Source organism: Kitasatospora sp. NPDC051853, from assembly GCF_044452665.1.
Classification (GTDB): Bacteria; Actinomycetota; Actinomycetes; order Streptomycetales; family Streptomycetaceae; genus Kitasatospora.
On record NZ_JBITBY010000004.1, the window covers coordinates 576,073 to 630,753 of the forward strand.

General features: G+C 73.6%; 57 protein-coding genes and 1 tRNA gene (2 of these 58 cut by a window edge). 36 read left to right on the plus strand and 22 right to left on the minus strand.

The annotated features are described in order from the left end of the window. The 3 genes in view from ACIA8O_RS14910 to ACIA8O_RS14920 are tightly spaced (at most 58 nt apart) and all read left to right on the plus strand, a layout consistent with a single transcriptional unit that may run on beyond the window. Nucleotides 1–535, plus strand: partial view of a hypothetical protein gene (locus ACIA8O_RS14910; RefSeq protein ID WP_396294146.1) — the 3' portion only. It extends 17 nt beyond the left edge of the window; the window shows 535 of its 552 coding nt (coding positions 18–552); its start codon lies beyond the left edge, outside the window; its stop codon occupies nucleotides 533–535. Nucleotides 536–549: 14 nt separating this feature from the next. After that, on the plus strand, nucleotides 550–1,722 hold the full coding sequence (locus tag ACIA8O_RS14915; RefSeq protein WP_396294147.1) for a sensor histidine kinase: 1,173 nt from the start codon (nucleotides 550–552) through the stop codon (nucleotides 1,720–1,722). 58 nt (nucleotides 1,723–1,780) lie between these two features. Next, nucleotides 1,781–1,987, plus strand: a complete 207-nt coding sequence (locus ACIA8O_RS14920; protein ID WP_396294149.1) for a cold-shock protein — start codon at nucleotides 1,781–1,783, stop codon at nucleotides 1,985–1,987. A 21-nt stretch (nucleotides 1,988–2,008) separates the two neighbouring features. Here ACIA8O_RS14920 and ACIA8O_RS14925 read toward each other — a convergent pair. Beyond that, a tRNA-Ser gene (locus tag ACIA8O_RS14925) sits at nucleotides 2,009–2,083 on the minus strand. 37 nt (nucleotides 2,084–2,120) lie between these two features. Then, nucleotides 2,121–3,485, minus strand: a complete 1,365-nt coding sequence (locus ACIA8O_RS14930; protein WP_396294150.1) for a hypothetical protein — start codon at nucleotides 3,483–3,485, stop codon at nucleotides 2,121–2,123. 69 nt (nucleotides 3,486–3,554) lie between these two features. On the opposite strand from ACIA8O_RS14930, the gene ACIA8O_RS14935 reads away from it, so the two are divergent. Next, complete coding sequence (locus ACIA8O_RS14935; protein WP_396294151.1) at nucleotides 3,555–4,274, plus strand: transporter substrate-binding domain-containing protein; 720 nt, start codon at nucleotides 3,555–3,557, stop codon at nucleotides 4,272–4,274. A 22-nt stretch (nucleotides 4,275–4,296) separates the two neighbouring features. Then, nucleotides 4,297–4,923 (plus strand): LysE family translocator, encoded by a 627-nt coding sequence (locus ACIA8O_RS14940; protein ID WP_396294152.1) that lies wholly within the window; start codon nucleotides 4,297–4,299, stop codon nucleotides 4,921–4,923. A 24-nt stretch (nucleotides 4,924–4,947) separates the two neighbouring features. On the opposite strand, the gene ACIA8O_RS14945 is transcribed toward ACIA8O_RS14940, so the two are convergent. After that, on the minus strand, nucleotides 4,948–5,400 hold the full coding sequence (locus tag ACIA8O_RS14945; protein WP_396294153.1) for a hypothetical protein: 453 nt from the start codon (nucleotides 5,398–5,400) through the stop codon (nucleotides 4,948–4,950). Between the two features lie 113 nt (nucleotides 5,401–5,513). On the opposite strand from ACIA8O_RS14945, the gene ACIA8O_RS14950 reads away from it, so the two are divergent. The 3 genes from ACIA8O_RS14950 (at nucleotide 5,514) to ACIA8O_RS14960 (ending at nucleotide 7,993) form a co-directional block, all read left to right on the plus strand. Then, nucleotides 5,514–6,014, plus strand: a complete 501-nt coding sequence (locus ACIA8O_RS14950; protein WP_396294154.1) for a DUF1203 domain-containing protein — start codon at nucleotides 5,514–5,516, stop codon at nucleotides 6,012–6,014. 23 nt (nucleotides 6,015–6,037) lie between these two features. Further along, entirely contained in the window at nucleotides 6,038–7,177 is a 1,140-nt protein-coding gene (locus ACIA8O_RS14955) for a Fic family protein (protein ID WP_396294155.1), read from the plus strand. Between the two features lie 93 nt (nucleotides 7,178–7,270). Continuing rightward, nucleotides 7,271–7,993 (plus strand): PaaX family transcriptional regulator C-terminal domain-containing protein, encoded by a 723-nt coding sequence (locus ACIA8O_RS14960; protein ID WP_396294156.1) that lies wholly within the window; start codon nucleotides 7,271–7,273, stop codon nucleotides 7,991–7,993. 7 nt (nucleotides 7,994–8,000) lie between these two features. On the opposite strand, the gene ACIA8O_RS14965 is transcribed toward ACIA8O_RS14960, so the two are convergent. The 6 genes from ACIA8O_RS14965 to ACIA8O_RS14990 all read right to left on the minus strand — a co-directional run bounded on the left by ACIA8O_RS14965 (nucleotide 8,001) and on the right by ACIA8O_RS14990 (nucleotide 15,147). After that, a complete protein-coding gene (locus ACIA8O_RS14965; protein WP_396294157.1) occupies nucleotides 8,001–8,300 on the minus strand; it encodes a hypothetical protein in 300 nt (99 codons plus the stop codon). 101 nt (nucleotides 8,301–8,401) lie between these two features. Beyond that, a complete protein-coding gene (locus ACIA8O_RS14970; RefSeq protein ID WP_396294158.1) occupies nucleotides 8,402–9,583 on the minus strand; it encodes an XdhC family protein in 1,182 nt (393 codons plus the stop codon). Between the two features lie 97 nt (nucleotides 9,584–9,680). Continuing rightward, on the minus strand, nucleotides 9,681–11,162 hold the full coding sequence (locus ACIA8O_RS14975) for an NCS2 family permease (protein ID WP_396294159.1): 1,482 nt from the start codon (nucleotides 11,160–11,162) through the stop codon (nucleotides 9,681–9,683). Nucleotides 11,163–11,420: 258 nt separating this feature from the next. Beyond that, a complete protein-coding gene (gene pucD, locus ACIA8O_RS14980; protein ID WP_396294160.1) occupies nucleotides 11,421–13,781 on the minus strand; it encodes a xanthine dehydrogenase subunit D in 2,361 nt (786 codons plus the stop codon). Then, complete coding sequence (locus tag ACIA8O_RS14985; RefSeq protein ID WP_396294161.1) at nucleotides 13,778–14,263, minus strand: (2Fe-2S)-binding protein; 486 nt, start codon at nucleotides 14,261–14,263, stop codon at nucleotides 13,778–13,780. Before ACIA8O_RS14985 ends, pucD begins: the two co-directional genes overlap by 4 nt. Beyond that, nucleotides 14,260–15,147 (minus strand): FAD binding domain-containing protein, encoded by an 888-nt coding sequence (locus tag ACIA8O_RS14990; protein ID WP_396294162.1) that lies wholly within the window; start codon nucleotides 15,145–15,147, stop codon nucleotides 14,260–14,262. The genes ACIA8O_RS14985 and ACIA8O_RS14990 overlap by 4 nt, the downstream gene beginning before the upstream one ends. A 356-nt stretch (nucleotides 15,148–15,503) precedes the next feature. Between ACIA8O_RS14990 and ACIA8O_RS14995 the strand changes: the two genes are divergently transcribed. Next, nucleotides 15,504–17,096: a PucR family transcriptional regulator gene (locus ACIA8O_RS14995; RefSeq protein ID WP_396294163.1), complete on the plus strand. Its 1,593-nt coding sequence runs from the start codon at nucleotides 15,504–15,506 to the stop codon at nucleotides 17,094–17,096. A 110-nt stretch (nucleotides 17,097–17,206) separates the two neighbouring features. Here the strand turns inward: ACIA8O_RS14995 and ACIA8O_RS15000 are convergent, their stop codons facing one another. Then, on the minus strand, nucleotides 17,207–18,319 hold the full coding sequence (locus tag ACIA8O_RS15000; RefSeq protein WP_396294164.1) for an alpha/beta hydrolase: 1,113 nt from the start codon (nucleotides 18,317–18,319) through the stop codon (nucleotides 17,207–17,209). A 260-nt stretch (nucleotides 18,320–18,579) separates the two neighbouring features. Between ACIA8O_RS15000 and ACIA8O_RS15005 the strand changes: the two genes are divergently transcribed. The 5 genes from ACIA8O_RS15005 to ACIA8O_RS15025 are packed head-to-tail and all read left to right on the plus strand — an operon-like array spanning nucleotide 18,580 to nucleotide 23,175. Further along, nucleotides 18,580–19,578, plus strand: a complete 999-nt coding sequence (locus tag ACIA8O_RS15005; protein WP_396294165.1) for a substrate-binding domain-containing protein — start codon at nucleotides 18,580–18,582, stop codon at nucleotides 19,576–19,578. Continuing rightward, nucleotides 19,575–20,597 (plus strand): ABC transporter permease, encoded by a 1,023-nt coding sequence (locus ACIA8O_RS15010; RefSeq protein ID WP_396294166.1) that lies wholly within the window; start codon nucleotides 19,575–19,577, stop codon nucleotides 20,595–20,597. Before ACIA8O_RS15005 ends, ACIA8O_RS15010 begins: the two co-directional genes overlap by 4 nt. Next, complete coding sequence (locus tag ACIA8O_RS15015) at nucleotides 20,594–21,388, plus strand: ATP-binding cassette domain-containing protein (protein ID WP_396294167.1); 795 nt, start codon at nucleotides 20,594–20,596, stop codon at nucleotides 21,386–21,388. Before ACIA8O_RS15010 ends, ACIA8O_RS15015 begins: the two co-directional genes overlap by 4 nt. A gap of 8 nt (nucleotides 21,389–21,396) precedes the next feature. Beyond that, the gene (locus ACIA8O_RS15020; RefSeq protein WP_396294168.1) at nucleotides 21,397–22,494 is read left to right on the plus strand and encodes an ROK family glucokinase; all 1,098 of its coding nucleotides are present in this window, start codon (nucleotides 21,397–21,399) and stop codon (nucleotides 22,492–22,494) included. A 57-nt stretch (nucleotides 22,495–22,551) separates the two neighbouring features. Next, nucleotides 22,552–23,175, plus strand: a complete 624-nt coding sequence (locus ACIA8O_RS15025) for a GDSL-type esterase/lipase family protein (protein ID WP_396294169.1) — start codon at nucleotides 22,552–22,554, stop codon at nucleotides 23,173–23,175. Here ACIA8O_RS15025 and ACIA8O_RS15030 read toward each other — a convergent pair. Both ACIA8O_RS15030 and ACIA8O_RS15035 read right to left on the minus strand, forming a co-directional pair. After that, nucleotides 23,154–23,432: a DUF2087 domain-containing protein gene (locus ACIA8O_RS15030; RefSeq protein WP_396294170.1), complete on the minus strand. Its 279-nt coding sequence runs from the start codon at nucleotides 23,430–23,432 to the stop codon at nucleotides 23,154–23,156. The genes ACIA8O_RS15025 and ACIA8O_RS15030 overlap by 22 nt on opposite strands. Before the next feature lie 60 nt (nucleotides 23,433–23,492). Then, nucleotides 23,493–25,076, minus strand: a complete 1,584-nt coding sequence (locus tag ACIA8O_RS15035; protein ID WP_396294171.1) for a helix-turn-helix domain-containing protein — start codon at nucleotides 25,074–25,076, stop codon at nucleotides 23,493–23,495. A gap of 363 nt (nucleotides 25,077–25,439) precedes the next feature. On the opposite strand from ACIA8O_RS15035, the gene ggt reads away from it, so the two are divergent. The 4 genes from ggt (at nucleotide 25,440) to ACIA8O_RS15055 (ending at nucleotide 29,323) form a co-directional block, all read left to right on the plus strand. Then, the gene (gene ggt / locus ACIA8O_RS15040) at nucleotides 25,440–27,224 is read left to right on the plus strand and encodes a gamma-glutamyltransferase (protein ID WP_396294173.1); all 1,785 of its coding nucleotides are present in this window, start codon (nucleotides 25,440–25,442) and stop codon (nucleotides 27,222–27,224) included. Between the two features lie 204 nt (nucleotides 27,225–27,428). Further along, nucleotides 27,429–28,232: an exodeoxyribonuclease III gene (locus ACIA8O_RS15045; protein ID WP_396294175.1), complete on the plus strand. Its 804-nt coding sequence runs from the start codon at nucleotides 27,429–27,431 to the stop codon at nucleotides 28,230–28,232. Between the two features lie 141 nt (nucleotides 28,233–28,373). Continuing rightward, entirely contained in the window at nucleotides 28,374–28,958 is a 585-nt protein-coding gene (locus tag ACIA8O_RS15050) for a hypothetical protein (protein ID WP_396294177.1), read from the plus strand. Nucleotides 28,959–29,047: 89 nt separating this feature from the next. Continuing rightward, on the plus strand, nucleotides 29,048–29,323 hold the full coding sequence (locus ACIA8O_RS15055) for a hypothetical protein (protein WP_396294178.1): 276 nt from the start codon (nucleotides 29,048–29,050) through the stop codon (nucleotides 29,321–29,323). Between the two features lie 46 nt (nucleotides 29,324–29,369). Here the strand turns inward: ACIA8O_RS15055 and ACIA8O_RS15060 are convergent, their stop codons facing one another. After that, nucleotides 29,370–30,065 (minus strand): lysoplasmalogenase, encoded by a 696-nt coding sequence (locus ACIA8O_RS15060; protein WP_396294180.1) that lies wholly within the window; start codon nucleotides 30,063–30,065, stop codon nucleotides 29,370–29,372. After that, the gene (locus ACIA8O_RS15065; RefSeq protein ID WP_396294181.1) at nucleotides 30,062–30,922 is read right to left on the minus strand and encodes a sterol desaturase family protein; all 861 of its coding nucleotides are present in this window, start codon (nucleotides 30,920–30,922) and stop codon (nucleotides 30,062–30,064) included. Before ACIA8O_RS15065 ends, ACIA8O_RS15060 begins: the two co-directional genes overlap by 4 nt. A gap of 118 nt (nucleotides 30,923–31,040) precedes the next feature. On the opposite strand from ACIA8O_RS15065, the gene ACIA8O_RS15070 reads away from it, so the two are divergent. Next, a complete protein-coding gene (locus ACIA8O_RS15070; protein WP_396294182.1) occupies nucleotides 31,041–32,408 on the plus strand; it encodes a DUF2398 family protein in 1,368 nt (455 codons plus the stop codon). Here the strand turns inward: ACIA8O_RS15070 and ACIA8O_RS15075 are convergent. From ACIA8O_RS15075 to ACIA8O_RS15085, 3 genes are all read right to left on the minus strand, one after another. Continuing rightward, entirely contained in the window at nucleotides 32,396–32,920 is a 525-nt protein-coding gene (locus ACIA8O_RS15075) for a hypothetical protein (protein WP_396294183.1), read from the minus strand. The genes ACIA8O_RS15070 and ACIA8O_RS15075 overlap by 13 nt on opposite strands. A gap of 76 nt (nucleotides 32,921–32,996) precedes the next feature. Then, nucleotides 32,997–33,179, minus strand: a complete 183-nt coding sequence (locus ACIA8O_RS15080; protein WP_396294185.1) for a hypothetical protein — start codon at nucleotides 33,177–33,179, stop codon at nucleotides 32,997–32,999. Between the two features lie 146 nt (nucleotides 33,180–33,325). Further along, nucleotides 33,326–34,987: a BCCT family transporter gene (locus ACIA8O_RS15085; protein ID WP_396294186.1), complete on the minus strand. Its 1,662-nt coding sequence runs from the start codon at nucleotides 34,985–34,987 to the stop codon at nucleotides 33,326–33,328. A 185-nt stretch (nucleotides 34,988–35,172) separates the two neighbouring features. Here ACIA8O_RS15085 and ACIA8O_RS15090 point away from each other — a divergent pair, with 185 nt between their 5' ends. Continuing rightward, on the plus strand, nucleotides 35,173–36,450 hold the full coding sequence (locus ACIA8O_RS15090) for a sulfite oxidase (protein WP_396294187.1): 1,278 nt from the start codon (nucleotides 35,173–35,175) through the stop codon (nucleotides 36,448–36,450). Here ACIA8O_RS15090 and ACIA8O_RS15095 read toward each other — a convergent pair. Both ACIA8O_RS15095 and ACIA8O_RS15100 read right to left on the minus strand, forming a co-directional pair. Beyond that, on the minus strand, nucleotides 36,435–37,052 hold the full coding sequence (locus tag ACIA8O_RS15095; protein ID WP_396294188.1) for a TetR/AcrR family transcriptional regulator: 618 nt from the start codon (nucleotides 37,050–37,052) through the stop codon (nucleotides 36,435–36,437). The two genes, ACIA8O_RS15090 and ACIA8O_RS15095, sit on opposite strands and share 16 nt — an antisense overlap. A 93-nt stretch (nucleotides 37,053–37,145) precedes the next feature. After that, the gene (locus ACIA8O_RS15100; protein ID WP_396294190.1) at nucleotides 37,146–38,063 is read right to left on the minus strand and encodes an acyl-CoA thioesterase; all 918 of its coding nucleotides are present in this window, start codon (nucleotides 38,061–38,063) and stop codon (nucleotides 37,146–37,148) included. A 69-nt stretch (nucleotides 38,064–38,132) separates the two neighbouring features. On the opposite strand from ACIA8O_RS15100, the gene ACIA8O_RS15105 reads away from it, so the two are divergent. The 3 genes from ACIA8O_RS15105 to ACIA8O_RS15115 all read left to right on the plus strand — a co-directional run bounded on the left by ACIA8O_RS15105 (nucleotide 38,133) and on the right by ACIA8O_RS15115 (nucleotide 40,087). Next, entirely contained in the window at nucleotides 38,133–38,654 is a 522-nt protein-coding gene (locus ACIA8O_RS15105) for a TetR/AcrR family transcriptional regulator (protein ID WP_396294192.1), read from the plus strand. A 13-nt stretch (nucleotides 38,655–38,667) separates the two neighbouring features. Next, nucleotides 38,668–39,024 (plus strand): hypothetical protein, encoded by a 357-nt coding sequence (locus tag ACIA8O_RS15110; protein ID WP_396294193.1) that lies wholly within the window; start codon nucleotides 38,668–38,670, stop codon nucleotides 39,022–39,024. A 127-nt stretch (nucleotides 39,025–39,151) separates the two neighbouring features. Next, nucleotides 39,152–40,087 carry a DUF389 domain-containing protein gene (locus ACIA8O_RS15115; protein ID WP_396294194.1) on the plus strand — a complete coding sequence of 312 codons (936 nt, stop codon included), beginning with the start codon at nucleotides 39,152–39,154 and terminating at the stop codon, nucleotides 40,085–40,087. Nucleotides 40,088–40,142: 55 nt separating this feature from the next. On the opposite strand, the gene ACIA8O_RS15120 is transcribed toward ACIA8O_RS15115, so the two are convergent. The 3 genes from ACIA8O_RS15120 to ACIA8O_RS15130 form a co-directional block, all read right to left on the minus strand. Next, complete coding sequence (locus ACIA8O_RS15120; protein ID WP_396294264.1) at nucleotides 40,143–41,318, minus strand: MBL fold metallo-hydrolase; 1,176 nt, start codon at nucleotides 41,316–41,318, stop codon at nucleotides 40,143–40,145. A 200-nt stretch (nucleotides 41,319–41,518) separates the two neighbouring features. Then, entirely contained in the window at nucleotides 41,519–41,974 is a 456-nt protein-coding gene (locus ACIA8O_RS15125; protein ID WP_396294196.1) for a MaoC family dehydratase, read from the minus strand. A 233-nt stretch (nucleotides 41,975–42,207) separates the two neighbouring features. Then, a complete protein-coding gene (locus ACIA8O_RS15130; protein WP_396294198.1) occupies nucleotides 42,208–42,648 on the minus strand; it encodes a pyridoxamine 5'-phosphate oxidase family protein in 441 nt (146 codons plus the stop codon). A gap of 147 nt (nucleotides 42,649–42,795) precedes the next feature. On the opposite strand from ACIA8O_RS15130, the gene ACIA8O_RS15135 reads away from it, so the two are divergent. From ACIA8O_RS15135 to ACIA8O_RS15195, 13 genes are all read left to right on the plus strand, one after another. Next, complete coding sequence (locus tag ACIA8O_RS15135) at nucleotides 42,796–43,638, plus strand: hypothetical protein (RefSeq protein ID WP_396294200.1); 843 nt, start codon at nucleotides 42,796–42,798, stop codon at nucleotides 43,636–43,638. A 349-nt stretch (nucleotides 43,639–43,987) separates the two neighbouring features. Then, nucleotides 43,988–44,386 (plus strand): hypothetical protein, encoded by a 399-nt coding sequence (locus ACIA8O_RS15140; RefSeq protein ID WP_396294202.1) that lies wholly within the window; start codon nucleotides 43,988–43,990, stop codon nucleotides 44,384–44,386. Nucleotides 44,387–44,415: 29 nt separating this feature from the next. Continuing rightward, a complete protein-coding gene (locus tag ACIA8O_RS15145; RefSeq protein ID WP_396294204.1) occupies nucleotides 44,416–45,330 on the plus strand; it encodes a hypothetical protein in 915 nt (304 codons plus the stop codon). A 71-nt stretch (nucleotides 45,331–45,401) separates the two neighbouring features. Continuing rightward, nucleotides 45,402–46,142 carry an SAF domain-containing protein gene (locus tag ACIA8O_RS15150; RefSeq protein WP_396294206.1) on the plus strand — a complete coding sequence of 247 codons (741 nt, stop codon included), beginning with the start codon at nucleotides 45,402–45,404 and terminating at the stop codon, nucleotides 46,140–46,142. A 43-nt stretch (nucleotides 46,143–46,185) separates the two neighbouring features. Continuing rightward, nucleotides 46,186–47,391, plus strand: coding sequence for a hypothetical protein (locus ACIA8O_RS15155; protein ID WP_396294207.1), 1,206 nt, complete (start codon nucleotides 46,186–46,188; stop codon nucleotides 47,389–47,391). Beyond that, nucleotides 47,381–48,949, plus strand: a complete 1,569-nt coding sequence (locus ACIA8O_RS15160; protein WP_396294208.1) for a CpaF family protein — start codon at nucleotides 47,381–47,383, stop codon at nucleotides 48,947–48,949. Before ACIA8O_RS15155 ends, ACIA8O_RS15160 begins: the two co-directional genes overlap by 11 nt. Continuing rightward, nucleotides 48,949–49,923 (plus strand): type II secretion system F family protein, encoded by a 975-nt coding sequence (locus tag ACIA8O_RS15165; protein ID WP_396294209.1) that lies wholly within the window; start codon nucleotides 48,949–48,951, stop codon nucleotides 49,921–49,923. The genes ACIA8O_RS15160 and ACIA8O_RS15165 overlap by 1 nt, the downstream gene beginning before the upstream one ends. Next, the gene (locus ACIA8O_RS15170) at nucleotides 49,920–50,801 is read left to right on the plus strand and encodes a type II secretion system F family protein (protein ID WP_396294210.1); all 882 of its coding nucleotides are present in this window, start codon (nucleotides 49,920–49,922) and stop codon (nucleotides 50,799–50,801) included. The genes ACIA8O_RS15165 and ACIA8O_RS15170 overlap by 4 nt, the downstream gene beginning before the upstream one ends. Nucleotides 50,802–50,873: 72 nt before the next feature. After that, entirely contained in the window at nucleotides 50,874–51,083 is a 210-nt protein-coding gene (locus ACIA8O_RS15175; protein WP_396294211.1) for a hypothetical protein, read from the plus strand. A gap of 53 nt (nucleotides 51,084–51,136) precedes the next feature. Next, the gene (locus tag ACIA8O_RS15180; protein WP_396294212.1) at nucleotides 51,137–51,502 is read left to right on the plus strand and encodes a TadE family protein; all 366 of its coding nucleotides are present in this window, start codon (nucleotides 51,137–51,139) and stop codon (nucleotides 51,500–51,502) included. After that, nucleotides 51,499–51,978, plus strand: a complete 480-nt coding sequence (locus ACIA8O_RS15185) for a TadE/TadG family type IV pilus assembly protein (RefSeq protein ID WP_396294213.1) — start codon at nucleotides 51,499–51,501, stop codon at nucleotides 51,976–51,978. The genes ACIA8O_RS15180 and ACIA8O_RS15185 overlap by 4 nt, the downstream gene beginning before the upstream one ends. Before the next feature lie 13 nt (nucleotides 51,979–51,991). Further along, nucleotides 51,992–52,438 (plus strand): hypothetical protein, encoded by a 447-nt coding sequence (locus ACIA8O_RS15190; protein WP_396294214.1) that lies wholly within the window; start codon nucleotides 51,992–51,994, stop codon nucleotides 52,436–52,438. Nucleotides 52,439–52,535: 97 nt separating this feature from the next. Then, on the plus strand, nucleotides 52,536–54,681 hold the 5' portion of the coding sequence (locus ACIA8O_RS15195; RefSeq protein ID WP_396294215.1) for a LysM peptidoglycan-binding domain-containing protein. It continues 1,946 nt past the right edge of the window; the window shows 2,146 of its 4,092 coding nt (coding positions 1–2,146); it begins with the start codon at nucleotides 52,536–52,538; its stop codon lies off the right edge, out of view.

Below are 54,681 nucleotides of genomic sequence, written 5' to 3' on the forward strand. Positions count from 1 at the left end.
CCCGCTGCCCGCACTCCGGGTCACCGTGCACGCCGCCGCCCCCGAGGAGCGCTCCGGCGAACTGCTCGGCTACGGACTGCTCGCCGCACCCCGCACGGTGCTGGTGCCCAGCCCGCCCCCGGAGCTGGCCGACCCCTGGCAGCGGCTGTTCGTCCGGATCGCCGAGGTGCCGGACGGCGGCGCCGCCCCCGAGGGCGAGACCCCGCCCGAGGCGATCCGGGCCGGCGGGATCTTCCTCACCGCCTACCGGGGGCCGGACTTCGAGGCCTCGGCCGCCGTGCTCACCCTGCTCAGCCCCTCCCGCTACCGCAACGCCGTCGCCGTGCACACCCGCGACCAGCTCGGCGAGGCCCTGCAGCGCCACTACGGCGACCTCTGGGAGACCTTCGCCGAGCTCGGCTACCCGGTGGCCCGCCCCGAGGTGGACCGGGAGCCCGGCGACTGGTGGCACGGCAACGGCGGCGACCAGCTCTCCGCCTTCCTCAACCCGATCTGCTGCGTCAGCTACTGCCGTCCGTGCGCGGCCGTGCACTGAGCGGGACCGCCACCGTGTCCGGCACCGCCTCCCCGTCCTGGCTGCGCTCGCCCTGGATCCAGGACCTCGCCCTGGCCTGCGTCGCCACCCTGGCCGACGTGCTGTTCTGGGGCGGCCTGCTCTCCCCGCTGGCCACCGGCGGGGACCGGCTGCTGGTGCTGCTGCTCGCCGTGCCGGAGTTCGGCGCCCTGCTGCTGCGCCAGCGGCACCCGGTGCCGGCCTTCCTGGTGCTCTGGGCGCTGGCCACCGGCACGGCCGCCCTGACGCTCCACCAGGAGACCTTCTACTTCACGCCCTACCTGGGCTTCCTGATCGCCCTCTTCACGGTGGCCGAGCGCCGGCGCCTGACCGTCGCGGCCGGGGCCCTGCTGCTCAGCCTGGCCCCGATGGCGCTCAAGGTCCGCTACGTGCTCACCGACCAGTCCGCCCCCGGCTTCGAGCTGGCCGTACTGGTCTCCACCCTGGTCTTCTACCTCTGGCTCACCAGCGCCGCCTGGGCCGTCGCCCGCTGGACCGGGGCCAACCGGGCCGCCGCCGAGCGCGACCGCGAGCAGCTGGAGCAGGCCCGGCGGGCCGTGGTCCAGGAGCGCACCATGATCGCCCGGGAACTGCACGACGTGGTGGCCAACGCGGTGGCGGTCATGGTGATGCGCGCCGAAGCCGGGCGGGCCACCTCCGACGGGCCCTCCGCCGAGGCCTTCGGACACATCGAGGACGTGGGCCGCTCGGCGGTCGCCGAGCTGCGCCGGATGCTCCGGCTGCTGCGCTCCACCGGCCTGGTCGGCGAGGAGAGCCTCGACCGGCACGGCCTGGCCGACCTGGACCGGCTGCTCGCCGAGGCCCGCCGCACCGGCCTGGAGGTCGAGCTGCGCACCGACGGCACCCCGGTGCCGCTCGCGGAGAGTGTCGACATGACGGTTTATCGCCTGGTGCAGGAGGCCGTCACCAACATCGCCAAGCACGCCGGCCCCGGCACCCGCGCCACCGTCCGCCTCCGCTGGACCGACGCCCTCCGCGTCGAGGTCACCGACGACGGAGCCGGCCGCACCCCCGCCGCCCGCCACGCCCTCTCCACCGGCCACGGCCTGCTCGGCCTCGCCGAACGCATCGCCGTCTTCGGCGGCGAACTCACCGCCGCCCCGTACCACTCCGGCTTCCGCATCACCGCCACCCTCCCACTGGGCTGACCAGCGCGTGCGCGCCGATACTGGGGAGAGCCACACCCCCTCACTCCTGGAGGACACGATGGCCACCGGAAGCGTCAAGAGCTACAACATGCACCACGGCTACGGCTTCATCACCCCCGACGACGGCAGCCCCGAGCTCACCGTCTACCACGACTCGATCCTGGCCCCCGAGCCGCACGAACTGACGGCCGGTCAGCACGTCGAGTACGACGCCACCATCCAGGAGTTCCGCCCGGTCGCCGAGCGCGTCCGCATCACCGACTGAGGCCGTTGAGGGCGGGTCTCGGGCACCGGGGCAGGATTCGAACCTACGTCCACCCGGAAGTCGAGCCAGGCGCTCCACCGCAGAGCTTCCCGGTGCCCGAGGCCCCGATCCTGGCCGTCCGGCCGCGCGGGGGTCAACCGATTTCCGCCCCCGCGGGCCGGAGTGGCCGACCGGAGAACACCCCGGCCGACCGGAGCAGCCCCGCCAGCAGCGGATCGGCCACCGTGACGCCGTGCACCAGCTCCGGCGTGGCCCGGAACGGCGCCGCCTGCGACACGCGCCGTGCCCTGGTCCAGCCGCTGAACGAGGGCTCCACCCCGTGCCGGCGGCAGACCTGCTCCACCAGCCACTGCGGGCAGTCCGCCTCGCCGCGCAGCACCAGCCAGGGCAGCGGGAGCTCGGCCCAGATGTCGGTGTCCGGATGCAGGCCGCGGCCGGACCGCCGGTGCCAGTAGGCGACGTCCGCGGCCACCAGCATCATCACCTTCCCCGGGCAGACCCTGGCCAGTACCTCCTGCGCGCCCATCCCCTCCAGCAGCGCGAACCAGCCGTTCCGGGCGGTCCGCCAGGCGCGGGCCGCCTGGTTCCAGCCCGTCGAGTCGTCACCGCGGCGCACGATCATCGTCTCGCGGTCCACGTCCAGCCGTTCCCAGAGCGACTCCAGCTGCTCCGCGACCTCCAGCAGGATGCCGTACCAGTGGCCGAGCAGCTGCCCCTTCTGGTGGTCGGTGAGCCGTTCGAGGACCGGGAGCACCGGGTGGACGTGAGCGACGGCGAACCACTGCGCGCTCGCCGGATCCAGCCGGTGGAACAGTGCGGAGGCCACCTCGTCGTAGGCCAACTGCTGGCCGGAGATGGTGAATTCACTGCGCAGGTTGGCCCGTGCCGTCAGGTAGGCGATGAAGGCCGCAGTGTCCGGATCGGCCGCGAACAGCTCGTACGGGAGCCGGGAGGCCAGGCCGTTCTTGCCGATCAGGGTGATCTCCCGCTTGCGGATCTCGGTGACCAGCCGGATCAGCTTGGTCTCCAGCCGGGCGAGCAGCCGGAAGCGCTTGTTGTACTGCCGCTTGGACAGCTCCCCGATCCCTTCCCCGGCCCGCCCTGCCCGGTCCAGCCGGTCCTCCTGGAAGTCGCCGTACCCGAACTCCTTCCGGATCTCCGCCCCGGCCCGGCGGATCTCCGCCTCGACCGCCGACGGATCGTCGCCGGCCTCGGCAGGCAGTGCTTCCACCGAGGCGAACAGCTTCGCTGCAGTGGCGAGTTGACGTTGCAGGCCGACCGGGCGGGCGAAGTCCTGGAGCATCGAGGTGTAGCCGTGCCAGAGGTTCTTCAAGGAGTTCTCGGCGGCCTTGGCGAGGGCGGTCGCGGTCCGCTCGTCCACGGCGCCGGGAGTCAAGTCGAGGAGCTCCCGGATCAGTTCGGCCACGTCCTCCGGCCGTCTGCGCCGACCGAGGGAGGTGTGCAGTTCACGCAGAATCTGTTCGGTGCGGGCGGACATGCGCGTCAGGGTGGCATCGCGCGGTCCGGCCACGCCAACGGTTTTCCGGGCCGCCGTAGACTCCCGGGCATGACCGACCTCGCCGCCGTCGCCGCCGACCTCGCGCCCACCGGGGTGCTCCGCGCCTCCGTCAACCTGGGCAACCCCGTGCTCGCGCACGGCACCCCCGAGGAGCCCGGCGGGGTCACGGTGGAGATCGCCCGGGAGGTCGGGGCCCGGCTCGGGCTGCCGGTCGAGCTGCTCTGCTTCGACGCGGCCCGTAAGTCGTACCGGGCGATGGCGGACGGGCGGGCCGACCTCTGCTTCCTGGCCGTCGAGCCGGAGCGGGAGGCGGAGGTCGCCTTCACCGCGCCGTACGTGATCATCGAGGGCGTGTACGCGGTGCCGGCCGGCTCGGCGATCCGGGAGGTCGGCGAGGTCGACCGGGAGGGCGTGCGGATCGGGGTGAAGGAGGGGTCCGCGTACGACCTGCACCTCTCCAGGACGCTCCGTCGGGCCGAGGTGGTGCGCGGCGCCGAGGGCACGGAGGTCTTCGAGGCCCAGGGCCTGGAGGTGGCGGCCGGCATCCGGCAGCCCCTGACCGGGTACGTGGCCGCGCACCCCGGGCTGCGCCTGCTGGACGGCCGCTTCATGGAGATCCGGCAGGCGGTCGGGACGACGAAGGGCCGTGCGGCCGGGACCGTCCGCTTCCTCAGCGAGCTGGTCGAGGAGCTGAAGGCGAGCGGCTTCGTCGCGGCCGCGCTGCGCGACTCCGGACAGTCGGACGGGCTGGTTGCCCCTCCGCGCTGACCTCCCCCTAGGCTGACCGGGCATGGAGATACCCACGGCACTCTGGTCCTTCGCCCTCGTCGTCGGCCTGCTGACCCTCACCCCCGGCCTCGACAGCGCCCTCATCCTCCGCACCGCCGCCCTCGGCCAACGCGCCCGCGCCTGGGGCGTGGTGACCGGCATCCAGACCGGCACGATGATCTGGGGCACCCTCAGCTCACTGGGCATCAGCGCCCTGCTCACCGCCTCCCAGCTCGCCTACGAGGCGCTGCGCTGGGCGGGCGTGGCGTACCTGCTCTGGATGGGCGTCCAGATGCTCCGCAGCGCGGGCGGCCCGGACACCCTCCAGGAGGACGGGGACCTCGGGACGGGCGGCTTCCTGGCCGGCTGGCGGCGCGGCACGCTGACCAACCTGCTCAACCCCAAGGTCGGCGTCTTCTACGTGGCCGTGCTGCCGCAGTTCATCCCGGCCGGGGTGCCGCACCTGCCGATGGGCGTGGCGCTCACCTCGATCCACGTCGTGGAGGGCCTGCTCTGGTCCGGCGTGCTGATCGCCTTCGCCCGGGCCCTGCGCACCTGGCTGCGCAGCCCGTCCGCCCGGCGGCTGCTGGACCGCGTCACCGGCACCGTGATCCTCGCCTTCGGCGCCCGGCTGGCGGTCACCGACTGACGGGCGGTCAGCGCCCGCGGCCGCTCACCGTCGGACCGCCTGGACCGGCAGCTCCGGGTAGGGCCGGAGGTCGTCGCGGTACTGGACGTGCTTCTCCGTGAACCGCCAGGACCGGCTGTGGGCGCTCAGGGTCCAGCCCTCGGGCGCGCTCAGGGCGGCGGTGGCCCAGGCCCCGAGCTGCGGGATCGCGTGGTGGATCAGGACCACCCGCAGGCCGTTCTCGTGGGACACGGCGGTCGTGGTCGGGGCGATGCGGAACCGCAGCCCGTTCCACGAGGCGGGGTCGGTGCCGGTGCCGTAGTTGGAGGGGCGCGGCGGGAGCCACTCGGCGTGCAGCAGGGTGCCGTCCCGCCACGGGCGGTCGTCGAACGACAGGTCGAGGTCGGCCTCCGGGCCGATGCCCAGGGCGATCCGGACGTCCCTCGGCCGGAGCGGCCAGGTCAGGTGGCGGGGCAGGCGGTGGTTGCGGGCTGACACGGGCCGAGGATGGCACGGCCGTCGGCGGGGGCACACGTCGTTTTCGCGGGGGCTGGAACGCGAGGTCGCTTATCCGCCGGTCCCCGGGCCGTCGTCCGGCCAGGCTGGTCGACATGACGACCCTTCAGAGCACCGCCCTCGAGACCGACGCCATCGACCCCGCCACCTGCGAACGCCTCCGCCTGAGCGACGACGCGGGCCGCCCGCCGGTCCTCTCCACCGACGAGACCGGCGGCGCCCCGCTCCGCTGCTGCCTCACCAAGGCCCGCCCCGGCGACCGGATCGCCCTGGTCTCCTACTGCCCGCTCGCCCCCTGGGCCACCGCCACCGGCACCGACCCCGGCCCCTACGACGAGCGCGGCCCCGTCTTCATCCACGCCACCCCCTGCGCCGGCCCCGCCGAGGGCTGGCCCGCCACCATGCACACCGGCCCCCGCGTCCTGCGCGCCTACTCCCACCACGGCACCATCCTCGGCGGCCGCCTGGTCCCCGACCCGGCCGCCCTCGAATCCACCGCCGCCGAACTCCTCACCGACCCCGAGGTGGCCGTCCTCCACGTCCGCGCCGTCGAGTTCGGCTGCTACATGCACGCGGTCCGGCGGGAAGGTGAATGATAGGAAGTGGGTATCATTTATGCATGCTCTATCAGACCCCCAAGCTCGATGCGGCCGACCGCGAGGTGCTCGCCCAGATCGATGTGAAGCGCGAGCAGTTGCGTCACGCCGTCCAGCAGGCTCCGACGAAGTGGACCCAGGAGCTGCGGAAGGCTCTGACCGCGAGTGCCATTGCAGCGTCGAACACGATCGAGGGTTTCAGCGTCGCCGAGCAGGACGTCGCGGACCTGATCGACGGGGAGAAGGAAGTCGACGCCAGTGACGAGGACAAGGCGGAGACGCTGGCCTACCGCCAGGCCATGACGTACCTCCAGTCCCTCCACGACGCACCCGACTTCCGCTACAGCAAGGAACTGCTCAATGCCCTGCACTGGATGCTGCAAGGGCACCACCATCCGTTGAAACTGGCCGGGCAGTGGCGGCGGGGGGCGGTGAGGATCACGGCTCCTGGTGACCCGCTCGCCACCGACTACGAGGGTCCTGACCATGACCTCGTCGCCGGGCTGATGGGGGAGCTGGTCGACTGGCTCAACGGTGGAGACCTGGAGGAGCACGTCCTCATCCGTGCGGCGATGGCCCATCTGAACCTGGTCAAGATCCATCCCTGGACCGACGGGAACGGGCGCCTCTCCCGCTCCCTGCAGACCTTGGTCATCGCGCGGGGCGGTGTTCTGGCACCTGAGTTCTCGTCCATCGAGGAGTGGCTCGGCCAGCCCGGCAACACCTGGGAGTACTACAAGGTCCTGCGCGCCGTCGGCGGGCCGGTGTGGTCGCCGGAGCGCGACACCCGGCCGTGGATCAAGTTCAACCTGCTCGCCTACCACCAGCAGGCCCAGCGGGTTCAGCACCGTGTCGACAGGTCGAACCGCAGTTGGATCGCCCTGGAGGAGGAGGTCGGGCCGCTCGGGGTGAGCGAGCGTCAGGTGACGGCCCTGCACGAGGTGGCGATGGCGGGCCGCGTACGGCGCGCCCGGTACGAGCGTGCCGAGGCCATCACCACCCAACAGGCCACGCGTGACTTGCAGTTCCTCACCAGGACCGGCCTCCTGGAGGCGGTCGGGCAGACCAAGGCCCGCCATTACGTCGCCGGTCCGCGATTCCCCGAGCGGGTGATGGGCATTGCCCGCCAGTCCTATCGGCCCGTCGATCCGTACGAGGTGTAGGTGGACGCTCAGATGGGTCGAGGCGGGGAGCAGCTCTCCGGTTCGCGGGCGGGGCGGAGGTGCCGCTCAGCCGACGGGTAGCTGCTCCAGGTAGTGCTGCTGGTCGGCGAGGAACCCCGGGGCGAAGAGCCGGCGGGGTGCCAGGACGGCGGTGAGGCACAGGCGGGTGGGGGAGGTCTCGATGGCGTCGGCGGCGAGCTCACTCCGGACGCGGGGTACGTCCGGTACGCCTACCGGCAGGACCGCGGCTGCGCGCCGTGGGACGGCCACTGGCACCTGATCGCCTTCGCCGTACCGGAGTCGCGGCGCGCGGCCCGCGACCAACTCCGCGAGCTGCTCCGCCATTTGGGGGCCGCCCCGGTGCAGAGCGGCCTCTACGCGACCCCGAACCGGATCACCGGCACCGTGCTCGCCGAGGCGGGCCGGCTCGGGCTGGGCGAGGAGCTCTCCACCTTCACCAGCACCGACCTGCGCCTCGGCGCCGCCACCGACCCGGTCGAACTGGCCGCCCGGCTATGGCCGTTGCCGGAGATCGCCGCGCGGTACGGGCAACTGGCCGATCTGGCAGGCGAGTTCCTCGGGACGAACGCGCAGGGGGAGGCCGAGCGGCTGACCCGGGCGGTCCGGCTGGCCGCCGCGTTCACCCTGGCGATGGAGCCCGACCCGCTGCTGCCGCCGGAGCTGCTCCCGCGGCCCTGGCCGGGCGCGGAGGCCCGGCGGCTCGCGGCGGAGTGCCGGCGCGCCCTGGAGGGGGACGCGGCGGACGGGGACGAGCTGCGTCTGTTCGCGCGCTACCGGGGTGTGGAGGAGGGCTGAGGGGTCGTCAGCCGCTGTCGGAGATCCGGCCGAGGCCGGTGGCGAGGTCCTCGGCGTTCATGCAGGGCGTGACGGTGACCTCGGCCTGGAGCTCCCAGAACGGCTCGATGAACGGGACCAGCGAGGCCTCGTCGGGGAGGTCGACGAAGAGGTAGGCGCAGCGGTGGCCGCCGGTCGGACAGAAGTACGCCGCTTCGGGCTTGAGGTGGCTCATGATGCCCTGGAGCGTCTTGGTCAGGGTGCCGTCGGCGATCCGCTGGTTGATGGCCTCGTTGTCGACGTACTCGACCTTGATGAGTGTGCGCATGGTCCCGGTGCCTTCCCTGTGGAGCGAGCCCCTACTCCAGGCTCGCGCCGACCGCCACCGGGCGCACCCGGACGGGTGGACACGGACGGGTGGACCCGGGGTCAGGCCGCGCTGGCGGGGGCTTCCGGGGCGGGGGCCGGACGGGCGGCCAGGTCGCGGTGGATCGGGCCGTCCCCGGCGGAGAGCGGCAGGCAGGAGCCGCCCCGCCGGTGCGCGACGATCTCGGCGGCGACCGAGACGGCCGTCTCCTCGGGGGTGCGGGCACCCAGGTCCAGGCCGATGGGGGAGCGCAGCCGACCGATCTCGGCGTCGGTCAGGCCGACCTCGCGCAGCCGGGCGTCGCGGTCCCGGTGGGTCTTGCGCGAGCCCATCGCGCCGACGTAGCCGACCGGCAGGCGCAGCGCGCGCTCCAGCAGCGGGATGTCGAACTTGGCGTCGTGGGTGAGCACGCAGAGCACGGTGCGGCCGTCGATCGCGGAGAGCTGGGAGTCCAGGTAGCGGTGCGGCCAGTCGACCACCACCTCGTCGGCCTCCGGGAAGCGGCGCTTCGTCGCGAAGACCGGGCGGGCGTCGCAGACGGTGACCCGGTAGCCGAGGAACTTGCCGATCCGCACCACCGCGGCCGCGAAGTCGATCGCGCCGAAGACCAGCATCCGGGGCGCGGGCACGTACGCCTCGACGAAGAAGGTGACGGTGCCCTGCTCCTCGTCGTCGCAGGGGCGGCCGTCCAGACCGAGCGTCAACTGCCCGGTGCGGCCCGCCTCCAGCATCGCCCGCGCCTCGGCGACCACGGCGCGCTCCAGGGCGCCGGTGGTGGAGGGGGCGGGGGAGAGCGAGCCGTGGTGGGTGTCGGCGGTGACGGCGACGGTGGCGCCGACCAGGCCGGCCGGGCCGGCGATCGCGCGGGCCAGGGCCACCGGGGTGCCGGAGGCGATGTAGGTGATGCCGGCGTCCAGCGCCGGGTCGGCGCCCGGGACCACCGGCTGGACGAAGACGTCCAGGATGCCGCCGCAGGTCAGCCCGACGGCGAAGGCGTCCTCGTCGCTGAAGCCGAAGCGCTCCAGCACCGGGGTGCCGGAGGCGACGGCCTCCTGGCAGAGCTCGTACACCGCGCCCTCGACGCAGCCGCCGGAGACCGAGCCGATCGCCTCGCCGGCCGCGTCCACCGCGAGGGCCGCGCCCGGGTCGCGCGGGGCGGAGCCGGAGACGCCGACCACGGTGGCCACGGCGAAGGAGCGCCCGGAGGAGTGCCAGGCCAGCAGCTGCTCGGCGATGTCCTGCATGTTCGGAGGCTCCTTACGAGGTACGAGGGTCGAGGAGGAGGGGGAACGGACCAGCCGCTGTGCGAGAGGGCAGGCCCCCCGCACAGCGGCTCCGGTACTAGTGAACTCCCAGCCACGCCTTGATCGGCGTCAGGGCGAAGTACACCAGGAAGACGGCGGTCAGGATCCACATCAGCGGACCGGGCTCGCGCCACTTGCCCCGGCCGGCCTTGATCACGCAGTAGGTGATCACACCGGCCGCGACGCCCGCGGTGATGCTGTAGGTGAAGGGCATCAGCACGCAGGTGAGGAAGGCCGGGATGGCCACCTCGCGGTCGGACCAGTCGATGTGCCGGGCCTGACTCATCATCATGGAGCCGATGACCACCAGGGCGGCCGAGGCGACCTGCACCGGGACCATGCCCGCGATCGGGGTGAAGAACAGCATCAGGGTGAAGACGCCGCCGGTGACCACGGAGGCCAGGCCGGTCCGGGCGCCCTCGCCGACGCCGGTGGCGGACTCGACGAAGACCGTCTGGCCGGAGGCACCGGCCACGCCGCCGATCGCACCGCCGGCGCCGTCCACGAAGAGGGCCTTGGACAGGCCCGGCATCCGGCCCTGCTTGTCGGCCAGTCCGGCCTCGGTGCCGACGCCGATGATGGTGGCCATCGCGTCGAAGAAGCCGGCCAGCACCAGGGTGAAGACCGCGACGGAGGCGGAGATGGCGCCCATGCCCTGGCTGCCGAAGGCACCGAACAGGTCGACGTGGCCGAACAGGCCGAAGTCGGGGGCGTCCACCGGGCTGCCGGGCCACTTGGGCACCTGCAGGCCCCAGACCTTGTCGTCCAGACCGGCGGCCGCGTTCACCACGAACGCGATCACGGTGCCGACCGCGAGGCCGATCAGGATCGCGCCGCGGGTGTTGCGGACCAGCAGGACGAAGATGGTGAGCAGGGTGATCGCGAAGATCAGCACCGGCCAGCCGGCCAGCTCGCCGGTGGGGCCGAGCGAGAGCAGCGGGCCCTTGCCCTGGAAGACGAAGCCGGCCTTGTTGAGGCCGATCAGGGCGATGAAGAGGCCGATGCCGATGGTGATCGCGTGCTTGATCGGCAGGGGGATGCCGTTCATGATCTTCTCGCGCAGGCCGGAGACGACCAGCAGCACGATCGCGATGCCGTAGATGACGCAGAGGCCCATGGCCTGTTCCCACGTGGTGTGGGGGACCACGATCGCCGATATCGCGCCGGAGACCGAGAGGCCGGCGGCAGCGGCCAGCGGGACGTTGCCGACCACGCCGAGCAGGATCGTGGTCACGGCCGCGGCGAGCGCGGTGGCCGTGGTGAGCTGCGCGTGGTCCAGGTGGACCCCGTTCTTGTCGGCGCCGCCGAGCAGGATCGGGTTGAGCAGCAGGATGTAGGCCATCGCCATGAAGGTGGTGAGGCCACCGCGGAGCTCGTTGCCGAAGGTGGAGCCGCGCGCGGATATCTTGAAGTACGAGTCCAGCGCGTTCTTCGGCGGCTTTGCCTCGGACGGCGTGAGGGAGTCGTCCGGAGCGGGTCTGTCGTCAGTGGTGCCGGGCTCCGTGGAGATCCGGGTCATGTCCACTCCCAAGGTTCATAGGGGGTTGGGGTGGGCGAGCCGACCTGATTGCCGGTTGGAGGGGGCACAGGGGGACGTATCGACTCACGAGGTGCACTCAAGCGGTGCGGGTGGGGCGCACGGCTGCCGGCCCCGGCGTGGGAGGGGCAGCGTGGGTGGTGCTTGACGGTGCGTCATGTTCTGTTGCTGGCCTTGCTGGGTGGTGCGCCCCGGGGCGGCGGGAAGACGTTGTGGGCCGCCCCGGGGAGGATCAGGTGGTCAGAGCGTGCCCGTCAGGTGCTCCGGCCGGACCGGGATGCGGTTGAGGGCGATGCCCGTGGCGGCCCGGATCGCGGCGACGATCGACGGCGTGGCGGAGACGGTGGGGGCCTCGCCGACGCCGCGCAGCCCGTACGGGGCGTTCGGGTCCGGGAGTTCGAGCACGTCCACCGGGATCGGCGGGGTGTCCAGGATGGTGGGGATCAGGTAGTCGGTGAAGGAGGCGTTGCGCACCTTCCCGTCCTTGACGATGATCTCCTCCATCACGGCCAGGCCGAGGGCCTGGGTGCAGCCGCCCTGGATCTGGCCGACCACGGAGAGCGGGTTGAGCGCCTTGCCGACGTCCTGGGCGGCGGTCAGCTCGACGACCTTCACCAGGCCGAGCTCCACGTCCACGTCGACCACCGCGCGGTTGGCGCAGAAGGTGTACTGGACGTGGCCGAAGCCCTGCCCGGTCTCCTTGTCGAAGGGGACGGTCGGGCGGTGGTGGTGCTCGCGGGTCAGGTCGATCGCCTCGTCGCCGAGCAGGTCGACCATCGGGACCAGGGCGCCGGCCGAGGCGGAGACCACCTTGCCGCCGACCAGGTCGATGTCGTTCTGCTGCCAGCCGTAGCGCTGGCGGCCCTTGGCGATCAGCGCCTGCTTGACCGCCTCGGCGGCCAGCTTCACCGCACCGCCGGTCATGTAGGTCTGCCGCGACGCGGAGGTCGAACCGGCCGACCCCACCTCGGTGTTGGCCGGGTGGATGGTGACCTGCTCGACGCCCAGCTCGGTGCGGGCGATCTGGGCGTGCACGGTGACGCCGCCCTGGCCGACCTCGGCCATCGCGGTGTGCACCATGGCGACCGGCTCGCCGCCGATGACCTCCAGGCGGACCCGGGCGGTGGAGTAGTCGTCGAAGCCCTCGGAGAAGCCGACGTTCTTGATGCCGACCGAGTAGCCGACGCCGCGCACGATGCCCTCGCCGTGCGAGGTGTTGGACAGCGCGCCGGGCACCGAGCGGATGTCCAGGTGCTCGAAGTCCATCGGCGGGGGCAGCGGCATGTCCTTGACCCGCTGGAGCAGCTCGGCCACCGGGGCGGGCGAGTCGATCTGCTGGCCGGTGGGCATGAACGAGCCCTCGGACATCGCGTTCAGCTGCCGCAGCTCGACCGGGTCCATGCCCAGCTCGGCGGCGAGCTTGTCCATCTGCGACTCGTAGCCGAAGGCCGCCTGCACCGCGCCGAAGCCGCGCATGGCGCCGCAGGACGGGTTGTTGGAGTAGAGCGCGATGGCGTGCATCCGCACGTTCGGGATCTCGTACGGGCCGTGGCCCAGCGAGGCCGCGTTGCCGACGACCGCGGGAGAGGCGGAGGCGTACGCGCCGCCGTCCAGCACGATCCGGCAGTCCGCGTAGACCAGCTTGCCGTCGCGGGTGGCGCCGTGCTCGTAGTACATCTTGGCCGGGTGGCGGTGCACGTGGCCGAAGAAGGACTCGTCGCGGGAGTAGACGATCTTGACCGGCTTGCCGGTGTGCAGGGCCAGCAGCGAGGCGTGGATCTGCATCGACAGGTCCTCGCGGCCGCCGAAGGCGCCGCCGACGCCGGCCAGGGTGAGGCGGACCTTCTCCTCCGGCAGGGCCAGCACGGGGGCCATCTGCTCGCGGTCCACGTGCAGCCACTGGGTGGCGATGTAGAGGTCGATGCCGCCGTCCTCGGCGGGCACCGCCAGGCCGGACTCCGGGCCGAGGAAGGCCTGGTCCTGCATGCCGACCTCGTAGTGGCCGGAGACCACCACGTCGGCCAGCGCGCGGACCTCGTCCGTCACGCCCAGGCCGGAGACCAGCTTCTGCTCGTGGCAGATGTTGTCGTAGCCGTGGGACTTGAACTCGTGCGGCTCGTGCACGTAGCCGTAGGTCTGCGGGTCGAGGCACTGCTCCTCGGTGACGATCGGGCTGAGCACCTCGTACTCGACCTTGATCTTCTTCACCGCGCGGCGGGCCGTCTCCGGGTGGTCGGCCGCGACCAGCGCGATCGCCTCGCCGTGGTAGCGCACCTTGTCGATGGCCAGGGCCGGCTGGTCCTGGATCTCCAGGCCGTAGAACTTCGAGCCCGGGATGTCCTCGTGGGTGAGCACCGCGTAGACGCCGGGCACCTTGAGCGCCTCGGAGATGTCCACGCTCAGCAGGTTGGCGCGGGGGTGCGGCGAGCGCAGCGCCATGCCCCAGAGCATGTCCTCGTGCCACATGTCCGAGGAGTAGGCGAACTCGCCCTTGACCTTGAGGTTGCCGTCCGGACGCAGGGGCGAGCCGCCGATGCCGTCCTTGGAGGCCTGGTTGATGTTCTGCAGGTTCTTCTGACCCTGGATGGTGCGAGTGCTCATTCGCCCGCCGCCTTCGCGCACTTGCGGGCGGAAGCCAGCCGCACCGCGTCCATGATCTTCTCGTAGCCCGTGCAGCGGCAGAGGTTGCCGGAGAGGGCCTCGCGGATGTCGTTGTCGCTCGGCTGGGCGTCGTTCTCCAGCAGGGCGTCGGTCTGCACCAGCAGGCCGGGGGTGCAGAAGCCGCACTGCACGGCGCCCGCGTCCACGAAGGCCTGCTGGACCAGGCCCAGCTCGCCGTTCTCCTCGCTCAGGCCCTCGACCGTGCGGACCTCGCGGTCCTGCACCTGGCCGGCCGCGACCAGACAGGAACAGACCGGCACGCCGTCCAGGTAGACGGTGCAGGAGCCGCACTCGCCCTGCTCGCAGGCGTTCTTCGAACCGGGCAGGCCGACCCGCTCGCGCAGCACGTACAGGAGGCTCTCGCCCTCCCAGACGTCGTCGGCCTCGACCGGCTTGCCGTTGGCGGTGAAAGTGACCCTCATGCCGCGCTCCTGATCTGCTTGCTGTAGTCGTTCCAACACCAGGTGAGGGTGCGGCGGGCCATCACGGCCAGGGAGTGGCGGCGGTAGTCCGCGGTGCCGCGCACGTCGTCGATCGGCGAGGCCGCGGCCTTCACCAGCTCGCCGAAGCGCTGGATCACCTCGGTGCCCAGCAGGTCGCCGGACTCCCAGAGGCCGCGCTCGGCGAGCACGCCCTCCAGGTAGGCCTCGGCCTCCGCGGCGCGGCGCGGCGTGGGGGCAGCCGAACCGATCCCGGTACCGACCGTGCCGTTCTTCGGGTGCAGGGCGAAGCCGAACGCGCAGACCGCGATGACCATCGCGTTCCGGGTGCCGATCTTCGAGAACTGCTGCGGGCCGTCCGCCACCGGGATGTGGACGGCGCGGATCAGCTCGTCCTGCTCCAGGCTGTTGCGCTTGACCCCGACGTAGAACTCGTCGATCGGGATCATCCGGGTGCCGCGGACGGAGGCCGCCTCCACGAAGACGTCCTTGCCGGCCGCCAGCAGCGCGGGGTGCGCGTCACCGGCCGGCGAGGCGCCGCCGAGGTTGCCGCCGACGCCGCCGCGGTTGCGGATCTGCGGGGACCCGACGGTGTGCGAGGCGAGTGCCAGCCCGGGCAGCGGCTCGGAGAGCTCGTCGATGATCCGGGTGTACGGCACCGAGGCGCCGAGCTTCACGACGGCGCCGTCGTTCGACCACTCGGTCAGCTCGGTGATGCGGTTCAGGTCGAGAATCGCGGATGGCCGGTGCACGTCGAAGTTCATCTCGACCATGACGTCCGTACCGCCCGAGATCGGCACTGCGGACGGGTACTCAGCCTTCGCCGCGAGCGCCTCGTCCCAGGTAGCGGGCCGAAGGAACTCCATGCGGGTCTCTCCTCAAGTCGTCACGCCGGACAGTGGGCACATTGCCCGGGGATTTCACTGGTTGTTCGGCGTGTGGCCAGTGAACCGCTGTGACCCGGCCCACTGGGAGTCACCGATGGCATGAAGCCCTCGCCTCGACGTCGCCCGGCATCCTGTACGTTCCTCTAAGGCGGACAATTGCCCTGTACAGCGATGTGCGAGGCCCCACTTACGACCGTAATCCGCCCGTGATTCGGAAGCTACGACCCCGTGACCACGCGTCGGTTGATACGTAACACCGACCTCCGGACCGATGGGGCACACTGTCCCCCCAGTGCCCAGCGGCACGAACCAAGCACAGACGAAGGAGTCGCCGGATGCGCGTCCGAGACCTGCTCGCCCCCGGGGCCCCGAGGCTGCGGCTGCTCGCCGCCGAGGACGAGCTCGACCGGCAGGTCAGCGGTGTCATGACCACCGACCTCCAGGACCCGGGCCGGTACCTGCACGGCGGTGAGCTGGTGCTCACCGGCATGCTCTGGCGCACCGGCCCGGACGATTCCGAGCGCTTCGTGCGCACCATCGTGGCGGGCGGCGCGGTCGCCCTGGCGGCCGGCGAGGCCGAGGTCGGGCCGGTCCCCGAGGACCTGGTCGCGGCGTGTCGCCGGCACCGGATGCCACTGCTCGCGGTGCCCGACGACATCGCCTTCGGCACCGTCACCGAGTTCATCGGCCGTCAGGTCTCGGCCGACCGGGCCGCCGACCTGGCCGCCCTGGTGGACCGCCACCGCCTGCTGGTCTCCGCCGCCGGCGGCGGCGGGCTGGACGCCGTCCTCGACCTGCTCGGCGGCGACCTCGACCTGGACTGCTGGGTGCTCGCCCCCACCGGCCGGGTGGTGGCCGGCCCCGCCGACCGGCTCACCGCCGAGGAGCGCGACCAGCTGGTCCGGGCCAACCTGGCCGCCCAGCGCCAGCGCCGCCGCCCCCCGCACCGGGCCCGGCTGGCCGGCGGCTCGTACTCGCTGCTGCCCGCCCCGGCCAGCTCCGAGGCGGACGTCTCGCTGGCCGACTGGGTGCTGGTGGTGGCCGGCGACGTCACCGAATGGACCGTCAAGCGCCAGCAGCTGGCAGAGAACCTGGCCCGCCTGGTCGCGGTCGAACGGGTCCGCCGCGACGAGGGCCGCCGACTGCGGCGGCGGCTCGCCGACGAGGTGCTGACGCTCCTTCAGCGGGACGCCGACCCGGGCGAGATCAGCCGCACGCTCTACGCCTCCAGCGCGATGGCCGCCAAGTACGAGGGCGACTCGGTGGGGCCGCTGGTGACCGAGGGGTCCTGGTTGGTGCTGAGCGCGGAAGGGACGGGGCTGCCGGACGGGGCCTGCCGTTCAATCCTGGAGGAAGCTCTCACCGACGCCACCGACGGAGCCCTGGTGGCCGGCGCCGGATCCGGCGCGGTGGTCGTGCTGCCCGCCCCCGCCACCCCCGTGCCCGCGGACGCGCTGCGCGAACTGCTCGCCCCGCTGGAGGCCGGCCTCGGCTCCGAGGGCCGGATCACCCTCGGCGTCTCCGCCCCCGCCTCCGAGGCGGGCGGCCTGCGCGGCGCCCTGGAGGAGGCCCGGCACGCCCGCCGGATCGCCGCCGCCCGGGTCGGCCGGGTCTGCGTGGCCGGCCCCGAGGAGCTCGCCTCCCACGTCCTGCTGCTGGCCGCCGTCCCGGACGAGGTCCGCCGCGCCTTCCGCAGCCGCCTGCTCGACAAGGTCATCGCCTACGACATCGAGCACCAGGCCGACCTGGTCCGCACCCTGGAGGCCTTCCTGCGCTCCGACGGCTCCTGGACCCGCTGCGCCGCCCAGCTCCACGTCCACGTCAACACCCTGCGCTACCGCATCGGCCGCATCGAGGAACTGACGGGCCGTGACCTCTCCCGCCTGGAGGACCGGGTCGACTTCTACCTGGCCCTCGAACTGGCCTGAGCGATCCGGAGCAACCGCGCTCCGCGCGAGCGGCCCCCGGCAGGGGTGGTACGCGTGAGGGCCCGCCTTCCCCCGGTCGGGGAGGGCGGGCCCTTCGCGTTGACGGTCCGTCAGCCGTTGGCCGGGATCACCGAGGTGAGCCACTTGAAGACGTCGGGGACCATGGGCTTCCAGACGTCGCTGGAGTGGGCGCCGGTGGTCTCGACCGGCTGGACGGTGGTGGGGGCCTTGACGGCGGCCTTCAGGGCCAGGGCGTCCTCGTAGCCGTCGCCCTTGTTGCCGCTGACGTAGAGGGCGACCTTGGGGGGCTGGGCGGCGTTCTTGAGGATGTTCAGCGGGTTGGACTTCTCCCGCAGGGCCGGGTCCTTCGCTGTGAGCGAGGCCGGCTCCTTGCCCGGGTCGTTGTACCCGGAGAGGCTTATGCCGGCCCGGTAGCGGTTGGGGTGCTCCAGGGCGAGCTTGGTGGCGCAGTGGGCGCCGGCCGAGTACCCGGCGACGGCCCAGCGGTCCGCGGAGGGGTCGGCGCGGAAGTTGTCCAGGACCATCTGCGGGACGTCGCGGGCCAGCCAGGTGGCCGCGTTGACCTTGCCGGGCACGTCGGCGCAGCCGGTGTCGGCGGTGTTGCCCAGCAGCAGGGTGCGCGGGGAGACCAGGATGAACGGCGCCACGGTGCCGTTCTCCATCAGCGGCTTGAGCTGCTCGGAGACCTTGAGGGTGCCGTACCAGGTGGAGGAGGAGCCGGGCCAGCCCGGGAGCAGCTCGACCACCGGGAACTTCTTGTCCTTGTACTCCGGCTTGTCGTACTGCGGCGGCAGCCAGACCAGCACCTCGCCGTCGACCCCGGAGACCCGGCCCTTGAGCTCGGTGCGCTGGACGTCGCCCGGGACCTTGGGGTCGTCCACCTTCTTGAACTGCTGGATCACCTTGGGCTCGGGGGAGTGCGAGGCCTTCGGGTCCTCCGGCGACACGTGCGGCACGGCCCGGACGTGGTCCCCGGTGCCGAGCAGGTCGGACCAGCTGCCGTAGATGAGGTTGGCGTTGTTGACCATGACGAAGACCGTCAGCACGGCCGTCACCTGGCAGAACAGCAGCATCACCAGCCGGGTGAGCGTCTTGGCCGCTCTAGGCCCGCGGACCTTGCCCCAGAACAGCATCGCGACCGCGATGGAGATCGGCACGAGGATGATCGTGACGATGAGGAAGGGGGTGCCTGTCAGTTGCATCGAGTTCTCTTGTCCGGTCGCCAACCGTCACGGAGACCCTGATCGCCCCCGGACGCTTCGATGGGATCAGACGTTTTCGAACGGATGGTCAGTTGCTCCCGAAGCTGAGTGAAAGCTGAGAGGAACGTCACAGTCTCCATGAGAACCGTCTGAACGGCCCGGACCAGTGTGCCACCCGCTTGGCGGAACGCGTCGAACGGGTACGGCCCCTTCCCAGCGAGTTGCCACGCCGGGGCGGCCGCTTACTGGAGACTGTCGGAGTGTCATACCGCCCTCGCCGTACCGCAGCTCTGGTCCTGGCCCTGCTTCTGACGGCGGTGGGGTGCAGCAGCACCGGCGGGAGACGGGCGGAACAGGCCCGGTCCAAGGCCGCCACGGCCGGCGGCGCCGTGGACACCCCGCGGTGGAAGGTGGCGATGGTCACCCACGCCGGGGCCGGGGACGCGTTCTGGGACGGGGTCCGCAAGGGCGCCGAGCAGGCTGCCGCCAAGGACAACATCGACTTCCGCTACACCAACGACGCGCAGACCCAGAACCAGGTGCAGCTGGTGCAGGCCGCGATCGACCAGCGGGTGGACGGGCTGCTGGTCTCGCTGGCCAAGGGCGAGGCGATGGCCGAGGTGCTGGGCAAGGCCAAGGCCGCCGGCATCCCGGTGATCAGCATCAACTCCGGCCAGGAGTACTCGGCCCGGTTCGGCGCGCTCACCCACGTCGGCCAGGACGAGACCACGGCCGGCCGGGCCGCCGGGGCCGAACTGGCCAGGCGGGGCCGCACGTCGGTGCTCTGCGTGATCCACGAGCAGGGCAACGTCGGGCAGGAGCAGCGCTGCGGCGGGGCGAAGGAGAGCTTCGGCGGCCCGTTCCAGACCCTCTACGTCACCGGCACCAGCCTGCCCGACGCCAAGGCGTCGGTCTCCGCCAAGCTCCAGGCCGACCGCTCGGTGGACACCGTGCTCACCCTCAGCGCCCCGCTGGCCGCCACCGGGCTGCAGGCGATCGCGGACGCCCGGCCGGGCGTCGAGCTGGACACCTTCGACCTCGGCACCCAGGTGGTGGACGGACTGAAGAACGGCACCGTCGGCTTCGCGGTCGACCAGCAGCCCTACCTCCAGGGCTACGAGGGCGTGGACCTGCTCTGGCTGTACCGCTACAACCTGGACGTGCTGGGCGGCGGCGGGCCGGTGCTGACGGGCCCTCAGATCCTCACCAAGGAGAACGCGGCCGCCCTCGCCACCTACGTCGCCCGGGGCACCCGGTGAGCCGCGAGGTGCTCGCCTCCGGTCCGCCGGAGCGCCGGTTCCGGGCCCGGCCCGAACTGGGCGCGGCGCTGGCCGCGCTCGCGGTGCTGCTGGTCTTCGCGGTGGCCGCCGACGGCTTCCTGCGGCCCGCCTCGATCGGCACCGTGCTCTACGCCGCCTCCACCATCGGCATCATGGCGGTGCCGGTCTCGCTGCTGATGATCGGCGGCGAGTTCGACCTCTCGGCCGGGGTGCTGGTCACCACCGCCGCGCTCACCTCCTCGATGGTCAGCTACCAGCTGACCGCCGTGACCTGGGTCGGCGTGCTGGTCTCGCTGGCGGTGGCGCTCGCCGTCGGCTGGGTCAACGGCCGGCTGCTGGCCCGTACCGGCCTGCCCAGCTTCATCGTCACCCTCGGCACCTTCCTGATGCTGACCGGCGCCAACCTCGGCGTCACCAAACTGGTCTCCGGCACCGTCAGCACCAAGCCGATCGCCGACATGGAGGGCTTCGCCTCCTGCCGCTGGCTGTTCGCCTCCGAGCTGACGGTGGGTGGGATGTCGGTGAAGGCCACCGTCTGGTGGTGGCTCGGCCTGGTAGCGGTGGGCTCCTGGGTGCTGCTGCGCACCCGGTACGGGAACTGGGTCTTCGCCGTCGGCGGCGACGCGGCCGCCGCCCGGGCGGTCGGCGTCCCGGTGGCCCGGGTGAAGACCGGGCTCTACCTCGGGGTGGGCTTCTGCGCCTGGGTGCTCGGCCAGCACCTGCTGTTCTCCTTCGACACCGTGCAGTCCGGCGAGGGCGTCGGCAACGAGCTGATCTACATCGTGGCCGCGGTGATCGGCGGCTGCCTGATCACCGGCGGGTACGGCTCGGTGCTGGGCGGGGCGCTCGGCGCGCTGATCTTCGGCATGGTCAGCAAGGGCATCGTCTACGCCCAGTGGAACCCGGACTGGTTCAAGTTCTTCCTCGGCGCGATGCTGCTGCTGGCCGCGCTGCTCAACTCCTGGGTCAAGCGACGGGCGGAGCGTGGCGGCCGGTGAGCCTGCTGGAACTGGACGGCATCGGCAAGAGCTACGGCAGCGTACGGGCCCTGGAGGGCATCTCGCTGACGGTCGCGGCGGGCCAGGTGCACTGCGTCCTCGGGGACAACGGCGCGGGCAAGTCCACCCTCATCAAGGTCATCGCCGGACTCCACCGGCACGACGAGGGACGGTACCTGATCGACGGTCAGGAGGTGCGGCTCTCCTCGCCCAAGCAGGCCATGGAGCTCGGCATCGCCACCGTCTACCAGGACCTCGCCGTGGTCCCGCTGATGCCGGTCTGGCGGAACTTCTTCCTCGGCGCCGAACTCGGCACCCGGCTGCGCCTGGACGTCCCGCGGATGCGCGAGGTCACCCGGGAGGCACTGGCCCGGATGGGCATCGACCTGCCCGACGTGGACCGGCCGATCGGCACCCTCTCCGGCGGCCAGCGCCAGTGCGTGGCCATCGCCCGGGCGGTGCACTTCGGGGCGCGGGCGCTGGTGCTGGACGAGCCGACCGCGGCGCTCGGGGTCAAGCAGTCCGGCGTGGTGCTCACGTACGTGGCGGCGGCCCGGGACGAGGGCCTGGGCGTGGTGCTGATCACCCACAACCCGCACCACGCGCATCTGGTGGGCGACCACTTCACCCTCCTCAAACGGGGGAGGATGGCAGGCAGCCACCCGCGCGCCGGGATCACCCTGGAGCAGCTCACCACCGAGATGGCGGGCGGCTCCGAACTGGCCGAGCTCAGCCACGAGCTCGGCCGCGACCGCCTGGGGCCCGCCGCGGGCCCCGATCCCGAGGAGTGACCCGCCCCGTGAGCAGCCCCCAACGTCCCCCCGTCCTGCCCACCCTGCTCGGCATCGGCCCGCGCGCGGAGCGGCGGCGCCGGGCGCTGCCGGCCAGCGTGCTGCGGCTGCCCACGGTGGGCGTGGACATCGGCGGGACGAAGGTGGTCGCCGGGGTGGTGGACGGCGAGGGCAAGGTGCTGGAGCGCATCCGCACCGACACCCCCGACAAGAGCAAGAGCCCCAAGGTGGTCGAGGACGTGATCGTCGAGCTGGTGCTCCAGCTGGCGGACCGTCACGACGTCCACGCGGTCGGCGTCGGCGCGGCCGGCTGGGTCGACTCCGACCGCTCCCGGGTGCTCTTCGCCCCGCACCTCAACTGGCGCGACGAACCGCTGCGCGACGCGCTCAGCGCCCGGCTGCGCTTCCCGGTGATCGTCGAGAACGACGCCAACGCCGCCGCCTGGGCCGAGTGGCGCTTCGGGGCGGGGCGCGGCGAGGAGCACATGGTGATGCTCACCCTGGGCACCGGCATCGGCGGCGCGGTGGTCCGCGACGGCTACGTCGACCGCGGCAAGTACGGCCTGGCGGGCGAGTTCGGCCACATGCAGGTGGTCCCGGGCGGGCACCGCTGCCCCTGCGGGAACCGCGGCTGCTGGGAGCAGTACTCCTCCGGCAACGCCCTGGTCCGCGACGCGCGGGAACTGGTGGCCGAGGAGTCGCCGGTGGTCCAGCCGCTGCTCGCCCTGGCGGGCGGCAGCGCGGACGGGCTGACCGGCCCGCTGATCACCGAGGCGGCGCGCGGCGGCGACCCGGTCGCCACCGAGCTGTTGTACGAGGTCGGCACCTGGCTGGGCGTCGGCATCGCCAACCTGGCGGCCGCGCTGGACCCCGGACGGTTCGTCATCGGCGGCGGCGTCTCGGAGTCGGGCGAGCTGCTGCTCGCGCCGGCCCGGCAGGCCTTCAAGCGGACCCTGACGGGGCGCGGGTTCCGGCCCGAGGCGCAGATCGTGCACGCGGCGCTCGGCAACGACGCGGGGCTGGTCGGGGCGGCGGACCTGGCGCGGCAGGTGGCGCGCCGCTTCCGCACCATCAAGCGCCACCGGGTCGAGCGGGCGGCCGGCTGAGCGTCCGTCAGCCGGACACCGGGCTCCCTCGCGGTCCCCGCTCCCTAGGCTGTCCTGATGACTGATCAGCAGCTCCGCGTCTGCTTCATCGGCGACTCCTTCGTCCAGGGCATCGGCGACCCCGCCTACCAGGGCTGGCCCGGCCGCGTCCTCGCGGCCGCCGGCCCGGACGTCACCGCCTTCAACCTGGGCATCCGCCGCAACACCTCCGACGACGTCCTGGCCCGGGTGTGGCCGGAGTTCTCCTCGCGTACGGCCCCCGGCGCCGACCACCGTCTGGTGGTCTCCTTCGGCAGCAACGACACCGTCCTGGAAGACGGCGCCCCCCGGGTCGCCCCCGCCCGCACCCTGGCGAACCTCACCGCCCTGCTCACCGAGGCCGCTCGCCGTTCGGTCGCCGTCCTGGTCGTCGGACCCCCGCCGGTCGCGATGCACGGCGACGAGTACCTCGACCGCCTGCTCACCCTGGCCACCGCCCAGGCCGAGGTCTGCGCCTCGCACGGCGTCCCGTTCATCCCCCTCACGGCCGCCCTGGCCGCCGACCTCCACTGGAACGCCGAAGCCCTCGCCGGCGACGGCGCCCACCCCGGAGCAGGCGGCTACACCCGCGCGGCCTCGCTGGTCCTCGAGGGCGGCTTCCTGCCGTGGCTGACGACCCCTCAGGCCGCCGTGCGGCGGTAGGTGGAGCCGTCGCGGGTGCGGGTCAGGCGGTGGCTCTCGATCAGGTAGCGGCGCAGGGCCGGGAAGTCGTCGTGGACGGTGAGCAGGGCCTCGTTGACCTGCTTCTCGGTGTACTCGGTGCCGGGCTCGAAGAGGGTGGCGGCGAGGTGGTCGAGGAGTTGGTCGCGGCGGGCGGCCTTGCGGGGGATGGCGGGGAGGCGGCCGTCGGCGGCGAAGAGGGCGGCGACGGAGGAACTGGTGGTGGTGTTCTCGGACATGCGGGGCAGCCTGCCGCCGGGGTGGTGGTGCGGGCAAGGAGTTTTCGCCCGCTCAGGTGATCACCAGCCTCCGAGCCCTGCCCCGTTCAGGCGGCGGCGGATCTCGGCGCGGTCGAGGGCGTGCCAGGACCGGGTCTGCTCGAAGAGGAAGCGGGCCCAGGGGAGCTGGTCCCGAGCAGCCAGGGTGATGATCACATCGCTGACCTCGGCCGCGTGCCGGGTCGACGCCCGCTGCAGCAGGTAGTTGACGGTCCTCTCGTCGCCGATGTCCCGCAGGTCCGCCAGGACGGTGGCGAGTTCCTCCGGCGGGCGGACGGACACGGCGTCGAGCAGGGGCCGTGGATCGCCGATCCCCGCCCGGAACGCGGTGAGCAGCGGGACGACCTCCTCGGTCGGGCGGCGGCCGGCAGAGGCGAGCAGGCCGGCGAGCTGGGTGTGGCGGGCGGAAGCGCGCAGCAGCTCGGCGAGTTCGACCACCGAGTCGGGGGAGCCCCAGGCCGCCGAGCTGAGCAGTTGCTCGCTGTCCGTGGGCTGGCCGCAGGCCTCCAACTCCTCGGACAGCTGGGCGATGTCCTCGGCGGTGCGGGACAGGACGGCCGCCATGACGCCTTGGACGGCCGACTCGACGGGGCCACGCCGGTCGTCGAACCACGATCTGCTGCGGAGCCGGGTGATCAGCCTGGCGACCACGTCGGCGGGCTGGTCCCTCGCCGCCTGCAGGAGGGCGGCGTCGTTGCCGGGGCTGCTCCGGTGGAGTTCGACGAGCTCGGCGATCTCCTCGGCGGTCATCCGGTAGTCCTGCGGCTTCTGGTGGCGCTGCTTGAGGACGGCCAACTCCTCTGCCGCCGCGCTCCGTTCGGCCTCGAGCTCGGCGAGCAGCAGGCGCAGCCGCTCGGTCTCCCGGTCGACGGTCCCGGCCTGTTCCTGCAGGGGGTCGTCCGCCGCGGTCCGCTCGGCTGCGAGTTCGGCCGCCTCCAGCTGGTGCTCCAGCAGGTCGCAGCGCTGTTCGGCCTCCAACTGGCGGCGCTGCGCCTCGCGGAGCTCCTCGTGCAGGCGCTCGACCAGGCCGAGCAGGCGGTCGTGCTCGGCGCGGAGCCGGTCGTGGTCCTCGGTGACGAGGGCGAGTTCGGCGCGGTGCTCCAGGCGGGCGGTGGCCGCGCCGCGTTCGAGCTGGTGGAGGGTCCGCTCCTGTTCGGCGGCCTTGTGTTGCGCGGTGCGCAACATGTCCTTGAGCAGGTCCACCTCGGTGCGGAGCTCGCGCGCCTCCTGGTCGGCGTCGGACCAACGGTCGCGCAGGGACTGGAGTTCGGCGCTGCGCGGGTTGCGTTCGGCGAGGGCGGAGCGGTGCAGGTGGCGGAGGTGGTCGCGGGCCTCGGGGGTGAGGGGGAGGCCCGTTGCGGCTTCGACATCGCTGGTCAGGCGGTCGAGGAAGTCGGCGGGCGGGACGGCGAGGCCGCTGAACCAGCGGGACAGCGTGGAGCGGTCGCGGTGCACCTGACGGGCGTAGCGGCTCATCGAGATGCCGAGGCGGACCGCCAAGGTCCGTAACTCCTGGGCCAGTTCGCGGCAGACTCCGTCCACTCCGGCCGGGATCGGCTCGAAGGTCATCCCGGTGGCACCCAGGGGGAGCAGTTCGCCGTTCACGTCCGTGCCTTCCGCCGTCGCCCGTTGCGCGGGGTCCGCAACGCTGTGGGGATTATCGCAACGGCTGACGAGCCGTCAGTCTCCTTTCCGGGAACGAACCACGGAGGAGATCGACGATGAACTGGCGTAGGTGGCTGGCGGCGGCCCCGGCGGTGGCGGTGGGGGTGCAGAGCTGGGGGCAACTGCCGTGGTGGGGGACGGTGGCGGCGACCGTGCTGACGGGACTGCCGGTGCTGGCGCAGCGGGACGGCGAGGAAGGCTACCGTCGGGTAGTCACTCAGAAGTGCCATTGTGGTGGCCATGGCGGATGTGAAAGAACATGAAGCGCAAGGGAGTTGACGACCAGCAAGTCCTGGAGGGCCCATGCGTCTGACCCGGATCGTCCCGCTCGCGCTGACCGGCGCGCTGATCTGTGCGGCCGCCCCCGCGCAGGCGCAGACCGGCGCGCCGCCGAAGGTGCCGGAGGCGGTCGGCTGGGGCGGTGCGGTGGCCAGCGTGGACGCCGACGCCACCGCGATCGGGCTGGAGGTGCTCAAGCGCGGCGGCAACGCGGTGGACGCGGCGGTCGCCACCGCGGCCGCGCTCGGCGTCACCGAGCCGTACTCGGCGGGCATCGGCGGCGGTGGCTTCTTCGTGTACTACGACGCCCGCAGCGGCAGGGTGTCCACCATCGACGGCCGCGAGGTCACCGGCCGGACGGCCGACGAGACGCTCTTCCTGGAGAACGGCAAGCCGCTGGCCTTCGCCGACGCCGTCACCAGCGGCCTGAGCGTCGGGGTGCCCGGCGTGCCGGCCACCTGGGACGCGGCGCTGGACCACTGGGGCAGCCGCAGCCTGGGCGAACTCGTCAAGCCCGCCGCCAAGTTGGCCGAGCGGGGCTTCACGGTCGACCAGACCTTCCAGGACCAGACCGCGCTCAACCTGACCCGCTTCCGGGCCTTCCCGGACACCGGGAAGCTCTTCCTGCCGGGCGGGCAGCTCCCGGTGGTCGGCTCCACCTTCCGCAACCCCGACCTGGCCGCCACCTACCGCGAGATCGCCCGCAAGGGCGTCCAGACGCTCTACAAGGGCCAGTTGGCGACCGACATCGTCAACACCATCCAGCACCCGCCGGTCGACCCGGCCTCCGGCTGGAACGCCCGCCCCGGCAAGGTGGACCGCAAGGACCTGGCCGACTACCGGGTGATCCAGCGCCAGCCCACCCACCAGGAGTACCGGGGCTACGACGTCTACGGCATGGCCCCGGTGTCGTCCGGCGGCACCACCGTCGGCGAGGCGCTCGGCATCCTGGAGGCCAAGGGCGACCTGGGCGCGGTCAGCTCGACGCAGTACCTGCACCGCTACCTGGAGTCCAGCCGGATCGCCTTCGCCGACCGCGGCCGCTGGGTCGGCGACCCGGCCTTCTTCCAGGTGCCGACCCGTCAGCTCCTCAGCGACGAGTTCACCGCCTCCCGCGCCTGCCTGCTGAACCCGGAGCGCGCGCTCACCAGCCCGCTCGCGCCGGGGGACCCGTACCACCCCGCCGCCTGCGCCACCGCCGGCCCGGCCGTCCCCGAGACCTACGAGGGCCCGAGCACCACCCACCTGACGGTCGCCGACCGCTGGGGCAACGTGGTCTCCTACACCCTCACCCTGGAGCAGACCGGCGGCAGCGGCATCACCGTCCCCGGCCGCGGCTTCCTGCTCAACAACGAGCTGACCGACTTCTCCTTCGCCCCCGCCGCCCCCGGCGTCTTCGACCCCAACCTGCCCGGCCCGGCCAAGCGGCCGCGCTCCTCGATCTCGCCGACCATCGTCCTCAAGGACGGCAAGCCCTTCGTCGCGGTCGGCAGCCCCGGCGGCTCCACCATCATCACCACCGTCCTCCAGGTCCTGCTCGGCCGCCTGGACCGGGGCCTGACGCTGGAACAGGCCATCGCCGCCCCGCGTGCCAGCCAGCGCAACACGGCCGCGTCGGTCGCCGAACCGGCCTTCCTCGCCTCGCCCGAGAAGGCCGGCCTGGAGGCCCTCGGCCAGGTCTTCGCGCCCACCCCGGAGATCGGCGCCGCGACCGGCGTCGAGCGCCTGCCCGACGGCCGCTGGGTGGCTGCCGCCGAGCCCACCCGAAGGGGCGGCGGCTCCGCAGCAGTGGTGCACCCATCCCGGTAATTGGTGATCCCGGGGGCGCGGGGAACTGCGCGCATCGGAAGGCGGCCCACCGGCAACTGAAGCACCGTCAGCCAGTTGCAGGTGCTGCCGTTCCCCTGCGCGCCGTTCCCCGCGCCCCCAAAGGCGTAGCCTCGTCCCGTCAGAGGGTGACGGTATGTTGCAGGGGTACATGTCCGTCGTACCTGCTCGGGAAGGCTGCCCGCCGTGACCGTCCGCATCGCCACCTGGAACATCAACTCCGTCACCGCGCGGCTGCCCAAGCTGCTGGAGTGGCTGGAGGGCAGCAGCCCCGACGTGCTCTGCCTCCAGGAGCTCAAGTGCGCCTCGGACGCCTTCCCGTACGAGGCCGTCCGCGAGCTCGGCTACGAGACCGCCGCCTACGGCACCGGCCGGTGGAACGGCGTGGCGATCCTCTCCAAGATCGGCCTCGACGACGTGGTCCGCGACCTCCCCGGCCAGCCGGGCTTCCTGGCGGACGGGGCGATGATCCCGGAGACGGAGCCCCGCGCCATCGCGGCGACCTGCGGCCCGCTCCGGGTCTGGTCGGTCTACGTGCCGAACGGGCGCGAGGTCGGCCACCCGCACTACGCGTACAAGCTGGAGTGGTTCGAGGCGCTGCGCCGGGCCGTTCTGGAGGACGCCGCCGGGGACCGCCCGTTCGCGGTGATGGGCGACTTCAACGTGGCGCCCACCGACGAGGACCTCTACGACCCCTCGGTCTTCGCGGGCCAGACCCACGTCACCGAGGCCGAGCGCGCCGCGCTGGCCGCCCTGCGCGACGCCGGCCTGACCGACGTGATGCCGCGCGCCCTCAAGTACGACCGCCCGTACACCTTCTGGGACTACCGGGCGCTGGGCTTCCCGAAGAACCTCGGCATCCGGATCGACCTCACCTACGCCAACAAGTCCTTCGCCGACGCCGTCACCGACAGCTACGTCGACCGCGAGGCCCGCAAGGGCAAGGGCACCTCGGACCACGCCCCGGTCGTGGTCGACCTGGACCTCTAGGACGGATCCGCGCGCCCCCCGAACGGTCCCGAACGGTGGCCGTCCGGGGTGGCGCTGCCTAGCGTCGCAGGTGACAGGGTGTAGCTGTCCCCTCACGCGACGACGGAGTCCGTGTGCTGCGCCCGGAACCGGAGGAACGGCATGCGCGCTCCGCGTACCGCCGCCGCGCTGATCGGCGCGACCACCCTGCTCGTCCTGGCCGCCGCACCCGCCGCCACCGCGAAGAGCGTCGAGCCCGCCTGGGTGAGCCCTGCCGAGGCGGCCCCGGGGCAGAGCGTGACGGTCAGCGTCACCTGCGAGACCAGTTCGGTGAAGACCATCACCGCCAACTCGCAGGCCTTCTCCACCGGCAGCGCCACCCTGACGGTGGGTCCGGACGGCAAGTACAGCGGCAGGGCCCTGCTGGCCTCGGAGAAGGAGTTCGCCTCCAAGGCGCTCGGCAACCTCGGCAGCAACCTGGGCAACCTGGCCAAGGGCGCGAAGGCCTCGGGCTGGGGCATCGACGGCAAGTGCCCGAACGGCGACACCTTCAGCGGCGCGGTCGAGGTCAAGCTGTCCGGCCACGGCGGGCAGGACCAGGGCGGCGGCAAGCTCCCGACCGGCCCGGTGCACACCGGCGTCGGCGGCTCGGCCTCCACCGGCCCGGGGCAGCTCGCGGCGGGCGGGGCGCTGGTGGCGGCCGGGGTGGGCGGCTTCTGGCTGCTGCGCCGGCGGACGTCGGACTGACGGCTGTTGCAGGACGGTGACGCCCGGGCGGGATGCGGCCCGGCGGCCCCCGGGTAGGAGCCGGTCAGCGGCCGTCACGGGGGTGGGGCATGGCAGTGGAGACCGTCATCGGTCTGGTGGGGATCGTCGTCCTGACGGCGTGCGTGGTGGGGATCGTGCTGGTCTGGCGGACCGGTTCGCCGATCCACCTCCCGCCCTACCGGGAGCCGGGGCCGCCCTGCCGCACCTGCGGGCACGGGGACCACGAGGGAGGCGGCTGCGACCACGAGGAGGGCCGCGGCGACCGGTACGACGGCGGCGGCGACTGGGTCGGGTACTGGAACTACACCTACTGCCGCTGCTCCGACTACGTGCCGAGGAGCTGAGCCGCCGCTCCCCGGCACGTGGTCGACGGTCCGCGCCGACGGTCCGTCAGCGGCCGGTGGCCGCCAGCGGAGCGGTGAGCGGGGCCGAGACCGGGGCGGTGGTGGCCCGCAGGGTGCCGTCGGCGAGCAGGAACTGGGCCAGCACGTAGGTGGCCATGATCCAGACACCGTGGCCCGGGAGGGCCTTCCAGTCGGCCAGTTCGGTGGCGATCAGGGTGTCGGAGAGCAGGAACAGCCCGCCGCCGAGCCCGGCCCGCCAGCCCAGGCCCGCCGAGGTGACGGCGGTGGAGGCCAGCAGCAGGCTGTAGACCGCGACCGGGATCTTGAGCTCGCCGAGGCCGGGCCAGAGCTGACTGATCATCACCGCCCAGGCGGCGGCGTACGCCAGCGCCAGGATCACCGTGCGCCGCCGGTCCTCCAGGGCGCCCATCTTCACGAACATGGTGACGTAGCAGACGTGCGCCGCCGCGAAGGAGCCCATGCCGGCCAGGAAGGCGGCCTGCTGGTCGAACTGGAGCAGCACGTCCCCGCCGGTCGAGAAGGCCAGCGCGGGCAGCAGCAGCTTGGGCGCCCGCTCGGCGCGGGCCGCCACGTAGCCGGCCAGCAGCGGCACCAGCGCGGGCTTGGTGGCGTTCTGCAGCACGCTCGCTCCGGCGGCGATCGCGCCGAGGTGGGTGACCGAGGTGGCCGCGAAGGCGGAGAGCAGGCCGCGGGCGGTGCGCAGGCGGGTGGAGATGGTCATGCGGCGGTGCCCTCCGGGCGGTCGGTCGGGCCGGGCTGCCAGCCCGGGCCCTTGGTGAGGTGGCGCACCCGGTCGCGCCAGTTGGTCGCGGCGGCCACGTCGCGGGCGATCGAGACGTACTCGTGGGTGGCCACCCGCAGCGGGTTGTGGGTGCTCAGGTTCTTGGTCAGCCCGTAGACCGGCTTGGTGGTCTCGGGGGTGAAGGAGCCGAACCAGCGGTCGAAGAGGATCAGGATGCCGCCGAAGTTGCGGTCCAGGTAGCCGCCCTGGGAGGCGTGGTGCACCCGGTGGTGGGACGGCGTGTTGAAGACGTACTCGACGGGGCGGGGCAGCGTGCCGATCCGCTCGGTGTGGATCCAGAACTGGTAGACCAGGTTGGCCGAGGAGCAGAAGGCCAGCGCGGCGGGGTGCACCCCGGCCAGGATCATCGGGACGTAGAACACCCAGGTGGTGGCCGAGGTCCAGGGCTGGCGCAGGGCGGTGGAGAGGTTGTAGTGCTTGCTGGAGTGGTGCACCACGTGGCAGGCCCAGAGGATCCGGATCACGTGGTGGCCGCGGTGGGACCAGTAGTAGAAGAAGTCCTGGGCCAGCAGCATCAGCGGCACGGTCCACCAGAGCACCGGCACCCGAAGGGGCGTCAGCTCGTAGAGCGCGGCGTAGATCGCCACGATCGGGATCTTCCAGAGCGCGTCGAAGGCCAGGCTGCCCAGCCCCATGCCGAGGCTGGTCGCGGTGTCCTTGACGGTGTAGCCCTGCTCCTCCTCGTCGGGATGGAACCGGTAGGACACCACCTCCAGGACGGTGAGCAGCACGAAGGCGGGTATCGACCACAGCACGACGTTGGGCAGGTTCGGCATGCCCAGGACGATAGGTGACGGTGGGTGGCCTGCGGAAGAGGTAGTTACCCATGCGTAAGTAACGGGGTGCGGGCGGCAGTCACGCGGAGGACGTGCACCGTCTAGTCTGGTGGGCGACATGGAGCGGTACGAGGGCGGGGCGACGAGCGGGCGCGCGGCGGGGGCGGGGCAGCTCACCGCCGACGTGCCGACCGGCGCTGCCCCCGCCTACCCGGCCGCCGGGCGGCTCGCCGAGTTGCTGGACGGGTCCGGGCAGTCCGAGGCCGACGCGCTGTTCACCGCCGCCTTCGGCCTCTACGGCGCGCGCCACCTGGGCGGCGTGCTGCCCGAGGACGGGCCCGCCGACGAGGGCTGCAGCTGGTGGCACGGCCCGACGGTCCATCAGCCCGCCGCGCTGCGCGGCCGCGAGGGCGGCCGCCGCAGCCGGATCGCCCCCGGCCGCGGCGCACTCGCCGCCAGCGGCCGCCGCGGCCGGCACCGCAAACCGGTGCCCGGCAGCCCCGAGCAGGTCGCGGTCGAACGCCGCACCGCCGCCCGGCTGCTGGCCGCCCACCCGCTGGTCACCGCCGGCGGCCCGCACGGCGAGGGCCTGCCGCTGATCCACCGTCACGCCGACTGGCTGGTGGAACGCTTCGCCACCCTGCTCGGCTACCCCCTCACCGTCGGCGCCGGCTACGCCCGCCTCCACAAGGCCCCGCTGCCGGGCCGCGCCCTCGACCCGACCGAGCACGGCCCCTGGACCCCGCAGGCGTACGCGGCCCTGGTCCGCGCGGTGGTGGCGGTGGCCGAGGGCGCCTCGCCCGACCTCACGGAGCCGGCGGTCCGTCAGCAGCTGGGCGAGTGGCGGGTGCTGACGGAGGGTCTGGCGGACCGCGAGCTGGCCGGGGCGCTGTTGAACTCCGGCCCGTCGGATTCCCCGGTGCCGGACGCGGTCGCGGTACGGCGGCGGCTGGCCGAGACCCCCGTGGTGCTGCTGGACGAACTGACGCCGGACCAGCGCCGCTGGCTGCTCGCCCACCGGGCCGAGGAGACGGCGCTGTTCGCCGACTTCCTCGGCCTGACCGCCGAGTACCGGGCCGAGGGCATCGCCCTGCTCGACCCGGCCGACGAACTCACCGACCTCGCCCTGCCCGGCAACGGCACCCTGGCCCAGGCGGCCCTGCTGCTCGCCTGCCGACTGGTCGAGGAACTCCGCCCGCTCCCCGAGGAGTCCGCGCCCCCGGCCGTCCTGGTCCCCGACGCCCTGATAGACGGCGCCCTCGGCGACATCACCGACGAACACGGCCTGCGCAACGGCTGGCGCCGCGCCTACCTGGCCGACCTCACCGCCTTCCGCCGCGACGCCCTCGATCTGCTGCACCGCATGCAGCTGATCGCCCCGGCCGGCCGCGCCTGGCTCCTCCGGGCCCCCGCCGCCCGCTACGCCCCGGCCGTCGAGCCGGAACCCCCGACGGTGGGCCGCCACTCCCGCTCCTACGCGGGCTGATCCGTCGGCTCCGAGACCCCGTGCGCCCGCTCGGCGACGGTGGTCAGGTGTGCCCGGAACTCCGCCACCGGTACGACGGGGGCACCCGGCAGGAAGGCGGCCTCGCACCGGCGGCAGAGCACCGCGGACTCCCAGAGCTGCCGGGCGTGCCGCCACCGCACCTGCCGCACCGGCAGGTCCCGGTCGGCCCGCCGGGCCTTGGCCCTGGCGCGGGCGAGGCCCACCAGGCCGCTCGTGAGCAGCAGGAGGAACGGGAGCAGCGCCCCCAGCCGGTAGCCGGTTCCGAAGGCGGTGTCACCGTCCGCGTCCCAGGTGCCCTGGCCGAAGGTCGCGGCCAAGGCGATGGCCGCGAGGATGAGCAGCGCCTTCCAGAGGCCGTCCAGGCCTGCCGGGAGCGGCTCCGCGGGCGGCGACAGTGCGAGGCGGGCCGAGTGGTCCGGAGCTTCGGCCAAGGCCTGTGGGACGGGGACCGTCCGGTCGGCGTGGCCGCACTGCGGGCAGGTGGTGGTCATCCTCGTGTGCTCTCCCGGCTGTCCGGCAACGGTCGCGGGTAGTACAGCACGGGGGCCACCGCCGCTTGACGGCGGGTCAGCGGCTGGCGGTCGCTATCGTCCCCTGCCGGACCGTCTCGACGGTGGCGCCGACGCCGAGGGTGCCGAGGGCGAGGGAGGCGGCCACGGCGGCGCAGGCGATCAGGCGGCGGTGGCGGCGGGGCAGGGGGAAGCGCGGGCCGGGTGGGGCCGCGGGTGCCGGGACGGGCTGAGCGTTCATGACAGTGAGCATTCCAGGGCGGTGTTAAACGGTGACGACACCGGGGTGAAGCCCAGGTGGGAGCTGGGCGTCGGGTCATCGAGGCTGTTCAGCATGCCACCGGCCGGGAACGACGCTGACGAACGATCAGCCGCGTTCGGCCCAGTTCACTCGGACGAGTGAGGCGGGGTGGGGGACGAGGAGCCGTTGCGGCGGCGGCCCACGCCGTGGTCGGCCAGGGCGTCGCCGACGGCGACCCGGACGGCGTCCCGTAGGCCGTGTGCGGCGGTCAGCCGGGAGGGTCCGGCCGCCGGGTCGGCGCGCAGCTCGCGGACCAGGGCCAGGCAGAGCAGCAGCATCACCACCACGAAGGGCAGCGCGACCAGGATGGTGGCGTTCTGCAGGGCGCTGAGCCCGCCGGCCAGCAGCAGGGCGGCGGCCACCCCACCCATCAGGACGCCCCAGACCACCACCAGCCAGGTGCGGGGGTGGAGCGAGCCCCGGCTGGAGAGCGAGCCGAGGACCAGGGAGGCGGAGTCGGCGCTGGTGATGAAGAAGGTCATCACCAGCAGGACCGCGATGACGCTGGTGACCCCGCCGAGCGGGAGCGAGCGCAGGGTCTCGAACATCGAGGCCTCGGCGCCCTGGGAGATGGTGCCGACCAGGTCGGCCGCGCCGGTGGAGTCGAGGCGGATCGCGGTGCCGCCCATCACGCAGAACCAGATGACGGTGGCGCCGCTGGGCACCAGCAGGACGCCGAGCAGGAACTGACGGATGGTCCGGCCCCGGGAGATGCGGGCGATGAAGGTGCCGACGAAGGGGGCCCAGGAGAGCCACCAGGCCCAGTAGAAGATGGTCCAGGAGCCGAGCCACGCCTCGTCGGTGAAGGCGCCGGTCTGGGTGGCCATGGTGGTCAGGTCGGAGAGGTAGCCGCCGACGGTGGAGGGGATGGCGTCCAGCACGTAGACGGACGGGCCGAAGACGAAGACGAAGAGCATGATCAGCGAGGCCAGCACCACGTTGGCGGTGGAGAGCCACTTGACGCCCTTGTGCACGCCGGAGAAGGCGGAGAGCACGAAGGCGGCGGTCAGCGAGCCGATGATGACGAGCTGGACGTTCTCGGTGGACTTCACGCTGGAGATGTAGCCGAGGCCGTCGGCGACCTGGAGCGCGCCGAGGCCGAGGCTGGTGGCGGAGCCGAAGACGGTGGCGAAGACCGCGAGCAGGTCGATGGCCCGGCCCATCCAGCCGTCGGCGCCCTGACGGCCGATCAGCGGGACGAAGGCGGCGGAGATCCGGTTGCCCCGGTTCTTGCGGAAGGTGGTGTAGGCGAGGGCCAGGCCGCCGACGGCGTAGATCGCCCAGGGGTGCAGGGTCCAGTGGAAGAGCGAGAACTCCAGCGCGGACTGGGCGGCGGCCGGGCTCTGCGGCTCGATGCCGGAGCCGGGCTGCGGGGAGGCGTAGAGCTGGAGCGGCTCGCCCACGCCGTAGAACATCAGGCCGATGCCCATGCCGGCGCTGAACATCATGGCGACCCAGGCCAGCGTGGAGAACTCCGGCTCCTCGTCGTCCCGGCCCAGCCGGATCCGGCCGAAGCGGCTGAACGCCAGCAGCACGGTGAGCACCAGGAACACGTCGGCCGCGACCACGAACAGCCAGCCGAAGTTGTGCAGCACCCAGTCCAGGCCGGTCTTGGAGGCGCTGCCGAGCGAGTCCGCCGCGAACACCCCCCAGGCCACCACCGCCAGCACGGCGACGGCGCTGACGCCGAACACCACCTTGTCGGTGGGGAGGGTGGCCCCCGGTTGCTCGTCGGGTCGGCTGCTCATCGGCGGGGCTCCAGCGGTCAGACAATACGTACATCTCGTACTATCTGCGGCGGAACGGCGCGAGCCGGTCAGGACGCGCCGGGCAGCTCCCCGGTTTCCCTGACGGCGCGTCATCCGCACACCTAGGATCGTCCGCTGCGGCGCTGCCGGGGTGGCGGGCGCCACGTCGGGAGGGGAACGGACGCATGGACGAGTACGCCTACGACCGGATGCGGCGGGAGCAGTGGCTGGCGGGGGAGGCCCGGGCCGAGGGGGTGGACCGCCGGACGCTGCTGCGGATGCTGGCCGCTGCCGGTGCGGCCGGGCCGGTGCTGAGCGCGGTGGGCGGGGCGGGCGTGGCGCGGGCCGCCTCGCCGGTGCCGGGGATCGTGAAGCCGCTGCCCGCCGAGTGGTTCGTGCCGCGCGGCACCAACGCCGAGATGCGCTGGGACTCGGTGGCCGGCACCGGGTACCACACGCCCACCGAGCGGTTCTTCGTGCGCAACCACACCAGCACCCCGCTGATCGACCCGGCCGGCTGGCGGCTGAGGCTGACGGGCGGTGGGCTGCGCCGCGGGGACGTGGAGTTCGACCTCGCGGCGCTGAGGCGGCTGCCGTCCACCCGGATCACCGCCCTGGTGGAGTGCGCGGGCAACGGCCGCAGCTTCTTCCACTCCCAGCAGGGCCGCGCCGTCCCCGGCACCCCGTGGACCTTGGGCGGCGTCGGCTCCGCGAGCTGGCGCGGCGTCAGGCTGGCCGAGCTGCTGCACCGGGCCGGGCTGCGCCGGGGTGCGGTGGACGTGATGCCCTCCGGGCTGGACCCGGAGTTCGTCACCGGCGGGCTCTCGCTCGGCCGGGTCCGCCGCCCGCTGCCGCTGGCCAAGGCGCTGGACGACGTGCTGGTGGCCTACGAGATGAACGGCGAGCCGCTCACCCCCGACCACGGGGCGCCGGTGCGGCTGGTGGTGCCGGGCTGGATCGGGATCGCCTCGATCAAGTGGCTGGGCACCGTGGAGGTCTCCACCGAGCCGCTGTACTCGCCGTGGAACACCGACTTCTACCGCCTGTTCGGCGAGGCCTACCCGGAGGGCGGCAGCGCCCCGATCGGCGGCCAGGTGGTGAAGAGCGCCTTCGAACTGCCCTGGGGCGCCACCCTGGAGGCGGGCCGCACCCACCGGCTGACCGGCCGCTCCTGGTCCGGCTCCGCGGCGGTGCGCGAGGTGGAGGTCTCCACCGACGGCGGCACCGTCTGGCACCGGGCGCACCTGCTGGACCGGCCGCGCAAGGACGGCTGGGTGCGCTGGTCGTACGACTGGCGGCCCGAGCGGCCGGGCGGGTACCAGCTGCGCGCCCGCGCCACCGACCGGCGGGGGAACACCCAGCCGGTGGCCACGGTGCACAACCGCGAGGGCTACCTCTTCGACGCCGTGGTGGCCCACCCGGTGACGGTGGCTCGGCCGACCGCGGGTCAGGCCGCCTCGTAGGGCGCCAGCACCAGGCGGACCACGCCCTCCAGCCGGCGCCGGGCGTCGTCGAGCGTGGTCCGCCCGGTGACCCAGGAGGTCAGCTCGCCCTGCCAGGAGTGGCCGACGATGTGCCGGACCAGCTCCCCGGCGGCGGGCGGCAGGCTGGGGCTGACGGCGTCCAGCGCGGCGCCGTCGGCCCGGGCCAGCGACTGGAGGGTCTCGGAGGCGAACGGGTCGGTCGAGGCGGCCACCGCCACCCGGAGCCGGGCCAGTTGGGGCTGGCGCTGGTAGGCCCGCATGCCGTTGCGGACGAAGCGCACCACCCGGTCGGTCTCGGCCACCCCGCGCCGGGCGCCGCGCTGCTCGGCCACCAGGTCGTCCAGCAGCAGCCGGTGCCAGTCCGCGATGGCGGCGGCCAGCAGGTGGTCCTTGGAGGAGAAGTAGCGGTAGGCCGTGCCGAGCGCGACTCCGGAGCGTTCGCAGACCTGTTTCATCTGGAGCCGTTCCACGCCGGTCTCGTTCACCAGCGTGAGAGCGGCGTCGATCAGGCTCTTGCGGCGTTCGAGCTGACGGGGCGACATCGCCTCCACCGGCCTTGGTGACAGGTCAACCTTGGTCACCCGCACCATGATACGGGCCGGGGTCCGCCGAGCGAACGTCACCTGAACGGGCAAGTGCCGGGCTGCGTCAGGTCGGCCCCTCCGGACGGAGCGTCAGACCGCCCGCCGCCGGATCAGGGTCTCCTGGACGGCGGAGGCCACCAGCCGCCCGGCCCGGTCGTAGAACTCGCCGTGCGCCAGGCCCCGGCCGTCCGAGGCGGACGGGCTGCGCTGGGCGAACAGCAGCCACTCGTCGGCCCGGAACGGGCGGTGGAACCACATCGCGTGGTCCAGCGAGGCCAGCACGATCCGGGGCGGCTCCAGACGCTGGAAGCGGTGCGCCTGGAGGTCGATCGCGGCGGTGGAGGCCAGCGTCAGGTCGGAGAGGTAGGTGAGCGCGCAGACCTGGAGCAGCGGGTCCCCGTCGGGCAGCCGGCCGCCGGTCCGCAGCCAGACGAACTGCTGCGGGGTGCCCGGGAGTTGGCCGGGCAGGCCGGGGGTGTCGGCGGGGACGAAGCGCAGCTGGAGGGTGCGGAAGACGGCGGCCCGCTCGTAGTCCTCGGGGGCCGCGGCGGCCCAGGCGGGGAAGGGGTCGGGCAACTCCTCCGGGGCGGGCACCACGGGGGCGGCGGAGTGCCGGTCCGGCTCCTCCTCGGGGGTCTTGAAGGAGGCGGAGAGGGTGAAGATCACCTCGCCGTGCTGGACCGCGGTCACCCGCCGGGTGGCGTAGGAGAAGCCGTCCCGGACCCGGTCCACCTCGTAGTCGATCGGGTGCCGGGGATCGCCGGGGCGCAGGAAGTAGGAGTGCAGCGAGTGCACGTGCCGCCCGCCGTCGATGGTCCGCCCGGCGGCGGTCAGCGCCTGCGCGGCGACCTGCCCGCCGAAGGCGCGCAGCGGTGCCCCGGCGTGGCAGCGTCCCCGGAACAGGTTCTCGTCCAGCCGGTCGATCCGGAGCAGCTCGACGAACCGCTCGGCCGTATCTGCTGCGGTGGTGGTCCTGGGGGCTTCCGTCACGCGCACAGCGTACGACATCACCACTGGAACAGGTTTCAGGAATGTTCGTTCTTGACTGACCGTTCCTTTACTCCTAGGGTTCTCGGCATGGGACGACCACGCGCGTTCGACGAGGACGAGACCGTCCGGGCCGCCGCCCGTGTGTTCGCCGACCGGGGCTTCGAGGGGACCTCGGTCGACGACCTGGTGACGGGGCTCGGGGTGCACCGCAACAGCCTCTACAAGGTGTTCGGCAGCAAGCGGGGCCTCTACCTGGCCGCGCTGCGCCGGCACCTGGACGAGGAGGTGCTCCCCGGAGCCGCCGCACTGGCCCGGGCCTCGGGGCTGGGCACGGCACTGGCCCAGGCCGCGGCCGCCTTCGACGGCGGCCCGGCCGCCGGGCTGCTGGTGCTCGCGGCCGCCGAACGGGGCCCGCACGACCCCGAGGTGGCGGCCCTGGTCGAGGAGGGCCTGACCGCCCTGGAGGCCGGACTGGCCGCCCACCCGGAGGCCGGGCCCGGACTGGCCCCGGCACTCGCCGCCACCGTGCTCGGCCTGCGGCTGCGCCGCTCCGAGGGCGGGCCCGCCCAGCTCGCCGCGCTGTCCCGGCGGATCACGTCAACCAGCTGAAGGAGTCGCAGAGATGGCAGTGGTATCGGTCGCCGACGGCATCCTGACCGTCGAGGTCGAGGGGTGGGACCGGGTCTGGGCGCTGAGGAGCCGGATCGAGATCCCGCTCCGGCACGTCCGGGGCGCCACCCTCGACCCGGGCATCGTGCGCGAGCCCAAGGGCGTCAAGTCCGGCGGCACCCACGTCCCGGGGGTGATCGTGGCGGGCACCTTCCGGCGGGACGGCGAGAAGGTCTTCTGGGACGTGAAGAACCCGGAGAAGGCCGTGGTGATCGAGCTGGCGGACGAGGCGTACGCCCGGCTGGTGGTCGAGGTGGCCGACCCCCGGGAGACCCTCGCCCTGGTCGAGCGGGCCCTGCGGGACGCCTGACGGACCGCCTGACGGACCGCCTGACGGGTCGTCGACCACGAGGAGTCCGCCGCCGGACCTGACGGCTCGTCCGGTCCGGCGCGTGGCGGGTGCGGCCCTCCGGTACGACCGCCTAGGGTTGCGGACCATGCTGCATCTGCGCCTGATCGTCCCGCACGACCTGCGGGACGCCGTCCTGGAACGGATCGACACCTGCCCCGGCGTCACCCACGTGGTGCTGCTGCCGGACTCGGCGCTGCGCCCGGCCGGGGACGTGGTGCTCTGCGACGTCGCCCGGGAGTCGGCCGACGAGGTGCTCGGCGGACTGCGGGCGCTGGGGCTGGCCGAGCGCGGCGCGATCGACGTCTCGCCGCTGGAGCTGGCCATCTCCAAGGCGGCGGAGCAGGCCGAGGAGCTGGCCCCCGGCGACGGCGCCGACGCGCTGGTCTGGGAGGCGGTCTCCGAGATCACCCACGAGGAGTCCACGCTGAGCGTGGTCTACCTGGCCTTCATGGCGCTGGCCACCATGCTGGCCGCCTGCGGTGCGGTGCTGGACAGCGCGATCCTGGTGGTCGGCGCGATGGCGGTCGGTCCGGACTTCGGCCCGTTGGCCGGGCTCTGCGTGGCCGTGGTGCGGCGGCGGGCCCGGGAGGCGGCCCGTTCGCTGGCCGCCCTGCTGGTGGGCTTCGCGGTGGCGATGGTGCTCACCGCCGGGTTCTCCTGGGTGATGGACCAGCTGGGACTGTTCAGCCAGGCGGCCTTCGACGCCGAGCGGCCGAACACCTCGTTCATCTGGAAGCCGGACGCGATGTCCTTCGTGGTCGCCCTGCTGGCCGGGGCGGCCGGGATGCTCTCGCTGACCTCGGCCAAGGCGGGGATGCTGGTCGGCGTGGCGATCTCGGTCACCACCGTCCCCGCCGCGGCCAACGCGGCGGTGGCCTTCGGCTACCGGGACTACGCCCAGGCGGTGGGCTCCGGGGTCCAGCTGCTGCTCAACCTGCTGGGCATCGTGCTGGCCGGCGTGCTCACCCTGCTGGCGCAGCACTGGGCCTGGCGGGTCATCAGGGCCCGGGCGGCGGGCTGAACCACCCGGGCCGCGGCGTCGGACCGCGACCCCGGCGTCGGGCCGTGACCCCGCGTCAGACCGTGACCCCGTCGTCCTCCGCCCGGTGGGCGGGGCGGGTGGGGGCGGCCACGCCCTGCGGGACGAACAGCTCGGCGCCGCGCGGCATCGCCGCCACCGCCCGCCACCAGAGCCGCACCGGCGGCGGCTCGGCCGGCTCGAAGGGCTTGCCCGGGCGCGGCACCACCACGCGTGCCCCCAGTGCCTGGGCGGCGCTGACGGTCCGTTCGGCCGGCTCCTCCCACGGGTGCGGGGCCAGGTTGAAGGTGCACCAGTGGATCGGCAGCAGCAGCTCGCCGCCCAGGTCCAGATGGGCCCGCACCCCCTCCTCGGGGGTCATGTGCACCTCGGGCCACAGGTCGCTGTAGGCACCGATCTGCACCATCGTCAGGTCGAACGGCCCCAGCCGGCCGCCGATCTCCGCGAAGCCGGGGAAGTACCCGGTGTCGCCGCTGTGGAAGACCCGGTGCTCCGGCCCCGCCACCACCCAGGAGGCCCAGAGCACCAGCGGGTTGTTCCGCGGCCCGCGGTTGCAGTAGTGGCGGGCGGGCGTGGCCGTCAGGGTCAGCCCCGCCACCTCGGCCGACTCCCACCAGTCCAGCTCGGCGATCCGGGACGGTGCCACGCCCCAGTGCTCCAGGTGCGCGCCGATCCCCAGCGGCACGGCGAAGGTGGTCCCGGCGGCGTCCAGCGCCCGGACGGTGGCCAGGTCGAGGTGGTCGTAGTGGTCGTGCGAGATCACCACCACGTCCACCGGCCCGAGCTCCGCCAGCGGGATCGGCATCGGGTGCAGCCGCTTGGGCCCGGTCCAGCCGAACGGCGAACAGCGCTCGCTCCACACCGGGTCGAACAGCACCCGCCGGCCGTCGATCTCCACCAGCACGGTGGCGTGGCCCAGCCAGGTGGTCCGCAGCCCGGAGCCGGGCGGCTCGGCCAGCTCGATCGGCAGCAGCCGGTGCAGCGGCACGGCGGCGGCCGGCGCCCGGCGGTGCCGGCTGGCCGCGAACTGACCCCGGTTCAGCTCCAGCCGGTTGCGGGTCCTGGCCAGCCGGCTGGTGGGCACCGGGTTCCGGAAGGCGCCGCCGCGGAAGTTGGGGGAGTTCCTGATCCGCTCCAGCCGTGCGCCGGTGGGCTCGGTGCCGAACGGCTCGGTGCGGATCCGGCGCCAGGCGTCGCCCGGCAGTTCCAGCAGCGGTGCGGTACCGGTGCCGAGCCGGGCGGTCAGAGCGGCGACCAGGGACGTCCAGGCGACGGGGCTGGGCACGGCACCTCCATGGGCGGTTTTGTCCGTCTTGTCGGACATTACCGTTCGGGTTCCGCACCTACCCGGCGAGACGGAGCCGTACGCACCGTTCGGCGTAAGCGGCTGCCGTCCCCTGGGCTGACGGTGGGTCAGGCCGCGTAGAAGCGGGTGATCGTCTCGGCCACGCAGTGCGGCTTCGGGCTGCCCTCGCTGGTGATCGTGTACCGCACCAGCGCCTGCACCCCGCCCGGCACCTCGGTCGCCGACAGCAGCTCGGCGGTGGCCCGGACAGCGGTGCCGACCGGCACCGGGGCGGGGAAACGGACCTTCTCCGACCCGTAGTTCAACGCCATCCTGATGCCCTCGACGGCGTAGCACTCCTTCGCCAGCACCGGGATCAGCGACAGCGTCAGGTACCCGTGCGCGATGGTCCCCCCGAACGGACTGTCCTTCGCCCGCAGCGGGTCCACGTGGATCCACTGGTGGTCCCCCGTCGCCTCCGCGAACAGGTCGACCCGGCCCTGGTCGATGGTGTGCCACTGGCTGGTGCCCAGCTCGGTGCCGACCGCTGCGGTCAACTCGGCGAGGGAGGCGTACGTCGTCACGGCTGCTCCTGAACGGGAAGGGGGACGGAACACCGGCAGAGTATGCCTACCCACGGGTCACTTGTCAGCGGGCGGTCGGGCCGGGGGCGCGAGGGACGTAGGTGGTGAGGCCGGGGGCGCGAGGAACTGCGCGCGGAGGAACGGCAGCACGTGCAACTGGCTGACGGCGGTTCAGTTGCCGGTGGGCCGCCTTCCGCCTCGCGCAGTTCCCCGCGCCCCCAGAAGCATCACCACTACCGAGCACCACTGGCGAGGACCTGCCCCGCAGGGAGGACGCGGCGTCCGCTCACCAGCTCCGGCACGATCCGCACGAACATCGGCTCCTGCCCGCTGTTCACCCACGGCAGCGGCCCGGTGCGGAGCAGGTGCCGGACGGCCGCCGGGTCGCGGACGACCTCGGTGCGGCCGTGGACCAGCACGGACCAGCCGGTGCGGGTGGCGGGGTCGAGGTGGTCGGCCTGGAAGGCGGCGACGGTGCCGTCGAGGGCGCGGCTGACGGTGGAGCCGGCCCGGAGGCCGAGGATCAGGGTGTCGTCGGGGGAAACCTCGAAGGCGACCGGGAGGACCGCGGGGAGGGCGTGCTCGGTGTACACCACGCGCCCGATGGGCACGGTGCCGAGCAGGCGCAGGCACTCGGCCTCGCCCAGGGTCACCACATGCTCGTCTCGGTCCATGTACCCGATGGTGCCGCTCCGGGCGGCCCGCCAGTAGGGCCCATGGTCCCTGACCTGCGTCGGTTCCGACCGAAACCGCACGCGCGGCACGGACGGCCGGATAGTTTGGGCGGGCGTAGCGGCAGGGGCGGCAGGGGAGGAGCGCCGGTGGGCGGCGGGATCGAGCTGGTGGTGATCGGCGCGGACGGCGGGCCGGAGCGGGCCCACGCCGGGTCCGGGCGGGCGGCCGAGGGGGCCCGGCGGCTGGCCGCGGAGCTGCCCGGGCGGTGCTTCGACGCGGGGGTCCGGGGGAGCCGGGTGACCCTGGTGCCGCCGGAGGCGGACGCGAACGCGATGCTCACGGCGTTGCGGGCGGCGGCGCAGCGGCCGGCCCGGTGGCTGGTGGTCGCGTTGCTGGGGCAGCTCACGGTGGACCCGAGGGGGCGGCGGCTGGCGCTGGTGACGGGCGGGTCGACCCCGGACAACGCGTACCGGCGGGGGCTGGCCTGGGACTGGGTGGTGAGCACCATGGTGCACGGGGACCAGGAGGAGACCCTGCTGCTGGTGGACGCCGTCGCCGACAAGGAGGCCTGGGGGGCGCTCGAACGGGGTGAGGAGGGGGCGGGCGAACTGCTCTCGCACTCCCGGGTGCCGCTCTGGGGACGGGTGGCGCGCTACCAGCCGCCCCGGCGAGGACGGGACACCGTGCTGCCGGGCGGGGAGGGCTCGTTCACCTGGGCGTTGGACCGCGTGCTGGAGCACGGCCTGCCCGGCGGGCCGGCGGCGGTGGCCCCGGTGGACCTCCAGCCGGCCGTGGAGGCCCAGCTGGCCTGGGCGGAGACCGCCTACGGGGTGGCCGGGGCGCGGCTGTTGGCGCCGGGGGAGCAGGGGAGGCTGCTGCTCCGCAACCGTGCCGCGGTACGGGGTGCATTGGCCGGATTGTCGCTTTCCGAAGAACTGTTGGCGGTTCTGTGGCGGGAAAGTGCCCCAATGGATCCGCCTTCCGCGTAAGGTCAGGACGCCCGAGGTGTTGCCGGGCATGGGCGGGTTGGCGAAGAATCAATCCCCCGAAGCAACACCAGGGGTGGCGGATTTCTTCTGCGGCGGCGGTCCCTCGCGGGGCCGGCCGCGACGAGGTGGGGCGATGCGGCAGCACGGAATTGTGGTGCGCCCTGGGAGGGTTGGGGCCGGCGGGGCTGTCCTGCTGCTCCTCGCCGCCTGTGGCCAGAGCGGGTCCGCCGGGTCCGCCGACCGGCTCTCCGACGTTTCCGTGGCCCCAAGTCTCCCTCCTGTCACGGCGACCGCCACTCCCGGGGCCTCGGCCGCACCCGTCACCGGTCTCCAAGGGGCCGTCGCCACCGTGGTCCTGACGGCCTACCGGACGTGGTGGGACGCCAGGACGACTGCTTTCGGACAACCGGAGGCGGACGTTCTGCCGCTCAGGCTCTACTCGAGCGGCAAGGCGCTCAGCGACACGATGGTCACCCTCACCGAACTCACCGAGGCCAAGAAGGTGATGGTCGGCGCACCGCGGAACTCGCCGCTGGTGACGGCGGTCGACCTCGACGCCAAGCCCCCGACCGCCACCGTCGAGGACTGCATCGACGTCACGGACTGGCACCAGGCCGACGCACGGACCAGGGCGACCGCGGAGCCGACGGCCCGCCTCACCCGGTACACCGCGAAGGTCACCCTGCGCAAGAACGAATCCCGTTGGCAGATCGTCGAATTCACCCGCGAGGTGGGCCGAACATGCTGAACAGCGTCCGACGGAGCACCCTTCGAGCCGTGTTGGTGACCGGTCTGGTCACCGCCCTGTCAAGCCCGGCGGTCGCCGAGGAGCCGGGCGGCACGGTCAACCCCTGTGAAGTGCGCGACATCTGCATCATCGTCACCGAACCGGGCGGCGGCGGCACCACCCCCGGCGGTGGCACCCCCACGGGCGGCACCGACGCCAACGGCGTTCCGCTCTGCACCTGGAACGGTGTCGAACGGCCCTGCTGGGACTCGAAGCTGGGCTGGTTCAGCACGGAGAACGGCTGCTACTACAAGCCCGCCGACCCGCAGCCCCCGGCCACCGACCCGGCCTGGGGCGGCAACACCCCGCAGGACGGCAAGGTCTACGACGTGACCTGCCGCGACAAGGACGGCAACCTCTCCGTCTGGCCGCAGCAGTTCTTCCCGCAGCCCCCGGTCCCGATGCCGGTCTACGACAACGTGGCCGACCTCGGTCTCAAGGCGCTCGCCAAGCTGCGCCTGCGCCCGCCGGCCATGCACACCGCGCCGGCCGGCAAGGCCGCGGTCGGGGTGCCGGTCTGGCTCTGGTACGAGCGGACCGCCGACAGCGTCGGCCCGGTCAGCGAGACCGCCGCGGGCAACGTGCTGAGCGTCACCGCCACCGCCGAGCTGGACCACGTCGAGTGGACCACCGGCGAGGGCGACCAGGTGGTCACCTGCAAGGGCCCGGGCACCCCGTACACGCCCGGCTCCGGCGCGGTCACCTCCCCGGACTGCCAGCACGTCTACGCGAACAGCTCGGCCCAGCAGCCCGACGGCAGGTACTACGTCTCGGCCACCGCCGTCTGGAAGATCAAGGCCGTCCGCAACGACACCGGGCAGCGGATCCGGCCGGACTTCCTCTGGGACCTGCCGGCCGCCGCCCCGATGCCGATCGAGGTGGCCGAGGTCCAGCTGCTCAACTGACGCCTCCTCACCTCCCGCCGCCCGCCGTCCCCAGGACCGCACACCGCCCCCGTACGAAAGGCCGAAGCCCGGTGGAGCAACGAACCTTCCCCACGCCGAGCCCCGGCACCACCGTCCCCGCGGCCGAGCCGGCCCGGGTGGCCCCGCACGTGCCGCCGCGCACCCTGCGGGCCAGACGGCGGCGGCCGGCGGTGATCGCCATGGCGGTGGCCATGGTGGCGGCCGGTGGGCTCGGCGGGGCGGTGCTCTACAACTCCACCGGGCAGCGGATCGCGGTGCTGGCGCTGGCCCGGGACGTGCCGGCCGGGCAGGCCATCGCGGCCGAGGACCTGGTGGTGGCCCGGATCGCCTCCGACCCGGCGCTGCGGCCGCTGGACGCCACCGACCGCTCCCGCACCATCGGCCTGCGGGCCTCCCGCGACCTCAAGCGCGGCGGGCTGCTGCTCAAGGCCGACGTCACCGGGGACTCGCTGGTCGAGGCCGGCCAGACGGTGGCCGGCGTGGCGGTCAAGCGCACCCAGCTCCCGGCCACCCGGCTCACCCCGGGCACCCGGGTCCTGGTGGTCTCCACCCCCGACAACGGCCCGAACGGCACCGTCCGCACCCCCGAGACGCTCACCGTCAAGGTGGTCGCGGTCGGCAAGGTGGACACCGACGGCAGCCAGGTCGTCGACGTGGCCCTGCCGCTGGCCGACGGCCCCAAGCTGGCCGCCTGGGTGGCCGGCGGCAAGATCCAGATCATCCTGGCCCCGCGTACCGACGGAGCGGCCGCCACCGCCCCGACGCCGGCCCCGAGCGGGAGCGCCGGCTGATGGCCCGTCACCCCGCGACGGCGACGGCACGGGAGGTGGTCCCGTGGCGGTGATCGCGATGGTCGGCGGCCCCGGCGCCCCCGGGGTGACCACCGGGGCGCTGGCGCTGCTGCTCTCCTGGCCGCTGCACCCGGGCCGCCGGGTGCTGCTGGTGGAGTGCGACCCGGACGGCGGCGCGGTGCTGGCCGGTGCGCTGGAGGGCCGGGTGGAGGCGGTCTACGGGCTGCGCAACCTCGCCGTCGCGGACCGCCGCGGCCTGCTCGCGCAGGCCATCTGGGAGCAGCTGGTGGACATCTCGCCGGACGGCACCGGGGAGCGCCTGCTGCTGCCCGGCCTGACCGACCCGGCCCAGGCCCCCGGCCTCGCCTACACCTGGGAGCCGCTGGTGGAGGCGCTGCACGCGCTCGAACCCCAGGGCTACGACGTGCTGCTGGACCTCGGCCGGTCCGGCGCGTACGGGCCGGGCGCGGTGCTGGCCCGGCGGGCCGACGCGGTGGTGGTGACGGTGCGCAGCACGCTGCGCGGCCTGAGCGCCGCCCGGCCCCGGCTGGCCGCGCTGCGCGAGGACCTGGCCCAGTCGGGCAGCGGGGCGGACGCGCTGGGCGTGCTGTTGGTGGCCGAGGGCCCGTACCCGGCGGCGGAGATCGCCCGGGAGTTCGGCGTGCCGGTGCTCGGGGTGCTCCCGCACGCGCCGCGCACCGCCCGGCTGCTCTCCGACGGCGGGGACACCGGGGACCGCAGGTTCGTCCGCTCCGAGCTGATGCGCACCGCCCGTTCGGCGGCCGACCAGATCCAACTGCTGGTCAGACGCCGCCGGCAGCGCCTCGCCCCGGCCACCGCGCCGGGAGCCGTGGCGCCGCAGCACCCGGTGCCGGTGATGCCGTCCCCCGAGCAGGAGTCGCACCCCTTGGCCTACCAGCAGCCCGGCGCCCAGCCGCCGCAGGCATACCCGCAGCAGCCCTACCCGCAGCAGCAGCCGTACCCCCAGCACGCCTACCCGCAGCAGCCCCAGCAGCAGGGCTACACGCTCGGCCCGCTCAACCCCCGGCAGCAGCAGCCCCCGCAGGGCGCCTACCGCCAGGCCGCGTTCGCGGAGCCGGGCCGCCCGCCGGCCCACCCGACGGCGGACGGCCGGCCCGGCCCGATGGTGCCCGCGCCGCCGGTGCCGCAGCCCGCCGCGCCGGAGCCCTTCCCCGCCCCGGCCGAGGCCGAGCCGCCGACCTACGGGCAGGTGCTCCGTGCGCGGTAGCCCGCTCCACGACCCGCTGCAGAAGCCCTCGGCCGACCCGGCCGGGCTGCCCTGGACGACGGCCCAGCCGGTGATACCGCATGCGGCGCCGGTCGGCCGGTTCACCACCGGCCCGGCCGACTCCGCTGCGGCGCAGGCCACTTCGGTGCCGGCCGTCCAGCCGTCCGGGGTCCGTCCGGCGGTCGACCAGCAGGTCGCCCGCGAGCTCAAGCGCCAGGTCGCGGCCGAGCTGCACGAGCAGCTCAGCCGGCTGTCCGACCTCTCCGGGGTGGAGGCCGACCGGGCCACCCGGCGCCAGCGCGGCCGCGCGCTGATCGACGAGGCGGTGGCCCGCTGGTCCGACGCCTACGCCCAGACCCACGGCATCCCGCCGACCAGGGAGCAGGACCGGGCGCTGGCCGAGGCCGTCTACGACCTGCTGTTCCGGGCGGGCCGGCTGCAGCCCTACCTGGACGACCCGGACATCGAGAACATCCTGATCAACGGCTGCGACGACGTGTGGATCTCCAAGGTCCACCAACCGCTGCGCCAGGTACCGCCGGTGGCGGACAGCGACGCCGAGCTGATCGAGCTGCTCCAGGACCTGGCCCGCCAGCACGGCGGCGGCGAGCGCTCCCTCTCCACCGCCAGCCCGATGCTGGCGCTGCGGCTGGAGGGCGGCATGCGCCTGCAGGCGATGACCGAGGTGACGCCCCGTCCGTACGTCGCGATCCGCCGCCACCGGGTGGCCTCGGCCACCCTGGCCGACCTGGTCCAGCTCGGCACCGTGGACCACACCCTGGCCGCCTTCCTGGCCTCGGCGATCCGGGCCCGGAAGAACGTGATGATCACCGGCACCCAGGGCGTCGGCAAGACCAGCCTGCTGCGCGCGATGGCGGCCGAGATCCCGCCGGACGAGCGGGTCGGCACCCTGGAGTCGGAGTTCGAGCTCTGGCTGCACACCCTGGGCCACCTGCGCCAGGTGGTGCCGATGGAGGCCCGGGAGGGCAACGGCGAGCGGGTGGACGGCAAGGTGGCGGGCGAGCTGACGATCGGTGAGCTGATCCCGGCCGCGCTGCGGATGACGCTCTCCCGGATCATCGTCGGCGAGGTCCGCTCCGGCGAGGTGGTGCCGATGCTGCGGGTGATGACCAACGGCGAGGGCGGCTCGATGTGCACCCTGCACGCCCGCGGCCCGCAGATGGTGGTGGACCGGATCGCCGAGCTCTGCCTGGAGTACGGCGCCCACATGACCGACACCCTGGCCTACCGGCTGACCGCCAACGCGGTCGACCTGATCGTGCACGTCTCGATGGTGGACGAGACCGCGCTCGGCGGCCGCCGTCATCGCTTCGTCTCGCACGTGATGGAGGTGACCGGGATCGGCGAGAGCGGCCGCCCGGCGCTCAACACCGTCTTCGGCCCGCGCCCCGACCTCGGCGAGCCCCGGGCCGTGCCGCACACCCCGCCCAACTGCCTGGACGACCTGCGCCGGGCCGGCTTCGACGCCGGTCTGCTGCAGTCCGCGTACGGCAGTTGGGGCGCCCCGCTCAACCTGCGGATCGGGGGCGGTCGCTGATGCTGCTCTTCGTGCTCTGCGGGCTGCTGGTGGTCGGCGGCCTGGTGCTGCTGGTGGTCGGGCTGCGCGGCACCGACCGGCCGGAGGAGGGCGCGGCCCCGTCGGCCGCGAGCCGTCTCTCCGACCGGGCCCGACGCCAACTCCCTTTCCAGGTCCTGGTGTTCGCCGGTGGCACGGCGCTGGTCCTGCTGTCCGGCCGCCCGCCGGTGGTGATCGTGCTGGTCGCCCTGGTGGCCTTCGGCCTGCCCTGGCTGTACGGCGCCACCAAGGCCGACATGCACCGGATCGAGAAGCTGGAGGCGCTGGCCGAGTGGACCCAGCGGCTGGGTGACGTCCTGCTGCTCGGCGTCGGGCTCAACCAGGCGATCGTGACCAGCCGCCGCACCGCGCCGCCCGCGCTGGAGGCCGAGATCGCCGAGCTCAGCGCCCGGCTGCAGTCCCGCTGGCGGCCGGAGGAGGCGCTGCGCGCCTTCGGCGACCGGCTCGCCGACGCCACCGCCGACAAGGTGCTGGCCGCCCTGGTGCTGCGCGCCGGGGACAGCGGCCCGGGTCTGGCCCGCACGCTGGGCGACCTGGCCGGGTCGGTCCGCGAGGAGGTCCGCCAGCGGCGGGCCATCGAGGCGGACCGGGCCAAGCACCGCACCACCATCCGCTGGCTGCTGGTGATCATCCTCGGGGTGCTGCTGGTCGGGCTGCTGAACGACCGTTACGTCCGGCCCTACGGCACCTTCCTGGGGCAGATGGTGCTGCTGGTGGTCCTGGTGCTCTTCGTGCTGGTGATCGCCTGGATGAAGAAGCTGGCCACCCAGCCGCAGCTGCCCCGGCTGCTGGAGCCCGACCGGCGGAGCAAGACCGGTGGCGTCCGGCTGCCCGCCCCCGACGGGCCGGACGGCCCGCCGTCGCCGGCCGGGCCGCAGTCGGCCGCCGCACCCGTCCCCGCCGTCCCCTCGCTGTTCCGGAAGGAGGGCCCGTGATCTCCGTCTGGTCCGTCCTGGCCGGGGCCGCCGTGCTCGGCGGCGTCGCCCTGCTCGCGGCCGAACTCAGACCGGCCCCACCGGACTTGACGCAGGCCCTGGACCGCCTGCACCGGGTGCCGGTGGAGACCCACGAGCTCGGCGGCCGGGCCGCCTGGGCCGACCGGATCGGCGCCCGTTCGATCCGGCTGGCCGGCGCGCGCATCCCGCACCAGCAGCTCGCCCTGATCGGCCGCACCCCGGCCCGCTTCATGGCGCACAAGCTGCTGTTCGCCCTGATCGGTCTGATGGCCCCCGCCTACCTGGTGCTGCTCACCACCCTGATGGACGTCCAACTGCCCGTGTTGGTTCCCGTGTTGGCCGGCCCCGCGCTGGCCCTGCTGGGCTGGCTGGTGCCGGACGCCATCGTCAAGGGCGAGGCCAAGGAGGCCCGCACCGAGTACCTCAACGGGATCGCCGCCTACCTCGAACTGGTCGCCCTGGAGCGGGCCGCCGACCTCGGCCCGGCCGAGGCGCTGCGGCGGGCCGCCGTGGTCGGCCGCTCCACCGTGCTGCGCCGGATCAGGGACGCCCTGGACCGCGCCACCACCGACCGGCTCCCACCCTGGGAGGGCCTCGACGCCCTCGCCACCGAACTCGGCCTGACGCCCCTTCAGGACGTCGCCGACATCATGCGGCTGTCCGGCACCGACGGGGCGGCCGTGTACGACACCCTCCGGGCCCGGGCGAAGAGCCTGCGCGACGAACTGCTCGCGGAGGACCTGGCCCGGGCCAACACCGACAGCGAGCGGATGGTGGCGCCCGGAGCGGCGCTCACCCTGCTCATGACGGTGCTGATCGCGTTTCCCGCGCTGTACCAGATGCTCAACTTCATCTAGCCGCCCACCGTAGACCCTGGAGAGCACACCGTGGCCGTACTGCGCTCGTTCCTCACCGCAATCTTCCTTCCCGTGCAACTCTGCATGTTCGTCCTCCACCACCGGATGGGCCGCCTCCGCGCGGCCCGGGCGGCCGGCGACCGCGGCGCGATCAGCATCGAGCTCGCCCTCGCCGTGGTGGTGCTGGTCGGCATCGCCGGCGCCATCGTGGTGGCCGTGAGCACCCTGGGCAAGACGGTCAAGGGCAAGATCCCGGCCGACCAGGTCGTGCCCTCGCCGTGATCCGTCGCCCGCCGTCCGTCCGACCCGGAGCCCGCTGGGGAGACCGCGGTGCGATGACCATCAGTCTCGCCCTGGTCTTCCCGGTGGCCCTGTTCCTGGTCTTCCTCGTGGTGCAGGCCTCCCTCTACTGGTACGCGGGCCAGGCCGCGCTCACGGCTGCCCGCGAGGGCGTCGAGGCGGGCCGGGCCAGGGGAGGCGGCTCCGAGTCGGGCGAACGGCGGGCCGGGGACTTCCTGGCCCGGGTCGGCGACCTGGCCGAACGGGTCGAGATCCGGACCGACGAGAGCGATCCGACCACCTTCCGGATCACCGTCACCGTCCGGCCGCTGGCCGTGGTGCCGGGGTTCGACCGGCTGCTGATCTCCCGTCAGGTCAGCGCCCCCCGGGAGAAGTTCGTCCCGCAGGGCGGGCAGCCGTGAGGCGCCCGCCCGCCCTGCGCGGGCGCCTCGGCCTGGTGCCGCCCCGGCGCCGCCCCGGCGCGGACCGGGGCAGCTTCGCGATCGAACTGGCGATCCTGGCCCCGGTGTTGGTCTTCTTCGTGCTGATCGCCGTCGCGGCCGGGCGTATTCAGACCACCGGCGGGGTAGTGGACGCAGCAGCCCGTTCCGGTGCCCGCGCGGCCTCCCTGGCGCGCTCCCCGGAGGGGGCGGAGCAGGCCGCCCACGACGCGGTGGCCGCGGCGCTGGCGGGGCAGGGGGTGCTGTGCGAGGGGGCGGAGAACCCGCCGGTCCAGTACGGCACGCTGTCCACGCCGGACGGCCCGCTCACCACCGTGACGGTGCGGGTCAGCTGCAAGGTCCGCCTGGCGGACCTGCTGGCGGGGCTGCCCGCCGGCACCAAGACCATGACCGGCACCTTCACCTCGGTGCTGGACCGCTACCGGGCAACCGGCTGAGAGGGGAGGGGAGTTGAGGCCGATACGGCTCCGCCGACGGGCGGACGGGGGCTCGATCGCCCTCTTCGTGGCGATCTGCGCGGCCGCCCTGGTGATCCTGGTCGGCATCGTGCTGGAGGGCGGCGGACGGCTCCGGGCCATCGAGAACGCCGACGCCCGCGCCCAGGAGGCCGCCCGCGCGGTGGGCCAACAGCTGGACCGGGCCGCCCTGTTGAGCGGCCGGGGCTACGTGCTGAAGCAGGACCTGGACGAGGCCCGCGGCGTGGCCGCGGCCTACCTGGAGCCGTACGGGCTGCAGCCCGCGGAGATCAGCTTCCGGGGGGACCGGACCGTGGTGGTGGAGATCCGGACCACGTACCGGACCACCCTGCTCGGTGCGATGCGGGTGGAGGAGCTGGACGTGCACGGCCTCGGCTCGGCCGGGCTGGTGCACGGAGTCAGGCAAGCGGAGAACCCGTGAGGGGCGGGGCTCCGGTCCGGGCTGACGCCCGGTCAGGCGGGCGCCGCGGCGGCAGGGCCGCAGCGGCGCGGGGTGTGAGGGAAGCGGGGAAGGGCTGATGGCGGCGCGAGGGACCAAGGGACAGGACCGGCAGGCCGGTGCGGGCTCGCGGGTCGAGCCGGGCCCGGGCGTACCGGCCGCACGGCGGCCGGTGCCGCTGCGACCCCGGCGACGGCGCAGGACCGCCGGATCGGTGGTCACCGCGCTCGGCGCGCTGGTGCTGCTGGCCGTGCTGCTGGCCGGGGTGCCGCTGCTGCTCGGCTACGGCACCCTCGCGGTGGCCGGGATGGGCGGCCAGAGCACCTCCGGCCTGACCGACCTGCTGACCAGCCCCGACGACGGCCGGATCTTCCTCTGGGTGCTGGTCGCCATCGGCTGGATCGGCTGGCTCTGCTTCGCGCTCTCGGTGCTGCTGGAGATCCCGGCCCAGCTGCGCGGCCGGGTGGCCCGCCGGCTGCCCGCCTTCGGCTGGAGCCAGCGGCTGGCCGCCGGCCTGGTCGGCTCGGTGATCGCCCTGCTGCCGGTGGCCGGCTCCGCCTTCGCCGCCGTCCCGGAGCTCGGGCCCGCCGCGGCCCCCGCCCAGGTGACCGCCTCCGCGCAGTACGCCGCGCTGCCCGCCGCCCCGGTGGCGCCCGCGCTGACCCCCGCCGCCGACCAGCACCCCACCTACACCGTGCGCGACACCAGCCCGGCGGACAGCCTCTGGTCGATCGCCGAGAGCCAGCTCGGCTCCGGCGAGCGCTGGACCGAGATCGCCAGGCTGAACGACGGTCAGGTGATGGACGAGGACGGCCGCCGCTTCGACGCCGACCGGGCCATCCACCCCGGCTGGAAGCTCAAGCTGCCCTCCGACGCCAAGCCGCAGGCCCAGGCCCAGGCCCCGGCCCCGGCTCCGGCGCAGGCCCCCGCCGCCCAGACCCAGACCGCCCAGACCCCGGCGGCCCTGACCACCGGTCACACCTCGGTCACCGTCAAGGCCGGGGACAGCCTCTCGGCCATCGCCGAGCGGGAGCTGGGCGATGCCGAGGGCTGGCCCCGGCTCTTCGAGGCCAACAAGGGCGTCACCGCCCCCGACGGCACCCGGCTGACCGACCCCGACGTGGTGGTGCCGGGCATGGTGCTGGCCCTCCCCGGTGCCCCGGCCGCGCCCGCCCCGGCCCCGGCCCCCGCCCCCGCGCCGGAGACCGCGCCGCCCGCCCAGCCCCCCGCGGCCCAGGAGCCCGCCGCCCAGACCCCCGCGCCGCAGACCCCGGAGGGCCAGGCCCCGGCCACCCCGGCCCCCTCCGTCCCGGCCTCCCCGGGCGCACCCGTCCAGGGCCCGACCGTGCCCGCCCAGCACCCGGCCGCCGACCGGGCCACCGCGCCCAGCGACGACTACACCGTGGCGCTGACCGCCTCCGCCGTCGGCGTGGTGCTGGCCGCCGTGCTGGTCGGCACGGTGGCCCGCCGCCGCGGCGACCAGCAGCGCACCCGCCGCCCGCGGCACCGGATCGCCCTGCCCACCCCGGCCGCGCTCGCCTTCGAGTCCGAGCTGAAGGTCCGTCAGGACGACGGGGGCCTGGCCCTGCTGGACCGCGCGCTGCGCACCATGGGCCGCAACACCGTGCGCGGCGGCAAGCGGCTGCCCGCGCTGGTCGCGGCCCGGGTCACCTCCGGCCGCACCGTCGAGCTCCACCTGGCCGCCCCGGCCGCGCCGATCGCGCCGTTCCGGGCCGCGCACGCGCCGAACGTCTGGTGGTGCCCGGAGGACTCCAACGAGCTGCTCTCCGTCCCGCAGGCGCGCAAGCACGCCGCCCCGTACCCGGCCCTGGTCACCCTCGGCACCGGGCCGGACGGCGCGGTGGTGCTGGCCGACCTGGAGACCGTCCGGCTGATGCACCTCTCCGGCCACCCGGACGACGCCCGCGACGTGCTGCGCACCCTGGCCGTCGAGCTGGCCCACAGCCCGCTCGCCGACCGGGTCAACCTCCACCTGGTCGGCCTGGCCGAGGACCTGCCGCTCAGCGGCGCCGCCGCCGAGCGGGTGCACCGGCACGACAGCCTGGAGGCGGCGCTCGCCGCACTCGGCCCGCGCACCGCCCGGGCCCGTGCCACCCTGGTCGCCGCCGAGGTGAGCAGCCCCCGGGACGCCCGCAGCCGCGGCCAGGAGGACGAGTCCTGGGTGCCCGAGATCGTGCTCTCCGCCCAGCCGCCCAGCGGCAACC

What these genes read in the sequence shown, in the direction of transcription:
- ACIA8O_RS14930 (WP_396294150.1), bottom strand. Translation starts at nt 3,485, where the DNA reads ATGTCCGCCCGCACCGAACAGATTCTGCGTGAACTGCACACCTCCCTC.
- ggt (WP_396294173.1), top strand. Translation starts at nt 25,440, where the DNA reads ATGCGTCTGACCCGGATCGTCCCGCTCGCGCTGACCGGCGCGCTGATC.
- ACIA8O_RS14965 (WP_396294157.1), bottom strand. Translation starts at nt 8,300, where the DNA reads ATGCGCACACTCATCAAGGTCGAGTACGTCGACAACGAGGCCATCAAC.
- ACIA8O_RS15105 (WP_396294192.1), top strand. Translation starts at nt 38,133, where the DNA reads ATGGGACGACCACGCGCGTTCGACGAGGACGAGACCGTCCGGGCCGCC.
- ACIA8O_RS15050 (WP_396294177.1), top strand. Translation starts at nt 28,374, where the DNA reads ATGCGCGCTCCGCGTACCGCCGCCGCGCTGATCGGCGCGACCACCCTG.
- ACIA8O_RS14990 (WP_396294162.1), bottom strand. Translation starts at nt 15,147, where the DNA reads ATGGAGTTCCTTCGGCCCGCTACCTGGGACGAGGCGCTCGCGGCGAAG.
- ACIA8O_RS15080 (WP_396294185.1), bottom strand. Translation starts at nt 33,179, where the DNA reads ATGAACGCTCAGCCCGTCCCGGCACCCGCGGCCCCACCCGGCCCGCGC.
- ACIA8O_RS14935 (WP_396294151.1), top strand. Translation starts at nt 3,555, where the DNA reads ATGACCGACCTCGCCGCCGTCGCCGCCGACCTCGCGCCCACCGGGGTG.
- ACIA8O_RS15110 (WP_396294193.1), top strand. Translation starts at nt 38,668, where the DNA reads ATGGCAGTGGTATCGGTCGCCGACGGCATCCTGACCGTCGAGGTCGAG.
- ACIA8O_RS15130 (WP_396294198.1), bottom strand. Translation starts at nt 42,648, where the DNA reads ATGGACCGAGACGAGCATGTGGTGACCCTGGGCGAGGCCGAGTGCCTG.
- ACIA8O_RS15085 (WP_396294186.1), bottom strand. Translation starts at nt 34,987, where the DNA reads ATGAGCAGCCGACCCGACGAGCAACCGGGGGCCACCCTCCCCACCGAC.
- ACIA8O_RS15030 (WP_396294170.1), bottom strand. Translation starts at nt 23,432, where the DNA reads ATGTCCGAGAACACCACCACCAGTTCCTCCGTCGCCGCCCTCTTCGCC.
- ACIA8O_RS15070 (WP_396294182.1), top strand. Translation starts at nt 31,041, where the DNA reads ATGGAGCGGTACGAGGGCGGGGCGACGAGCGGGCGCGCGGCGGGGGCG.
- ACIA8O_RS14995 (WP_396294163.1), top strand. Translation starts at nt 15,504, where the DNA reads ATGCGCGTCCGAGACCTGCTCGCCCCCGGGGCCCCGAGGCTGCGGCTG.
- ACIA8O_RS14955 (WP_396294155.1), top strand. Translation starts at nt 6,038, where the DNA reads ATGCTCTATCAGACCCCCAAGCTCGATGCGGCCGACCGCGAGGTGCTC.
- ACIA8O_RS15000 (WP_396294164.1), bottom strand. Translation starts at nt 18,319, where the DNA reads ATGCAACTGACAGGCACCCCCTTCCTCATCGTCACGATCATCCTCGTG.
- ACIA8O_RS15025 (WP_396294169.1), top strand. Translation starts at nt 22,552, where the DNA reads ATGACTGATCAGCAGCTCCGCGTCTGCTTCATCGGCGACTCCTTCGTC.
- ACIA8O_RS15180 (WP_396294212.1), top strand. Translation starts at nt 51,137, where the DNA reads ATGACCATCAGTCTCGCCCTGGTCTTCCCGGTGGCCCTGTTCCTGGTC.
- ACIA8O_RS15065 (WP_396294181.1), bottom strand. Translation starts at nt 30,922, where the DNA reads ATGCCGAACCTGCCCAACGTCGTGCTGTGGTCGATACCCGCCTTCGTG.
- ACIA8O_RS15055 (WP_396294178.1), top strand. Translation starts at nt 29,048, where the DNA reads ATGGCAGTGGAGACCGTCATCGGTCTGGTGGGGATCGTCGTCCTGACG.
- ACIA8O_RS15090 (WP_396294187.1), top strand. Translation starts at nt 35,173, where the DNA reads ATGGACGAGTACGCCTACGACCGGATGCGGCGGGAGCAGTGGCTGGCG.
- ACIA8O_RS14950 (WP_396294154.1), top strand. Translation starts at nt 5,514, where the DNA reads ATGACGACCCTTCAGAGCACCGCCCTCGAGACCGACGCCATCGACCCC.
- ACIA8O_RS14920 (WP_396294149.1), top strand. Translation starts at nt 1,781, where the DNA reads ATGGCCACCGGAAGCGTCAAGAGCTACAACATGCACCACGGCTACGGC.
- ACIA8O_RS14985 (WP_396294161.1), bottom strand. Translation starts at nt 14,263, where the DNA reads ATGAGGGTCACTTTCACCGCCAACGGCAAGCCGGTCGAGGCCGACGAC.
- ACIA8O_RS15100 (WP_396294190.1), bottom strand. Translation starts at nt 38,063, where the DNA reads ATGTCGTACGCTGTGCGCGTGACGGAAGCCCCCAGGACCACCACCGCA.
- ACIA8O_RS14940 (WP_396294152.1), top strand. Translation starts at nt 4,297, where the DNA reads ATGGAGATACCCACGGCACTCTGGTCCTTCGCCCTCGTCGTCGGCCTG.
- ACIA8O_RS15060 (WP_396294180.1), bottom strand. Translation starts at nt 30,065, where the DNA reads ATGACCATCTCCACCCGCCTGCGCACCGCCCGCGGCCTGCTCTCCGCC.
- pucD (WP_396294160.1), bottom strand. Translation starts at nt 13,781, where the DNA reads ATGAGCACTCGCACCATCCAGGGTCAGAAGAACCTGCAGAACATCAAC.
- ACIA8O_RS14975 (WP_396294159.1), bottom strand. Translation starts at nt 11,162, where the DNA reads ATGACCCGGATCTCCACGGAGCCCGGCACCACTGACGACAGACCCGCT.
- ACIA8O_RS15075 (WP_396294183.1), bottom strand. Translation starts at nt 32,920, where the DNA reads ATGACCACCACCTGCCCGCAGTGCGGCCACGCCGACCGGACGGTCCCC.
- ACIA8O_RS14970 (WP_396294158.1), bottom strand. Translation starts at nt 9,583, where the DNA reads ATGCAGGACATCGCCGAGCAGCTGCTGGCCTGGCACTCCTCCGGGCGC.
- ACIA8O_RS15165 (WP_396294209.1), top strand. Translation starts at nt 48,949, where the DNA reads ATGCTGCTCTTCGTGCTCTGCGGGCTGCTGGTGGTCGGCGGCCTGGTG.
- ACIA8O_RS15115 (WP_396294194.1), top strand. Translation starts at nt 39,152, where the DNA reads ATGCTGCATCTGCGCCTGATCGTCCCGCACGACCTGCGGGACGCCGTC.